The organism is Streptomyces sp. NPDC037054 (assembly GCF_055606745.1).
The window spans coordinates 111,259-166,381 of sequence record NZ_JBVJSJ010000015.1 but is presented as its reverse complement, the minus strand read 5'-3'; the positions used below and the strand labels follow the sequence as shown (position 1 = coordinate 166,381).

Below are 55,123 nucleotides of genomic sequence, written 5' to 3'. Positions count from 1 at the left end.
TCGCCGCCGACTACGTCAAGCTCGGCCACCGCGACGCCGCCCGCACACACCTGCGACGCGCCCGCGTCGCCTCCGACTCCCTCGCCGACGACGGCTACGGCAACGGCGTACGGGCGGCGATCGGACGCCTGGAGACCCGGCTGCGGGAGGACGGCGCGGGGGACGGACGGGGAGAGGGACCGGAAAACGGACCGGAGAACGGACCGGGGGGCGGCTCGGGGGAGGGCCCGGGGTGGCGACCTCCGCGGCAGCGACCGTGACCGGGCACCACGGCTCTGCAGCGCGACCCCTGTCCGCTCGGCCTGCGCTCTCCCGCTCGGCTCGCACTCTCCCGCTCGGCTCGCACTCTCCCACCGGCCCGCGTCTTCCGCCCTGGCCGGCGCCGTCCCTCAACGCCCCTGCGCCCGGCGGCAGATGACCGCCTCGGGGCTGTCCGGGCGCCAGCCGCCGTACTTCCTGCCCAGGGCGCAGACGTCGGTGTCGCCGCGGACGTCCTTCTGGATGCGCTCCGGTACGGCGGGCAGGTCGCGCGGGCGGCGCGGCTCGGGGTGCGGCGGCCCGGGGCGCGGCTCCTGCGCCCACCGCTCGCTCCGCGGCGGGACCCGTGGCGGGGCCGGTGGCGCCGGGTGCCGCGCGGCCGGTGTCGCCTCGCGCGAGGGGGAGACGCGTTCCAGGGCCTCGCGCGCCGGGGCCTGCACGACCCGCGGCTCCGCCCGCCCGTCCGTGCGGGGGACCGGCGGCGGGGCGGGGGCCGCGGACGGCCCGGGTACGGGAGGGCGGGGGACCGTCACACAGCCGGCCAGGGCGGAGACCGCCACGGTCACCAGGAGCGTCGCGGTCGTCGTCGTTCGATGCACGGGCGCAACTCTGCTGGTTCGACGGGCCCTTGGGGCACCGGACCGGGGCCGTATGCCCCGCACGGGTGATCTCCGGCCCCGTACGGAGGGGTGTGCGGCTTCGGCGGGTGACGTCAGTCGCCCGTGACGCCGTCGATGCGCTCGCGGAGCAGGTCGGCGTGGCCGTTGTGGCGGGCGTACTCCTCGATCATGTGGGTGTAGATCCAGCGCAGGCTGATGGGACCGTCGGTGAGGTGTCTGCGGCCCCGGGCGGTGTCGTCCAGGCCGAAGTCGGCGGCGTTGCGGCGGGCGGTGTCGATCTCCGCCTGCCAGGTGGTGCGGGCCTCCTCCCAGGTGTCCGCTTCGGTGAGGTGGAACTCACCGTCCGGGTCGGCGTCGCTGTAGTAGAGGGGACCCGGGTCGTCGGCCACGAGGACCTTGCGGAACCAGATGCGCTCCACCTCCGCCATGTGCCGGACCAGCCCCATCAGGGTCAGCTCCGAGGGCGCCGCCGAGGCGGTCCTGAGCTGGGCGTCGCTCAGCCCTTCGCACTTCAGGGCCAGCGTCTGCCGGTGGAAGTCGAGCCAGCCCTCCAGCATGGCGCGTTCGTCGGCGGTGGTGGAGGGGGTGCGGCGCTCGGTCGTCATGCCCGCATCCTCACTCAGGGGCGTCGCGCGTCTCCAGTGGGTTTTCCGTTCCGAGCATCCCGGCCAGCAACTCCCGCAGGCCCGCGCGCAAGTCGTCCGGTGTCGGCACCTCGCCGCTGAACGACCCAGCCACGCAGGAGAACATCAGCCCGTCCGCCCAGGCCACCAGCGACAGCACGTGCCGCTCCGGGCAGGGCGAGCCCGCCGCGCTCACCACGGCGGCCAGCCGGGTGCGGAAACGGGCGCCCGCCGCGTCGTAGTACGCCCGCAGTTCGGGGCGGCGCGTGGCCTCCAGGGCCAGTTCGTAGCGGGCCAGCGTCAGGTCCCGGTTGTGGGTGAGTGCGCGGTGCGCGGTCAGGGCCAGGGCGTCCACCAGGCCGGGCAGTCCGGCGCGCGGATCGGGCAGTTCCTCCAGCGCCAGGACGCGCGCCTCCCGGTCCGCGAGGCGCCGCACCGCCAGTTCCAGCAGCGCCTGGCGGGTGCGCGCCACGTTCGACGTGGCGCCCCGGGGGAGTCCGGCGGCCTCGTCGACGGCCCGGTGAGTGAGGCCGCGCATACCGCGCTCGGCGAGCAGGGCGAGGGCGGCGTCGGCGACGAGGTCGGCGCGCGAGGTGCCGGTGGTGCGTTCGGACATGGAGGTCAACCTACCCGCTCGACTACAGGTGTAGTACCGTCGGAACCTGGGCGCACTACAGATGTAGTCGCGATCCGAGGTGGCGGCGGCACGAGGAGGAAGTCATGGCACAGTCCGGAAGGGTCGTGGTGATCGGTGGCGGAATCGGAGGCCTGACCGCTGCGGTCGCCCTGCACCGGAGCGGCCGGCAGGTCACCGTCCTGGAGCGGGCCCCGTCGCTGGAGCCGGTCGGCGCGGCCATCTCCCTGGCCCCCAACTCGCTGCGCGCCCTCGACGTCGTCGGCCTCGGCGACGAGATCCGGGAACTCGCCGCCTGGCAGGGCGACGGCGGACTGCGCACCCCGGGCGGACGCTGGCTCGCCCGCGCCCGCGCGGCCGACGCCGAGGCACGCTTCGGCGGTCCGCTCGTCCTGCTGCACCGGGCCACCCTCGTCGACCGGCTCGCCGCCTGCCTCCCGGCGGGCACCGTCCGCACCGGCACCCCCGCCGGCGTCGCCGACCCCGGCGACGCGGGCCGCCCGGCCCGGGTGAGCCTGCCCGACGGCGCACTGGAGGCCGACCTCGTGGTGGCTGCCGACGGCGTCCGCTCCGCCGTGCGGCACGCCCTCTTCCCGGACCACCCCGGCGCCGTCTACGCCGGGTTCACCACCTGGCGGGTCGTGATCCCGCTGCCCGGCGTGGAGTTCGCCTCGCACGAGACCTGGGGCCGGGGGCGCATCTGGGGCACCCACCCGCTCCGCGACGGCCGGGTCTACGCCTACGCCGCCGCCGTCGGCCCCGCCGGGCAGCGCGCGTCCGACGACGAGAAGGCCGAACTGCTGCGCCGCTTCGGCGACTGGCACGAACCGATCCCCTCCGTGCTCGCCGCCGCCCGCCCCGAGGATGTCCTGCGGCACGACGTCCACCACATCGCCCGGCCCCTGCCCGCCTTCCACCGCGGCCGGGTCGCCCTCCTCGGCGACGCCGCGCACGCCATGCCGCCGACCCTCGGCCAGGGCGGCAACCAGGCGATCGAGGACGCGATCGTCCTCGCCCACCACCAGGACGACCTCGCCGCCTACACGGCCGCGCGGCTGCCCCGCACGACGGCTGTCGCGGGCCGGGCCGTCCGGGCCGCCCGGCTCAACATGATGACCAACCGCGTCGGCGCCGCCGTCCGCGACACCGCGCTGACCGCGCTGTCGGCCGCCGCACCGGCGCTGTTCCTGCGGGGCTTCGACGGGATCGCCGACTGGCGGCCACCAGGGCCGCCGTATGCTTCCGCCAGGACCACCCCGGCAGGCAACCGCTAGAGGAGTACACCCCGTGAAGGTCGGCTGCATCGGACTCGGCGACATCGCGCAGAAGGCCTACCTTCCCGTCCTCGCCTTCCTGCCCGGCGTCGAACTGCACCTGCAGACCCGCACGCCCGCGACGCTCGCCCGGGTCGCCGACGGCCTCCACCTGCCGCCCGAGCGGCGGCACGCGGACCTCGACGCCCTGCTCGCCCAGGGCCTCGACGCGGCGTTCGTGCACGCCCCGACCGCGGTCCACCCCGAGATCGTCACGCGGCTGCTGGAGGCGGGCGTCCCGACCTACGTCGACAAGCCGCTCGCCTACGAACTCGCCGAGTCCGCCCGGCTGGTGGGGCTCGCCGAGGAGCGGGAGGTGAGCCTGGCCGTCGGCTTCAACCGGCGCTTCGCCCCCGGCTACGCCCAGTGCGCCGACCATCCGCGCGAGCTGATCCTCCTGCAGAAGAACCGGATCGGGCTGCCCGAGGAACCCCGCACGATGATCCTCGACGACTTCGTCCACGTCGTCGACACGCTCCGCTTCCTCGCCCCGGGACCCGTCGACGACGTGACCGTCCGCGCCCGCGTCCGGGACGGACTGCTGCACCACGTCGTGCTCCAGCTCGCCGGGGACGGCTTCACCGCGCTCGGGGTGATGAACCGGCTCAGCGGCTCCGCCGAGGAGGTCCTGGAGGTCTCCGGGCAGGACACCAAGCGCCAGGTCGTCAACCTCGCCGAGGTGATCGACCACAAGGGCCAGCCGAGCGTGCGACGGCGCGGCGACTGGGTGCCGGTGGCCCGCCAGCGCGGCATCGAACAGGCCGTGCTCGCCTTCCTGGACGCGGTGCGCGCGGGGAAGGTGCTCAGCGCCCGGGACGCGCTGGAGACTCACGAACTGTGCGAGCGGGTGGTGCGGGCGGTCCAGGAGCGGGCCGCCTGAACCGCACGGCCCGCACGCCCTCCGCCGCGCACCAGGCGGCGAGGATCAGCAGCGCGGCGTGCGCCGGCCAGTCGCCGAGGCGGACGTACGGCGTCGTCCCGTGCGCCAGCGGAACGTCGTACACCCGCGCGCCGTCGGTGTCCGTACCGAGCCAGGGGCCGACGCGGGTGCCGTCCGGGCCGTACACCGCGGAGACGCCCGTCAGGGTCGCGTGCACCATCGGGCGGCCCGTCTCGGCGGCCCGCAGCGCCGCCAGCGAGGCGTGCTGCCCCGGGGCCCAGCTCTGCTGGAACGTCGACGTGGACGACTGGGCGAGCAGCACGTCGGCGCCGTCCCCCGCGAGGTGACGGCTCATGTCGGGGAACGCGCTCTCGAAGCACACCATCGGGCCGATCCGCAGCCCGTCCCCGACGTCCATCACGACCTGCTCGGTGCCGCGCCTGCGGTCCTCGCCCGCCGCCTCCCCGACGGACGTCGCCCAGCCCAGCAGGGAGCGGGCCGGGACGTACTCGCCGAACGGCACGAGACGCATCTTGTCGTAGCGGTCGCCGGTCGGGCCGTCCGGGCCGACCAGCACCGAACTCTTGTAGATGCCGGGCTTGTCGGAGCGCCGCGCGTCCACGTTCACCAGGATCTCGGCGCCCGTGGCACGGGACATCGACGCCAGCCGGTCCGCGAGGTCCGGCCGCTCGCGCAGGTCGAAGCCGACGCTGCTCTCGCCCCACACGACCAGGTCGACGCCCCGGCCCGCCAGTTGCCGCGTGAACCGCTCCTGGCGGTCGAAGCGCCGGTCACCGCTGTTCGGTCCGGCGACGACGCCCGCCTGCACGACGGCGATCCGCACCCGGTCGTCCACGTCGGGGCGCGGCGACCACACCCACGCGGCGGACGTGGCGGCGGCGGTGGCGACGAGGCCCGCCACGGCGGGCACCCGGGCCCGCCGCACCGCGACGAGGACGGCCACCGCGACGTTGACGGCGACCACCAGGAAGCTGAGCAGCCACACCCCGCCGACCGAGGCGAGCCGCAGCGCCTGCTCGACCTGCCACTGGCTCGCGCCCAGCATGCCCCAGGGCCCGCCGAGGCCCTCCCAGGACCGGACCAGTTCCGCCAGGAGCCAGGCCGACGGCAGCACGAGAAGGGCCGCGCCGACCCGCCGCCCGGACGGCAGCCCGCCGAGCAGACGGCGTGCCAGGAGGCCCCACGGCGCCCACAGCGTGCCGAGCAGCGCGGCGAGCACGAACGTGAACACGTGCAGGTTCGGCAGCAGCCAGTGGTGCATCGCCAGCATGAAGCCGAACCCGCCCCACCAGCCGTCGTACGCGGCCCGCCGCCCCGTCGGCGCGCCGCGGGCCAGCAGCAGCCAGGGGACCAGGGCGACATACGCGAACCACCACAGCGACGGGGCGGGGAAGGCCAGGACGGGCAGGGCGCCCGCCAGTGCCGCGGCGGTCGAGCGCCGCCACGGGGAGGCGAGCCAGTGGCCGAGCGTCTTCATGCACGCCTCCTACCCCGCGGTGCCTCCAGTGTGCGCTCCGCGGAAGATCCGGAACAGCGGGCGCCGGGTCAGTTGATCACAGGTGCCGCGGAGGTCCCGGGAGCGCGGCGCCACAACTCCTCGGCGACCACGCCGCTCAGCCGCCAGCCCTCCGGCGTGCGCAGCAGCGCGAAGGCGTACCGGCCGCCGGAGGCGAGGGCGTCGGCGTCGTCCCCGGCCGGGACCACCGGCGTCACGTAGTCGGCGCGGACGTGGGCCGTGTCGCCGGCGTCCTGCTCCCACACCCCGAAGCGCACCCGGCGGTTGACGACGAGGTGCTGCCGCACCGGGAACTCCCGCAGGCGCTCGGCGAGCCAGGCGGCGACCTCCCCGGCGTCGCCCTCGATGCCGCCGGCCGACCGGTAGTCGGCACGGCCGTCCGGGGCGAACACGGACCGGTACGCCGTCCAGTCGCCCTCCCCGACGGCCATCGCGTAGTCGGTGATCAGGTCGTCCACGGCAAGCCGGTCCCGGACGGTGGCGAGTTCCACGCGCTGCGTCATCGGCACAGTCTTGGGCACGGGACGGCCCAGGCCAAGGGTCACGCGGCCGCCAGGCGCTTTCCACGACCGGAATATTCGGTGGCCGGCGGGGCGGCGCGCGCCCGACTCTGTGGGCATGAACGATCAACCGACCGATCAACGGACCGATCAACGGACCGATCAACCGACCGACCGACGGACCCGTCGACGGACCGAGCAACCGGCCGGCCCGGAACCGAGGTTCCGTGTCCGCGCCCGCCACACGGACACCACCGTCACCGTCTACCAGGCCTACCGCCCGGAGATCGGCCGCCCCGCCGCCCGCGCCGGCCGCTTCCCGGCGACCTGGAAGCGCGACCGCATGACGTGGATCAAGCCGTCGTTCCTGTGGATGATGTACCGCTGCGGCTGGGGTACTAAGCCGGACCAGGAGACCGTGCTGGCCGTGGAGATCAGCCGGGACGGCTTCGCATGGGCGCTGCGCCGTGCCTGCCTGTCGCACCACGTGCCCGCCCTGCACGGTGCCGCGGCCGACTGGAAGCGGCAGTTGAGGCAGGCACCCGCGCGGGTGCAGTGGGACCCGGAACGCGACCTGCGGCTCGCTCCGCTGCCCCACAGGTCCCTCCAGCTCGGGCTCGGGGGAGAGGCCGCGGCCCGCTACGCCGACGAGTGGATCGTCGGCATCGAGGACGTGACCCCGCTGGCCACGGAGATCCACGGGCTGGTGCGCGCGGGGCAACTCGACCGGGCCGCCGCGCTGTTGCCGCACGAGCGGCCGTATCCCCTGGACGACGAGGTGCTGGCGCGTCTGACAGGCTGAGGGCACGTGATCACCCGTACCTGTGGAGGTAACCCATGTCCCGTCCCGTGACGGTGGTGACCGGCGGCAGCCGCGGCATCGGCGCCGCGACGTGCCTGCGGCTCGCGGCGGACGGCCACGACGTCGTCGTGGGATACGTCCGGGACGCGGAGGCCGCCGAGGCGGTGGCGGCGGGCGCGCGCGAGGCGGGGGCGCGCGCACTGACCGTGCGGGCGGACACGGTGGACGAGGCCGACGTGGAGCGCCTCTTCGACACCGCCGAGCGGCACCTCGGGCCGGTGACGGGGCTGGTGAACAACGCCGGTGTGGCCAGCCGGCTGGGGCGGCTCGTCGACGCGGACACCGCCGACCTGCGCCGGGTCGTCGACGTCAACCTCGTGGGGGCGCTGCTGTGCGCGCGGCGGGCCGCGCAGCTGATGGTGCCGCGCGGCAGCGGCGCCATCGTGAACGTGTCGTCGGCCGCGGCGACGCTCGGCAGCCCGGACGAGTACGTCCACTACGCGGCGACGAAGGCCGCCGTGGACGCCCTGACCGTGGGCCTGGCCAAGGAACTCGGCCCGGACGGCGTCCGCGTCAACGCGGTGGCGCCGGGGACCGTCGAGACCGACATGCACGCGACGATGGGCGACCCGGGCCGTCCGTGGCGGCTGGCGCCCTCGGTGCCGATGCGCCGGCCGGGCCGCGTCGAGGAGATCGCGGCGGCCGTGTCCTGGCTGATGTCGCCGGACGCGTCGTACACGACGGGGGCGGTGCTGCGGGTGGCGGGCGGACGCTGAGCCGGGACGGGCGGGCGCCGGACCGGCACCGGCCGGCGAGGCCTCTCGCGGGGTCCGCGGGTCAGGCGGCCTCGATGACCGTGCTGCGGATCGCGGCCGCCCACTCGACCACCAACTGCTCGTACTCCGCGCGCTCCTGGGCCGACAGGTACCCGCCCGTGCGCAGCCACAGGGCGCGGATCTGCTCGTTCACGTCGGCGGCGGACCGCACGCGCTCCGGGGCCGACGAATCCGGGGTCACGGAATCGGGGGACATGCGCCCAAGCCTAGGGGCAAAAGCTGACGCTGCGCTACCGAATGGCTACGCAGGCCGCTCCGTCAGCCGGCCGACTCCGCCGCGTGCGGGCTGAGCACACCCATGGTGACCAGCACGATGATGACGATGCCCAGGGCGATGCGGTACCAGACGAACGGCATGAAGGACTTCGTGCTGATGAACTTCATGAACCAGGCGATGACGGCATAACCCACCGCGAAAGCGATGATCGTCGCGAAGATCGTCGGACCCCAGGAGACGTGGTCCTGTTCCAGCGCGTCCTTGAGTTCGTACCCGCCGGACGCGAGGACCGCCGGGATGGCGAGCAGGAACGAGTAACGGGCCGCCGCCTCGCGCGTGTAGCCCATGAACAGGCCGCCGCTGATCGTCGCGCCGGAGCGGGAGACACCGGGGATCAGGGCCATCGCCTGGCAGACGCCGAAGATCAGACCGTCCCGCACGCCGAGGTCCTTCAGGCCCTTGCGCTGCATCGGGGCGCGGTGCCGGCCGCCGGACTCGTCGCGCGCCGCGAGGCGGTCGGCGAAGCCGAGGACGATGCCCATGCCGATCAGCATGGTCGCCGTGAGCCGCAGATCGCGGAACGGCCCCTCGATCTGGTCCTTCAGCGTCACGCCGAGCACGCCGATCGGGATCGAGCCGACGATCACCAGCCAGCCCATGCGCGCGTCCTGGTCCCCGCGCATCGTCTTGTCGCCCAGCGAGCGGACCCAGGCCGAGATGATCCGCCCGATGTCCTTGCGGAAGTAGATCAGGACCGCGGTCTCCGTGCCGATCTGGGTGATCGCCGTGAAGGCCGCGCCCGGGTCCTCCCAGCCGGAGAAGGCCGCCGTCAGCCGCAGGTGCGCGCTGGAGGACACGGGGAGGAACTCGGTCAGCCCCTGGACGAGTCCGAGGATGAGGGATTCAAACCAAGACATGAGGTTACGGAGTCCAAGTGCCGATCGTGGAACGGGCGACGGGCACACCGAGCCGCCCGGAGTGGTGATCAAGGATCAGGTGCGTGCCGAGGGGCAGCGTAGCGCCCCTCGGTGACACTCCCGACACAGGGGTTTCGCTCGGGCACGCGGCCCGGGAACGCGGCGGACCCGCCGACGCCCCGCGCGTGGGTCAGCGGGCGCGCAGGTGGTGCCGCTTGCGCCAGGCCACCGCCACGCCCACCAGGGCCGGTACGGCGATGCAGGCCAGCGCGATCAGGAACACCGGGGACGTCGGAGTCGACGCGCGGGCGCCCGCGACGACGTACGCGGCGGTGTTCGGGATCGAGCCGAGGCCCGTCGCCAGCAGGAAGGGCAGCAGGCCCATGCGGGAGACGGCGGCGCAGTAGTTCGACGCCCAGAACGGCACACCGGGGAACAGCCGCGCCGCCAGCATCGACCGGAAGCCGTGCCGGCTGAGCTGCCCGTCGGCGGCCTGGAGCACCCGGCCGCGCAGCAGCGGACGCAGCGCCTCCTGACCCAGCAGCCGGCCCAGGCAGAACGCGATACCGGCACCCAGCACCGTGCCCACGAGAGCCGAGCCGAGCCCCAGTTCGGAGCCGAACAGCGCCCCCGCCGCGAGGTTCAGCAGCGGACGCGGCACGAACGCCACCGTGCACAGTCCGTACGCCACCGCGAACACCAGCGCCGCCGCCGCGCCGCCCAGCTGCGGCGGCCAGCCGTCCGCGAGCAGCTTGTGCGGCTCGAACACCAGCACCGCGGACGCGCCCGCCGCCAGCAGGGCGACGAGCAGCGCGAGCCGCGCCCACGGCGACAGCAGCGCTCTCGTGCAGCGCGCGGCGAAAGGCGCCGCCGCGACGGGCGAGACGGCTGTGACGAACGTGTCGGACGCGACCGCGGGGACGGCGGCGGCGAGCTCCGTGGTGGCGGCCCGGGGAGGAGCCGTGACGGTGCCCCCAGAGCGGATGGTGGCATCGGGCATCCGGCGACAGTAACCGACGAACGTGTGTGATCGCCGTATGGTCTGTCTCATGGGCGTCACAGCCGACGACACAGCCGGAACCGCACCGGAGATCCCCGCCGGCGGGCTCGCCGACGCCGTGCTGCGCCGGCTCACCGCCACCTACGGCGCCGCCGCCGACCCCGGGCGCGCCCCGGCCATGCGCGCGTACATGAAGGACGTCGCCCCCTTCCTGGGCCTCGCCACACCCGTCCGCCGCGCCCTGACCCGCACCGTCCTGGAAGGCACGCCGCGGCCGACCGAGCGCGACTGCGCCGCGATCGCCCTGCGCTGCTGGCTGCTGCCGGAACGCGAGTACCACTACTTCGCCGTCGACTACCTCCGCCGCCACGTCGGGCGCTGCTCCTCCGCCTTCCTGCCCGTCGTCCGGCACCTGCTCACCACCGTCCCCTGGTGGGACACCGTCGACCTGCTCGCCGTGCACGTGGTCGGCGGGCTCGTCGCCGCCGACCGGGACCTCGTCGCGGAGATGGACGCCTGGAGCGCGGACGAGGACCGCTGGCTCGTCCGCACCGCCCTGCTCCACCAACTGCGGTACAGGGAACGGACGGACACCGCGCGTCTCTTCGGCTACTGCCTGCGGCAGGCCGGGCACGAGGACTTCTTCGTCCGCAAGGCCATCGGCTGGAGCCTGCGCGAGTACGCCAAGACCGACCCGGACGCCGTGCGGGACTTCCTCGCGCGGGAGGGGGACCGGTTCGCTCCGCTGTCGGTGCGCGAGGCGCTGAAGAACGTCGGCGAGCGGCCTTGACCCCCCGGCCCGGGAAAATCGTTCGACGCGGCGCCCGCCCTCGGCGATGATCGACGGCATGTTCCGGTACGCCTTCCACCTCGCAGCATCCGCCGTCGCGGACGCCCCGAAGGCTGCCGTTCCCGCATTCCTGGCCGCCGTCGACGGCGCCCGAAGCTGACCCTCCCCGGATCGTCCGGCGGACCCCGCAGGGGGAGGGTCGGCGAGTTCCTCGGGGTCCCCGTCCCGGCCGCGCGCCCGTAGCGCCGCGCGCCGGGGCCGTCACTCTTCCTCACCTTCTCCACCGAGAGACTTCGAGGTGTCGCCATGCCCAAGACGGCGTACGTCCGCACCAAACCGCATCTGAACATCGGCACGATGGGTCACGTCGACCACGGCAAGACCACCCTGACCGCCGCCATCACCAAGGTCCTCGCCGACCGCGGCGCCGGCTCCTTCGTGCCGTTCGACCGCATCGACCGCGCCCCGGAGGAGGCGGCGCGCGGCATCACCATCAACATCGCGCACGTCGAGTACGAGACCGACACCCGGCACTACGCGCACGTCGACATGCCCGGCCACGCCGACTACGTGAAGAACATGGTCACCGGCGCCGCGCAGCTCGACGGGGCGATCCTCGTCGTCTCCGCGCTCGACGGGATCATGCCGCAGACCGCCGAGCACGTCCTGCTGGCCCGGCAGGTCGGCGTCGACCACATCGTGGTCGCCCTCAACAAGGCCGACGCGGGCGACGAGGAGCTGACCGACCTCGTGGAACTGGAGGTCCGCGACCTGCTCACCGCGCACGGCTACGGCGGTGACGCCGTGCCCGTCGTACGGGTCTCCGGGCTCCGGGCGCTGGAGGGCGACCCGCGCTGGACGGCGTCGATCGAGGCGCTGCTCGACGCGGTGGACACGTACGTCCCGATGCCGGAGCGGTATCTGGACGCGCCGTTCCTGCTGCCGGTGGAGAACGTGCTCACCATCACCGGCCGGGGCACGGTCGTCACCGGCGCCGTCGAGCGCGGCACGCTCCGGCTGGGCGACCGGGTCGAGGTGCTCGGCGCGGGCGTCGACACCGTCGTCACCGGCCTGGAGACCTTCGGCAAGCCCATGGAGGAGGCGCAGGCCGGGGACAACGTGGCGGTGCTGCTGCGCGGCGTGCCCCGGGACGCCGTACGACGCGGGCACGTGGTGGCCGCGCCCGGCAGCGTCGTGCCGCGACGGCGCTTCACGGCGCGGGTGTACGTGCTGTCGGCGCGCGAGGGCGGACGCACGACGCCGGTCGCCACCGGGTACCGGCCGCAGTTCTACATCAGGACCGCGGACGTGGTCGGCGACGTCGACCTCGGTGAGGCGGCCGTCGCGCGGCCGGGCGACACGGTGACGATGACCGTGGAGCTGGGCCGGGACGTGCCGTTGGAGCCCGGACTCGGGTTCGCCGTCCGCGAGGGCGGACGGACCGTGGGCGCGGGGACCGTGACCGGGGTTCAGTGACAATGGAGGCGTGACCGAGCCCATACCCGTGACCCGCGTCGTCGATCACGGCACCGCGAAGCTGATGCCGGACGTCGACCGGGCACGGGCCTGGCTGCTCACGGTCGACGGCGCGCCGCAGTCGTACGTCGACCTCGACGCGCCGACGCACCTGGAGTTCGAGTACGCCCGGCGGCTCGGGCACGTCCTGGACGTGGTGGCGGAACCGGGGCGTCCGCTGGACGTGCTGCATCTCGGCGGCGGCGCGCTCACGCTGCCCCGGTACGTGGCCGCGACCCGGCCCGGCTCCCGGCAGGACGTGGTCGACGCCGACCGGGGCCTGCTGGACCTGGTCGCGGAGCATCTGCCGCTGCCGGACGGCTCCGGCATCACGCCGCACCCGGCCGACGCCCGCGCCTGGCTGGCGTCCGCGCCCGCCGGCTCGGCGGACGTCCTCGTCGCCGACGTCTTCGGCGGCTCCCGTGTGCCCGCCCACCTCACGACCCTCGCCTACGCCGAGGAGGCGGCGCGGGTGCTGCGCGGCGACGGCGTCTACCTCGCGAACCTCGCCGACGCGGCGCCGTTCGCCTTCCTGCGCTCCCAACTCGCCACCTTCGCCGCGGTGTTCGAGCATCTCGCGCTGATCGCGGAGCCGGGCGTGCTGCGCGGACGCCGCTTCGGCAACGCCGTGCTCGTCGCCGCGCACCGGCCCGTCGACACCGCCGCCGTGGCCCGCCGCACGGCCGCCGACGTGTTCCCGGCGCGCGTCGAACACGGGCCCGCGCTGAGAAAGTTCACCGGCGACGCTCAGCCCGTCCGGGACGAGGACGCCGTGCCGTCGCCCGAACCGCCCGACGGGTCGTTCGGCATCGGCTGACCACCGTCGGCGGCCCCCGTGACCTCCTCGGCAGCCTTCGCGCCCCGCTCGGCGGCCCCCGTGACCTTCCGCGTGGTCCGTCGCAGGTTCCGCACGTCCGGCAGGCACAGCACCCCCGCCGTCATCACCACGACCAGCGCGGCGCAGCCCCACAGCGCCGCCGGCCGCCCGAACGCCGTCTCCGCGGGCCCGGCCAGCGCGGTCGCCAGCGGCACGAGCGCGACCGAGCCGAACCAGTCGTACGACGAGACGCGGGACAGCTTCTCCTCGGGTATCTCCTGGTGCAGCGCGGTCATCCACGAGACCCCGAACACCTCCAGGGTCACGCCCGTCACGAACATCACCGCGCACAGCGCCCCGGCCGGCACCGGCACCGCGAGCGCGGCGGACGGCAGGGCCAGCGGGAACACGCACAGGGTGCCCACGAACAGCAGACGGCGCGGTTTCCAGCGGGTCATCAGCAGCGCCCCGACGACCGTGCCCGCGCCGAAGAAGGCGAGTGCGAGACCCCAGGGCGCGGCGCCGCCCAGATGGTCCCGGGCGACGAGCGGGCCGTAGACCGCGTCGGCGGCCCCGACGACGGCGTTGGCGATGGAGAACTGGATGACGATGCCCCACAGCCAGGGCCGGCCCGCGACCTCCCGCCAGCCCTCGCGGAGATCGGCGAGCATCCCGCCGCCCGGGGCCCGCGCCGGGATGTGACTCACGTCGAGGAGCCCGCGCAGCGCCCCGGCCAGCGCGAACGCGACGGCGTCGGCGGCGAGCACCCAGCCCGGCCCGATCGCGGCGACCATCGCGCCGCCGAGCGCGGCACCGCCGACCGCGGCGCCCTGCATCGCCTTCCGGAACACGGCGAACGCGCGGCCCGCCTGCTCGCCCCGCACGGAGGACAGCAGCATGCCTTCCGCGGCCGGGCTGAAGAACGCCTGGCCGGTGCCGCCGAGGGCGCTCAGCAGCATCATCTGCCACAGCAGCGGCTGACCGGCCAGCACCAGCAACGCGAAGGCGCCCTGCGACACGCAGTTGAGGGCGTTGGCCGCGACCATGACCCGGTGGCGCGGCACGCGGTCCGCGACGGCCCCGCCGATCAGCAGGAACAGCACCAGCGGCAGGGTGCGCGCGGCGGCCACCAGGCCCACGTCGCCGCCGTCGCCGCCCGCTTCCAGGACGGCGAACGCGGCGGCGACGAGCGCGCCGTGGCTGCCGAGGTTCGTGACGAACGCGGCAGCGATCAGCAACGAGTAGTTGCGGCCCGCCCACTCGGGCATGCGGGAGCGGCGGGAGGAGTCGGCGGAGACGGAGGTCACCGGCCGACTATCGCCGCAGCCGCCCCGACTTGCCAAACCGGTACCGCGGGGCCGGTGCCGACGACCGTCCGGGAGCCGCCGCCCGCGGGTCAGCCGCCCGTCGGCTCCCCGTGCGTGCGCACCGTGCTGAGGATCTTCATGATCGTCGCGTCGGGCACCTCGTCCTTGACGCCCTTGGCGCCGTAGAAGTTCCACGAGACGAAGTCACCGGCGGAGTTCTTGAAGCCGAACGTGATCGCCTTGCCGTCGCTCGCGCACTTGCCCTTCTGTGGCGTGCCGTTCGACTTGGCCGTGGCGATGCTGCCCTTGATGCCGGCCTTCGTCGTGTAGGCCTTGGCCTTCTTGTCGAAGGTGATGCTCTTCCTGTCGGGCTGCGTGTAGCCGCCGTACACCCACCACGCGACCGTGTTCACGGCGACCTCGTCGGTGCTCTTGGCGCCGTTGGCGCCCTTGGTGCCGCTGGCGGCGAGCGAGGTGTCCTCGGTGTTGCCGTCCTTGTTCTCGTCGGTCGTGCACCACTTGGACTTGTAGATCGCCGGGGCCGACATCACGATGAGCGGCTTGCCGTCGTCGGACTTGTCGTCCTCGAAGCCGATGGTCAGACCCGGGGACTGGACCTCCCAGTCCGCGGGGACGTCGAAGGCCGTGCCCCACTTCGGGTTGATGACGACCTTCCAGCCCGGAATGGTCGGCTTCTCGGTCTCGGTGCCGCGCGGGTTGTCGTCGGAGCCCGGCGTGGACTCGGTCGGCTCGGCCGGCTTCGACGGCGTCGCGGACACGGACGCGCCGCCGCCGCCCTTGGTGCCGCCGCCCGCCGTGTCGTCCTCGTCGCCGCCGAGCACCAGGAATCCGGTGACACCGGCGGCCACGACGACGGCCGTGGCCGCCACGATCGCGATCAGCTTCGTCCGGTTGCCGCCCCCTCCGCCGGGCGGCTGCGGAGCCATTGGCACCGTGGGCTGCCCCCACTGGGGCTGGCCCTGGGGGCCGGTCTGCTGGTAACCGGGCTGCTGGTAGGGATTCGGCTGCTGGTATCCCGGCTGCTGGTACGGGTTGTTCGCCTGCGGGTTCTGCTCGCCCCCGGGCGGCTGCTGTCCTGGCCACATGGGCAGCCACCCTAGCGGCGCCCCGGACACGATTCGGTCACCGCCCTTTGACGGGCACGTAGCAAAAGGCCTCCCGGGGCCCCTCGCGCACCAGTGGCCGTCGCACGGACCTGGCCAGCCGTCGCTACTCGTGGGTAACATTCGGGCCATGACCGCAGACCAGATGTCGATCGGCGAGCTGCTCGCCGCCACGGTGCCGATGGTTCGGACGCTGAACCTGGAGTACCTGGAGACCACTCCGGAGAAGGCCGTGCTGGCCCTCCCGGACCAGAGCGAGTACCGCAACCACGTCGGCGGCCCGCACGCCGGCGCGATGTTCACGCTCGGCGAGTCCGCCAGCGGCGCGATCGTCCTGGCCGCCTTCGGGGACCAGCTCTCGCGCGCCGTGCCGCTCCCCGTCACCGCGGAGATCGCGTTCAAGAAGATCGCCCTCGGGCCGGTGAAGGCCACCGCGACGCTGGGCCGGCCGATCGCCGACGTCGTCGCCGAACTCGACGCGGGCAAGCGCCCCGAGTTCCCCGTCAGCGTCGCCATCCAGCGCGAGGACGGCGCCGTGACGAGCGAGATGACCGTCGTCTGGACGCTGCGGCCCAACGGCTGAACCGCGTGCCGGGCGCGGGCCGGACGTGTGCCCCGGCGGCGGCACACGTCCGTGCCGACGCGACGCTCAGTCCTCGTACGCCCCCCGGTGCTCCGTGGCGAGCGCCGCGTACATCGTGCCGTTGAGCGTGAGGCCCTCCCGCTCCTCCTGGGACAGCTCCCGCCTGACCTTGGCCGGTACGCCCGCCACCAGGACCCCCGGCGGGATCCGCATCCCCTGCGGCACCAGCGCCTGCGCCGCGACCAGCGTCCCCGCCCCGATCACCGCGCCGTTGAGCACTGTCGCGCCCATGCCGATCAGGCAGTCGTCCTCCACGGTCGCCCCGTGCACCACCGCGTTGTGACCGATGGAGACGCGCTCGCCCACCGTGACCGGGAAACCGGGGTCGGCGTGCAGCGTGCAGTTGTCCTGGACGTTGCTGTTCGCGCCGACGGTGATCCGCTCGACGTCGCCGCGCAGCACCGCCCCGTACCAGACACTCGCACCGGCGTGCAGCGTCACGTCCCCGATCACCGAGGCCGTCGGTGCCACGAACGCCTCCGGATCCACCTTCGGGTCCTTGCCGCCGATGCCCCGGATCAGTGCCTTGTGCGTCATCATCGCCTCCCGCTCTCCTGTTCACCGGCACCGTACGCCACCGGTTGGGGTGAAGATCACAGGCCTCCGGAGCCCGGCGGGGCGGGCCGCTGAGTACCGTGAGCGGGTGCCCAAGAGCAAGAACACGTTCTCGTCATGGCGGCGCCGCCTCGGGCAGCGCGCCGTCCACGCGGCCTGGGCCTGGGCGCAGCGCACGGGCTCCGTGACCGCCGAGCACCCCGGTCGGCTGCGCTTCGGCGCCATGGGAACCGGTACCAGACTGGCGTTCCCGCTCGGCACCGTCTTCGGCGAGCCGTGGATCCATCTGGGCTCCCACTGCATCGTGGGGGAGCAGGTCACCCTCACCGCCGGTCTGATGCCCGACCTCGACCTCGGCCCCGAGCCCATCCTGCGGATCGGCGACGGCGTCGTCCTCGGCCGCGGCAGCCACGTCATCGCCGACACCACGGTCACCATCGGCAGCGACTGCTACTTCGGTCCGTACGTCTACGTCACGTCCACGAACCACTCCTACGACGATCCGCACCAGCCCATCGGCAGGCAGTGGCCGCGGATGGAGCCCGTCGAGATCGGCCCCGGCTGCTGGGTCGGCACCGGCGCGGTGATCCTGCCGGGCGCGCGCATCGGACGGAACGTCGTCGTCGCGGCCGGCGCCGTGGTGCGCGGCACGGTGCCCGACCACGCCGTGGTGGCCGGGGCCCCGGCCCGGGTCGTACGGCGCTGGACGGCCGCCGAGGGCTGGCAGCCGCCGCTGCGGACACCCGCGCCCGTGCCGATACCCGACGGGGTCACGCCGGACCAGCTGCTCGCGCTGTCCGAGCTGGACGAGGAGTCGGCGGCCAGGCTCGCCGAACTGGAGCCCGGGGCCTGAGAACCAGGGCCGGCCGCCCGCCCTCCCCCGGGCCGTTCGGCCGCTCGCCGGGGGCCCAAGGCGCGGCGGTAACCTGCGCTCATGCACGCACCGATCGGTCACTTCGACAACGCCCGGCCCGCCCCCGACTGCCTGGACGAGCTGACCCGCCCGGTCGCCGACGCCGTACGCCACTGGAGCGGCGGTGTCCCGGCCGACCGGATCGTCTACGTGGACACCGACCCGGAGTGGGCCGACACCGCCGTCTTCGTGGAGCACTACGGCCGGGACCTGCTGGAGCGGTCCGCGAACTGCGTCGTCGTCGCCGGCAAGCGCGCCGGTGAGACGACGCTCGCCGCGTGCGTCGTGCTGTCCGCCACGCGGGTCGACGTGAACGGCGCGGTGCGCCGCCAACTCGGCGTGCGCAAGGCCTCCTTCGCCGCCATGGACGTCGCCACCGGGGAGACCGGCATGGAGTACGGCGGCATCACCCCGCTCGGCCTGCCCGAGGGCTGGCCGGTGCTGGTCGACCCGGCCGTCGTCGACCTGCCGTACGTCCTCGTCGGCAGCGGACGCAGGCGCGGCAAGCTGCTGGTGCCGGGCAAGGCGTTCGCCGAACTGCCGGGCGCCGTCGTCCTGGAGGGGCTCGGCCTCGCCTGACCGCCCTACGCCGCCGCGTGGTGCGCCAGCGGCAGATGCGGGTCCGTCTCGCCCGGTACGGGCTCGGGGTCGGCGTGCACCAGGGCGGCCGTCAGGCGCGGGACCGCGTGCAGCAGGGCGTGTTCGGCGTCGACGGCGATGCGGTGCGCCTCCCGCACCGTCGCGTCCCCGCAGACCACGACCGCCACCTCCGCGCGCAGCCGGTGCCCGATCCAGCGCAGCCGCAGCTCGCCCACACCGCGCACCCCCGGGACCGCTTCGAGCGCCCGCTCCGCCCGGTCCACCAGCGCCGGGTCCACCGCGTCCATCACCCGGCGGAACACCTCGCGCGCCGCGTCCCGCAGCACCAGCAGGATCGCGGCCGTGATCGCCAACCCCACGACCGGATCGGCGAGTTGCAGCCCCAGCGCGGAACCGCCGGCGCCCAGCAGCACGGCCAGCGAGGTGAAGCCGTCGGTGCGGGCGTGCAGGCCGTCCGCGACCAGCGCGGCCGAGCCGATCGCGCGCCCGACCCGGATCCGGTACCGGGCCACCCACTCGTTGCCCGCGAAACCGACGAGCGCCGCCACGGCCACCGCCGGTACGTGCTCGACCGGACGCGGGTCCAGCAGCCGGTCCACGGCCGTCCACCCCGCGAAGGCCGCCGACGCCGCGATCGTCAGCACGATCGCGATGCCCGCCAGGTCCTCGGCCCGCCCGTAGCCGTACGTGAACCGCCTCGTCGCCGCGCGCCGGCCCAGCAGGAAGGCGATGGCGAGCGGTACGGCCGTCAGCGCGTCCGCCGCGTTGTGCACCGTGTCGCCGAGCAGCGCCACCGAACCGGAGACGGCCACCACCGCCGCCTGCGCGAGCGCGGTGACGCCGAGCACCGCGAGCGACACCCACAGGGCACGCATGCCGCGGGCCGAGGACTCCAGGGCGGAGTCCAGCTTGTCGGCGGTCTCGTGGGAGTGCGGTGTGAGGAGGTGCGTCAGGCGGTGCGTCAGGCGGTGCGGACGCGGGCGCCGGCTCTTGGGGGAGTGCTGGTGCGGGTGGTCGTGCGCGTCGCTGTCGCGGTGCGGGTGGTCGTGTCCGGGGCCGTGCTCTCGGTGGCGGCGGTCGCTCACGGGGCTCCCCTTCCGGTGCGCGGAGGTGGACGCGGGCCGTCCACGACGCCATTATGTGCGTATGAGCGCACGCATGCACCTGTCACCTGCGCACGATGCGCACCCGCGCAGCCCCGGCGAGGAGCAGTTCGCCCTCGCCGCCGAGCTGCTCGCCCTGCTCGGTGACCGCACCCGCCTCACGCTGCTGCACGCGCTGACCGGGGGAGAGGCCGACGTCACGTCGCTCACCGAGGTGTGCGGCGCCGCACGCCCGGCCGTCAGCCAGCATCTGGCGCGGCTGCGGCTCGCGGGACTGGTGACCACACGCAAGGAGGGGCGGCGCGTCGTCTACGCGCTGCGGGACGGCCATCTGCGCCGACTGGTCGACGAGGCGCTGAACGTGGCGGACCACCGGCTCAGCGACCGTCCACCGCACGACTGACGGCGGTGGCCCGGACGCGGGGCGCTCAGCCCAGGCGGGGTATCTCGATCGCCGGGCAGCGGTCCATCACCATCTCCACATCGGCCTCGCGGGTCCGGGCGTACGCCGCCTCGTCGATCACGCCGAGCTGGAACCAGACCGCCTTCGCGCCTTTGGCGACCGCCTCGTCGGCGACCTGGCCCGCCAGGTCGCTGTTCACGAACACGTCGACCACGTCCACGTCGAAGGGGATGTCCGCCAGGGAGGCGTACCCCCGCTCGCCGTGCACCGCCTCCGCCTTCGGGTGGACCGGCACGACCCGCTTGCCGAACCGCCGCAGTACCTCGGCGATGCGGTACGCGGTGCGGGAGCGGTTGTTCGACAGGCCCACCACGGCCCAGGTGTCGCCGAGGTCGGTGAGGATCCTGCGGACCGTTGCGTCGTCGCCGTACACCGTCGGCCTCCCGGGCTGAGCTGCGCTGTCGCTGTCGTCCGGCACAACGGACCGCGCTCCCCGAAGATTCCCGGCCGCCGCCGGGCACCGGCCGGCCGCCGCCGGGCCCCGGCTGGTCACCTTCGGCCCCGGCCCCGACCGGCCGGGGCTTTCGGTAATCCGTGCGCCCGGACTGCGTTCCGGCGTCCGGGCGCCTACGCTCGCCTCGTGTTGCGCATCACCGACGCCCGTAGCGGCGAGCTCGTCGACGCCGCCCGGCCCCGCCGCGGCCTGACCCGGGTGGAGGCACACACCACCGGGTTCGACATCACGAACCTGCGTGTGCTGCTCGTCGCGGACACCTTGGTCCGCGCCCTGGAACTGGGCGGCACACCCGTGTGGGCGCTGCTGACCGGCGAACGGGAGCGCGCCGAGCTGCGGGCCGGGGCCGCCGCCCTCGGCATCCGGCCCTTCGAGGAGGGCCCGGACGCCGCGTCCGGACTCGGCGAGGCCCGCGTCCTCCACGTCGCCGCGGACGACGGCCGGGCGGCCGACGGCCCGGCCCGGGGTCCCGCCGACGGCCGGGCGTCTGGCGGTGCTGCTGGGGGTTCCGGTGGCGGCCAGGTGCCCGACGGTCCTGCTGGGGGTTCCGTCGGCGGCCGGGCGGCCGACGGTCCTGCTCGGGGTTCCGTCGGCGGCCGGGCGGCCGACGGTCCTGCTCGGGGTTCCGTCGGCGGCCGGGCGGCCGACGGTCCTGCTCGGGGTCCCGTCGGCGGTCAGGCGGCCGACGGCAGCGCCCAGGTCCCCGCCGCCCACGCCTCGCCCGGCGGCATTCGCGTCGCCGTCGGTCCGGTCGAGCAGGTGGCGCCCGAGGCGGCGCAGGAGCCCGATCCCGCGGCCCTGCGGCTGGCACTGCTCTCCCACCCCAGAAGCGCGCCCTGCCGGCTCGACCCGGACGCCCTGCACGCCGCCCACGACACCCTCGTCCGCTGGCGCCGCGCCGTCGCCGACTGGGCGCGGCTGCCCTCGCGGCCCGTCCCCGACGAGGTACGCGCACGCGTGCGGGCCGCCTGGGAGAACGACCTGGACGTGCCCGGCGTGCTGCGCGTCCTGCGGGACGTCGAGCGCGACCCGGAGCTGCCGGACGGCGCCCGGTTCGAGACGTACGCGCACGCCGACCGCATCCTCGGCATCGACCTCGCCGTCGACATCGGCGGACCGGCGTGATCGCGCGCTCCGAAGCGGGCCCGCTGCGCCGCCTCGTCGTCCTGCGGCACGCCAAGTCCGCCCGGCCCGAGGGCACCCCCGACCACGAACGCCCGCTCGCCCCGCGCGGCCGCCGCGACGCCCCCGCCGCCGGACACGCCCTCGCCGAGGCCGACCTGCTGCCGGACCTCGCCCTGTGCTCCACCGCCGTCCGCGCCCGCCAGACCTGGGACCTGGCCGCCGCCCAGTGGGGCACGCCGCCGCCCGTGCGCCACGACCCCCGGCTGTACGCCGCCGACGCCGGCGAACTGCTCGCCGTGGTGCGGGAAGCGCCCGCCGGGATCGCGACCCTGCTCCTCGTCGGACACAACCCGGGCCTGGAGGACCTCGTCCTCGGCCTCGCCGGCGACGGGCTCGGCGACACCCTGGATCAGGTCCGTACGAAGTTCCCCACCTCCGCCCTCGCCGTCCTCGCCTGGCACGGCACCGACTGGCGGACCCTCGCCCCCGGCACCGCCCTGCTGACCTCGGTGACCGTCCCGCGCGGCAGGAAGAAGTAGCCGGTCCGCCACCCGGCACGGCCTGCGCATAGGCTGACCGGATGCAGGACGAGTACCGCACAGTGGCCCACGCGGGCGTGCACGAGACCGAGGTCAACCGCTCCCGCTTCCTGTGCGCCCTCGCCCCGGCCGCCACCGAACAGCAGGCGCAGGAATTCATCGCCGCCGTGCGCAAGGAGCACGCCGACGCCAACCACAACTGCTGGGCGTACGTCGTCGGCGCCGACGCCGGGGTCCAGAAGGCGAGCGACGACGGCGAACCGGGCGGCACCGCCGGTGTCCCGATGCTCCAGATGCTGCTGCGCCGCGACATGCGGTACGTCGTCGCCGTCGTCACCCGCTACTTCGGCGGCGTCAAGCTCGGCGCGGGCGGACTGATCCGGGCCTACGGCGGCGCGGTCGGCGAGGCCCTCGACACGCTCGGCACCATCACCCGACGCCGCTTCCGGCTCGCCACCGTCACGGTCGACCACCAGCGCGCCGGCAAGCTGGAGAACGAGCTGCGCTCCACCGGCCGCGAGGTCCGCGACGTGCGCTACGGCGAGGCCGTCACGATCGAGATCGGACTGCCCGACGCGGACGTCACCGCCTTCGAGACCTGGCTCGCCGACGCGACCGCGGGCACGGCCCGGTTCGAACTCGGCGGAGAGGCGTACGGGGACGCCTGACGGAACGGACAAAGCTCGCCGATCGCCGTGCCGGCGGGCCGTCATGACGGGGCGATACGGGAGTAACCACCCGGCTGTCGGACCCGGCCGTTAGTCTCGGGGATCATGCGACTGCTGCACACTTCCGACTGGCACCTCGGCCGGGCGTTCCACCGGGTGAACATGCTCGGGGCCCAGGCCGAGTTCATCGGGCACCTCGTCACCACCGCGCGGGAGCGCGAGGCCGACGTGGTGGTCGTGTCGGGGGACGTGTACGACCGCGCGGTGCCGCCGCTCGCCGCCGTCGAGCTGTTCGACGACGCGCTGCACCGCCTCGCCGCCCTCGGCGTGCCCACGGTGATGATCTCCGGGAACCACGACTCGGCCCGGCGGCTCGGCGTCGGCGCCGGACTCATCGACCGCGCCGGCATCCACCTGCGGACCGAACCGGCGGCGTGCGGCACCCCCGTCGTGCTGTCCGACGCGCACGGCGACGTCGCCTTCTACGGCCTGCCCTACCTCGAACCCGCCCTGGTGAAGGACGAGTTCGGCGTCGACAAGGCGGGCCACGAGGCCGTCCTCGTCGCCGCCATGGACCGCGTCCGCGCCGACCTCGCCGCCCGCCCGCCCGGCACCCGCTCCGTGGTGCTCGCCCACGCCTTCGTCACCGGAGGCCGCGGCAGCGACAGCGAACGGGACATCACCGTCGGCGGCGTCGCCGCCGTGCCCGCGGGCGTCTTCGACGGCGTCGACTACGTGGCGCTCGGCCACCTGCACGGCTGCCAGACCATCACCGACCGCGTCCGCTACTCCGGCTCCCCGCTGCCGTACTCCTTCTCCGAGGCCGACCACCGCAAGAGCATGTGGCTCGTCGACCTGGCCGCCGACGGAGCCGTCACCGCCGAGCGCGTCGACTGCCCCGTGCCCCGCCCGCTGGCCCGCATCCGCGGCACCCTGGAAGACCTCCTCGCCGACCCGGCGCTCGCCCGGCACGAGGACGCGTGGGTCGAGGCCACCCTCACCGACGCGGTCCGCCCCGCCGACCCCATGGCCCGGCTCACCGAGCGCTTCCCGCACACGCTCAGCCTCGCCTTCGACCCCGAACGCCGGCCCGACGACCCCGACGTGACCTACGCCCGCCGCCTCGCGGGCCGCGACGACCAGGAGATCGCGGAGGACTTCGTCGCCCACGTCCGCGGCGCCGGCCCCGACGAGCACGAGCGCGCGGTGCTGCGCGACGCGCTCGACGCCGCCCGCGCCGACGACGCGGTACGGGAGGTGGCGCGGTGAGACTCCACCGGCTGGACATCACCGCCTTCGGTCCCTTCGGCGGCACGCAGACCGTCGACTTCGACGCCCTGTCCGCGGCCGGCCTCTTCCTGCTGCACGGCCCGACCGGCGCGGGCAAGACCTCCGTCCTCGACGCCGTCTGCTACGCCCTCTACGGCTCGGTGCCCGGCGCCCGCCAGAGCGGCGGACAGGGACTGAACCTCCGCAGCGACCACGCCGCGCCCGCCACCCGCACCGAGGTCGCCCTCGAACTCACCGTCGCCGGACGCCGGTTGGAGATCACCCGGCAGCCGCCCTGGCAGCGCCCCAAGAAACGCGGCTCGGGCACCACCCTCGACAAGGCCCAGACCTGGCTGCGCGAGTACGACGCCCCGGCCGGGACCTGGAAGGACCTCAGCCGCTCCCACCAGGAGATCGGCGAGGAGATCACCCAGCTGCTCGGCATGAGCCGCGAGCAGTTCTGCCAGGTCGTGCTGCTGCCCCAGGGCGACTTCGCGCGGTTCCTGCGCGCCGACGCCGAGGCCCGCGGCAAACTCCTCGGCCGCCTCTTCGACACCCGCCGGTTCGCCGAGGTGGAAAAACGCCTCGCCGAACGCCGCCGCGCCACCGAGGCCCGGGTCCGCGACGGCGACGCCGACCTGCTCGCCGACGCGCACCGCATGCAGCAGGCCGCCGGCGACGCCATGGAACTGCCGGACCTGACCCCCGGCGACCCCGGCCTCGCCGACGCCGTGCTGAGCGCCGCCGCCGTCGCCCGCAGCACCGCCCGCGAACAGCTCGCCGTCGCGCACAGCCGCCTCACCGCCGCCGAGACCGCCCGCGCCGCGACCGCCCGCGCCCTGGACGACGTACGCGAACTGGCCCGGCTGCAACGGCGGTTCGACGAGGCGCGGGCACGCGCCCGGCGGCTGGAGGAGCGCGCCGACGCCCACCGGCGGACGCAGCAGCGCATGGAGCGGGGCCGCAAGGCCGAGGCGGTGGCGCCCGCACTCGACCTGCGGGAGGGGGCCGAGGCCGCGCACCGGCGCGCCACCGCCGAGGAGACACACGCGCGTGCCCTGCTGCCGGACCACCTCGCCGACGCGGGCGCGGCCGGGCTGGCCGCCGCCGCGCGCCGGGCCGCCGAGGAACTGGGCGGCCTGGAGTCGGCACGCCGCGCCGAGCAGCGCCTCGCCCGGCTCGTCGCGGAACGCGCCGACCTGGACCGGCAGGAACGTGCCGACGAGGACGTCCGGCAGGACGCGGAGTCCTGGCTCGCCGGCTGGGAAGCGCTGCGCACCGACCTCCGAACCCGGATCGAGGCCGCCCAGGAAGCCGCGACCCGCGCCGAACAGCTCGCCGTCCAGCGCGATCCCGCCCGGCGGCGCCTGGCCGCGGCCCGGCAGCGCGACCGGCTCGCCCAGGACACCGACGCCGCCCAGCGGCAGGCCCTCGCCTCGGCCGAACGGGCCGTGGAGGCCCGCGCGCACTGGCTCGACCTCAAGGAACAGCGGCTCACCGGCATCGCCGCCGAACTCGCCGCCCACCTCACCGACGGCGAACCCTGCGCCGTCTGCGGAGCGACCGAACACCCCGCCCCCGCCCGCAAGGTCGCGGGCCACGTCGACCGGGACGCCGAGGAACGCGCCCTCGCCGCCCACCAACGCGCCGACGAGCGCCGCGCCGAGGACGAGCGGAGCCTCAACGACCTGCGGCAGGCGCTGGCCGCCGCCACCGCCGAGGCCGGTGACGCCCCGACCACGCGGCTCGCCGCCGAGGCCGAACAGCTCGAACGGGAGTACGCGCAAGCCCGCGAGGCCGCGTCCGGTCTGCACGCCGCGCAGGAGGAGCTGCGCCGCGCCGAACTGGAGCGGGAGCGACGCGTCGCCGTCCAGCAGGAAGCGGCCGTCCGCGCCGCCTCCCGGGTCGGCCACCGCGAGCGACTCGACCGCGAAAAGGCGGGCCTGGAAGAGGAGTTGGCGCGGGCACGTGGCTCCCTGGACAGCGTCGCCGCGCGCGCCGCGCAACTGGAGCGGCAGGTCGCCCTGCTCACCGACGCCGCCGACCGCGCCCGCGTCGCCGAGGACACCGCCCAGCGGCTCAAGGAGGCCGACTCCCGGCTCGCGGACGCCGCGTTCCGCGCCGGCTTCGACACCCCGGAGGCCGCCGCGCAGGCCCTTCTCGACGACGCCGCCCACCGCGAACTCCAGCACCGGCTCGACGCCTGGTACGCGGAGGAGGCCGCCGTACGCGCCGTCCTCGCCGAGGCCGACACCGCGGCCGCCGCCCAGGCTCCGCCCGCCGACGTCACCGCCGCCGAACAGGCCCTCGCCGAAGCCGACCGGCACCTGCGCGACGCGGTCTCCGCACGGGACGCCGCGGACCGCCGCTGCGCCGAGCTCGACCGGCTCTCGGCCCGCGCCGCGGCAGCCGTACGGCGCCTCGGGCCGCTGCGCGAGGAGCACGAGCGCATCGCCCGGATGGCCGGCCTGGCCGCCGGCACCTCCGCGGACAACGAGCGGAAGATGCGCCTGGAGTCCTACGTGCTCGCGGCCCGGCTGGAGCAGGTCGCCGCCGCGGCGACCGCGCGCCTGCAGCGCATGTCGTCCGGCCGCTACACCCTCGTCCACTCCGACGACCGCGCCGGCCGCGCCCGCAGCGGGCTCGGGCTGCACGTCGTCGACGCCTGGACGGGCCGTGAACGGGACACCTCGACCCTGTCGGGCGGCGAGACGTTCTTCGCGTCCCTCGCGCTCGCGCTCGGCCTCGCGGACGTCGTCACCGACGAGGCGGGCGGGGTGCGCCTGGACACCCTCTTCATCGACGAGGGCTTCGGCAGCCTCGACGACCAGACCCTCGACGAGGTCCTCGACGTCCTCGACTCCCTGCGCGAGCGGGACCGCAGCGTCGGCATCGTCAGCCACGTCGCCGACCTGCGGCGCCGCATCCACGCACAGCTGGAGGTCGTGAAGGGCCGCTCGGGCTCGGTGCTGCGGCAGCGCGGCGTGCGCTGACCCGAGCGGGCCCGTGGCTCAGCGGCCCAGCGGACGCCGGGGGAGCGGAGAGGAGTACACGATGCTCGTGGTCACCGAGCCGAGTGCGCCGATACGGCCCGCGACCTCCTCCAGGTGCCGCATCGAGCGGGCGGCGACCTTGATGACGAAGCAGTCGTCGCCGGTGACGTGGTGCGCCTCCAGGATCTCCGGCGTCGCCGCCACCAGGTCGTGGAACGGCTTGTAGTTGCCGGTCGGATAGCGCAGCCGGACGAACGCCAGGATCGGCAGCCCCAGCCGGTCGGGGTCGACCACGGCCGCGTACCCCTGGATGACCCCCGCCTCCTCCATGCGGCGCACCCGCTCGGTGACCGCGCTCGCGGACATCGAGACGGCACGGGCGAGCTCGGCGAAACTGGCCCGGCCCTCCCGCTGGAGGACGTCGAGGATGCGCCAGTCCGTGGCGTCCGGGGAATACGTGGTCATCACCGAGGGATAGCAGGGAAATCCACGGCGCCGCAAGGGATGCGCCGGGGATCGTCCCTTCTGGGCGGCGGTGCGCGGCCGTAGATTTCGAGTCGCCGGAATCCGCTCGGACCGCTCCAGGAAAGGCCCCGCCATGAGCTCCGCCACGACTGCCACCACCGTCGTCCCGACCGTCGCCAACCCCGTCCTGCGGGTCCCGCCCGCGGCGCCCGCCGAGGCCGCCGCCCACTTCCGCGCGAGCCTCGCCCTCCACGCCGACGTGTCCGACGTCGCCGCGGCGCTCGCGGCGGGCGGCGACCCCGGGTTCGTCGTCGTGGACTCCCGCTCCGCCGAGTCCTGGGGCCAGGGGCACGTCCCCGGCGCCGTCCACCTGCCCACCGCACTCGTCGCCGAGCGGGCCGGACAACTCCTCGACAGGTCCGTGCCGGTCGTCACCTACTGCTGGGGCCCCGGCTGCAACGGCGCCACCCGCGCCGCGCTGGCCCTCGCCGAACTGGGCTACCAGGTCAAGGAGATGCTCGGCGGCTTCGAGTACTGGGTGCGCGAGGGCTTCGAGTTCGAGACCCGGCACGGCCGCGAACGCCGCGCCGCCGACCCGCTCACCGCCCCCGTCGGCGCCGACTGCGGTTGCTGACAAGGGAGTTGGGTGGCGCTCGGGGCTCGCGCGGGCATGTAGGTTTTGCGCATGGTGCGTTACGCGGAGCCGCGCGCGGTGAAATGGGTCGACTCGAACGGCGGGCCCCTCGTGGCGGTGCCCGAGACGGTGCTGCCGTTCTGGACGGGCGCCGACGGCGAGGAGACCGCCTCGGACTACGACCGGGCCTGCGAGGTCGTCGGCGGGACGGGCCTGCTCCCGGTCGGTGACTGCACGGCCCTGGTGCTCGGCGACGAACCCGCCCCGACCTCCTTCCTGCCCGACCACGGCGTCTTCGTCCGCGGGCCCGCCGACGGCTTCGGGGCCGGGCCGGCGGCGGCCGTGTCCGAGGCCCTGGACCTGGCGGAGTGGTCACCGGAGACGCGGTGGAAGGTGCCGGGCCCGGTCCGCCTGTTCGACGCGGCCCGCCCCGGCACCACCGACGCGGCCGACTGCCTGCACATCGCCCTCACCCCCGGCCGCTACGCCGTCCGCGCCGCCCGGGTGCAGTGGGAGAGCGGGGCGTGGCTGGGGCTCGTACACCTGCGGCTGCTCACCTGAGCCGGACGCCCCACGAGGCAGCGCGGGAGTGCTGCGAGGCCGTGTCCGGAGGACTGGACGAGGCGGAATGCCGCCGCTGAGCACGCGTGACGCGTGACGAGGGACGGCGTGCCCGAGACGCGGGGGCGCGTGCCCGTGACGCGGGGCGGACGGCCGGTGCCGGGAGCGGCCGGCCGCCCCGCCGTGCTCACAGGCGGGACAACTCGTCCACCAGGTCGTCCAGGCCCAGCGAACCCTGAGACAGGGCCGCCATGTGCCAGGCCTTCAGGTCGAAGGCGTCGCCGTGCCGCTTGCGGGCGTTCTCCCGGCCCAGCAGCCAGGCCCGCTCACCCAGCTTGTAGCCGATCGCCTGGCCGGGAATGGTCAGGTAGCGGGTCAGCTCGCTCTCCACGAAGTCCGCCGGACGGCTGCTGTGCGCGCCGAAGAACTCCTCGGCCAGCTCCGGCGTCCACCGCTCACCCGGGTGGAACGGCGAGTCCGCCGGGATCTCCAGCTCCAGGTGCATGCCGATGTCCACGACGACCCGCGCGGCCCGCATCATCTGCGCGTCCAGGTAGCCGAGCCGCTGTTCCGCGTCCGTGAGGAAGCCCAGCTCGTCCATCAGGCGCTCGGCGTACAGCGCCCAGCCCTCCGCGTTGGCGCTGACCATGCCGGCCGTGGCCTGGTAGCGGGACAGGTTCTTCGCGACGTACGTCCACTGCGCGAGCTGCAGGTGGTGGCCCGGCACGCCCTCGTGGTACCACGTCGACACCAGGTCGTAGACGGGGAAGCGGGTCGCGCCCATCGTCGGCAGCCAGGTGCGGCCCGGCCGGGAGAAGTCCTCCGACGGGTTCGTGTAGTACGGGGCGGCGGCGCTGCCGGGCGGCGCGATGCACGACTCCACCTTCCGTACCGGCTCGGCCAGTTCGAAGTGCGTGCCGTCGAGCTTCTCGATCGCCTCGTCCATCAGCCCCTGGAGCCAGGCGCGGACCTCGTCGACGCCCTCGATGTGCCGGCCGTGCTCGTCCAGGTGCGCCAGCGCCTCCCACGGCGTCGCCGCGCCCGGCAGGATCTTCTCGGCCTCCTGCTTCATCTCGCCGAGGATGCGATGGAACTCGGCCCAGCCGTAGGCGTACGCCTCGTCCAGGTCGAGGTCCGTGCCGTTGTAGTAGCGCGCCCAGCGGGCGTACCGCTCGCGGCCCACCGTGTTCGGCGCGCCCTGCACGGCCGGCGCGTACACGTCCCGCATCCAGTCCCGCAGCTCCACCACGGCCGCGGTCGCGCCCCGGGCCGCCTCGTCCAGCTCGGCGCGCAGCGTCTCGGGGCCGTCCGCGGCGAAGTCCTCGAACCAGCCCCGGCCCTCACCCGTGTCGGCCCACTCGGTGAGCTGGCCGATGAACGTGGCCGTGGGCCGCGGAGCCGCGTACAGCTTGCGTTCCAGACCGAGCGCGAGCGACTCGCGGTGGCCCTGGAGCGCGGCGGGCACCGCGCGCAGCCGCTCCGCGATCGCCGCCCAGTCCTCCTCGGTGTCGTTCGGTGTCACCGAGAACACCTCGCGCACCGAGTGCGCCACCGTGCCCAGGTTGCCGACCGCGCGCAGGCCCTCCTCGGCCTCGTGCACGGCGAGTTCGGCGGTCAGCCGCTCGCGCAGCAGCCGGGCGCACCGGCGCTCGATGTCGCTGTCCGCACCGGGCCGGCGCTCCGCCTCGTCGAGCCGCGCCAGCGTGGCCCGCGCAAGGTCCGCGACGGCCTCCTGACCGGCGGGCGACAGGTCGGGCAGCCTGCGCGAACTCTCCTTCACGCCGAGGTAGGTACCGGTGACCGGGTCGAGGGCGATGAGGTCGTCGACATAACGGTCGGCGACCTCGCGGGGCAGCGGGCTGTTGGTGTCAGGCATGCCGCCCATCCTCATACGGCCGGCGCCGCACGTCACTCGGTTTGAGCCGAGGGCGAAGGCGGCAGCAGCGGCCCGCACTCCCACTGCTGGAAGATCAGCCGCGTCTCCACCCGGGCCACCTCGCGGCGCGAGGTGAACTCGTCCAGAACGAGCCGCTGAAGATCGGCCATGTCGGCGACCGCGACATGGACGAGATAGTCGTCGGGGCCGGTCAGGTGGTACACGGTCCGCGACTCCGCGAGGGCTCGGATCCGGTCCACGAACGGGCCGACCAGCTCCCGCCGATGCGGTCTGACCTGCACCGACAGCAGCGCCTCCAGGCCGCGCCCGAGCTTGGCCGGGTCCAGCCGCAGCCGGTGGCCGAGGATCACCCCGGCCCGCCGCAGCCGCGCCACCCGGTCCAGGCAGGTCGACGGCGCGACACCGACCTGGGTGGCGAGATCGCGGTAGGTGGTCCGGGCGTCGTTCTGCAACAGCCGCAGCAGATGAAGATCGACCGGATCCAGTACGACAGATTCGGACATTGGCCGAACGTAGCACGGAGTCTCACCCCGGTGACCCGGCCGTCGTTCACTCTTCCGCTCATGGACACGCCCACCGCATCGAGAGCACTGGCCACCGAGGCCGTGCACGCCGGCCGCGACGATCTCGCCCGGCAGGGACTGCACGCCCCGCCGATCGACCTGTCCACCACCTACCCCTCGTACGACAGCCGTGGCGAGGCCGCCCGCATCGACGCGTTCGCCGAGAGCGGCGCCGACCCGGACGGCCCGCCCGTCTACGCGCGGCTCGGCAACCCGACCGTCGCCCGCTTCGAGACCGCCCTCGCCCGGCTGGAGGGCACCGAGGCGGCGGTCGCCTTCGCCAGCGGGATGGCCGCGCTCAGCGCCGTACTCCTCGTGCGGAGCGCGATGGGGCTGCGGCACGTCGTCGCCGTACGGCCCCTGTACGGGTGCAGCGACCACCTGCTGACCGCCGGGCTGCTCGGCTCCGAGGTCACCTGGACCGACCCCGCGGGCATCGGGGACGCGCTGCGCCCCGACACCGGTCTGGTGCTGGTCGAGTCGCCGGCCAACCCGACGCTCGCCGAGGTCGACCTGCGGGCCGTCGCCCACGCGTGCGGCTCCGTGCCGCTGCTCGTGGACAACACGTTCGCCACGCCCGTCCTCCAGCGGCCCGCCGAGCAGGGCGCGCGGCTGGTGCTGCACAGCGCCACCAAGTACCTCGGCGGCCACGGCGACGTGATGGCCGGCGTGGTCGCCTGCGACGAGGAGTTCGCCGGGCGGCTGCGGCAGGTCCGGTTCGCGACCGGCGGCGTGCTGCACCCGCTGGCCGGCTACCTGCTGCTGCGCGGTCTGTCGACGCTGCCGGTCCGGGTGCGGGCCGCGTCCGCCAACGCCGCCGAACTCGCCGGGCGGCTCGCCGCCGACCCGCGCGTGGCCCGCGTGCACTATCCGCGGATCGGCGGCGCGATGGTCTCCTTCGAGGTGCACGGCGACCCGCACGAGGTCATCGCGGGCGTCCGGCTGATCACGCCGGCCGTCAGCCTGGGCAGCGTCGACACGCTGATCCAGCACCCGGCGTCCATCAGCCACCGCATCGTGGACGCCGACGACCGCCGCGGCGCCGGGGTCAGCGACCGGCTGCTGCGGATGTCGGTGGGCCTGGAGGACGTCGACGACCTGTGGGCCGACCTCGACGGGGCGCTGGGCGAGCCGGCCGGCCCGACGACGCTGCACGCGGCGCTGGCCAACGACTGAGCCGACGGAGCCGGGGGACGGGGCGGGGCGCCGGGACAGGCGCGCCGCCCCGAACGGGTGAGCGGCCCGACGGGAATCCCGCCGGGCCGCTCGATTCTCACGCCGTACGGCGGTTCGGCCGCGTCCCGTGCCGTGCGGCGGTGCAGTCGTGTCCTTCGCCGTGCGGCGGTTCAGTAGCGTCCCTCGCCCTACGGCGGTTCAGTCGCGGTGTGCGGTCCGCCGGCCCTGCTGCTCGTGCGGCAGCCGCGAGGCGAGCGGCGCCGCCTCCAGGCGGGCGGTGATGACGAGGGTGCCCTCCTCGATCTGGTAGTCGAGGGGCAGGCCGAGGCCGCGCATCGCGGCGACCATGCCGGTGTTGGACGACTGCGTGACGGCGTACACGCTCTCGCAGCCCGCCTCGGCGGCCATCGCCACCAGCCGGCCGAGGAGTTCGCCGCCGATGCCGCGCCGCTGCCAGCCGTCCTCGACGAGCAGCGCGACCTCCGTCTCGTCGCCGTCCCACAGCAGGTGCCCGAGGCCGACGATCCGCCCCGACGCGGTCTGCACGGCGAGCGTGCGCCCGAAGCGCGGGCTGAGCAGGTGGCCGAGGTAGCGGTCCGCGTCACCGACCGGCCCGTGGTAGCGCATCGACAGCGTCCGCGGGGAGCACCGCTCGTGCATCTCCTTCGCGGCCTCCAGATCGCCCTGGTCGGCGCGGCGCACCGTGATGTCGTTGCCCTCGGGCAGCGTCAGCACGTCCTGGCTGCCCGGCACCCGCGGACCGAGCCGGGAGTCCAGCTCCACCAGGGCGCGCGCCCGCGCGAACTCGGTGGGAGTGAAGGGCAGATACGCCCGCTCCACGGTGATCGTGCCGCCCTCCGGGGCGCGCAGCCGCATCACGGTGTCCTCCAGGGCGCCCTCCACCGGCACGCCGTCCGGCGCCGGACCGCCGCCGACCGGCCTGGCGGGCAGTTGGCGGATGGTGCAACGGCCCAGCAACTGCCGCAAGGCGAGGGGAAGTTCGGCGGCGTCCAGTGCCGTGCGGGTAGCGAGGCCGAGGACGCGGGTCGGGGCGTCCACGAGGTCGTGCGCGTCGGCCCGCTCCAGCCAGGTGTCGGCGCCGCCCGCCGAGGACACCGCCCGCGCCATGTCGGCGGCCGCCAGCTCGGCCGGGGCGCGCAGCAGGAACTCGTCCACGGTGCCGTCGGCCAGCGGATGCGTCTGCAGGCTGAGGATGTCGACGCGGTGCTCCGCGAGGGCCCCGCACAGCGCGGCGAGCGATCCCGGCTCGTCCTTCACCGTCGTCCGCATCCGCCACAGCGTGGTCTCACCGGTGGCGGTGCCCGGCTCCTGCCGCGACGTCCCGGACGGCCCGGCCTGCTGCTCGGTGGGCAGCGGCCGGGCACCGGTATCGTGCGCCGGCGGTGCGTGACCGCGGCGGCGTGCCCACCACGTGTGGAACGCGGCCGTGGCGGCGAGGAGGACCAGGGGCATCAGCAGCAGAGCTGTGTCTCGATTCATGCAACCACTGTGAAGGAACGGTGTTGCGTGATCACGAACGCCCTGTGACCGACGGGTAAAGCCTGCTTCTGTCCCCTTTGCCGATCTTTTGCGGATCTTTGGCGGGAGTCACGGACGGGCGTTCACTGCCCGACCAGACCGGGCTGGAGCACCTTGGTGAACAGCACCGTGCCGTCCTGCTCGCGCAGCCGCACCGTCATCTCCCCGCTGTCGCCGTCGATGTCGACCTCGCCGAAGAACTGGTAGCCGCCCGAGGGCGACACGTTCGAGGCGGTCGGCGCCTTCACGAACACGCGCTCCGGACCGAACGTGCCGTCCAGCGCGCTCGCCGGGAAGGCACCCGCGTTCAGCGGCCCCGACACGAACTCCCAGAACGGCTCGAAGTCGGTGAACGCGGCCCGCGACGGCTGGTAGTGCTGCGCCGAGGTGTGGTGCACGTCGGCCGTCAGCCACACCGTGCCGGTGATCCGCCGGTGCTTGACGAACCGCAGCAGCTCCGCGATCTGCAGCTCACGGCCGAGCGGCGCGCCCGGGTCGCCCTGAGCGACCGCCTCGAAGTGCTTCCTGCCCTCGCCGCCGTCCGGCACCACCAGGCCGATCGGCATGTCGGCGGCGATCACCTTCCACACCGCCCGCGACCGCGCCAGCTCCCGCTTCAGCCACTCCAGTTGCTCGCGGCCGAGGATGCCCTGCGGGTCCACGGTCTGGTCGTCGGTCGAGTTGGCGTTGCGGTACGTCCGCATGTCCACCACGAACACGTCCAGCAGCGGACCCTGCCGCAGCACCCGGTACATCCGGCCCTCGTCGGAACCCGGCCGCAGCGTGGACACCGGGTAGTACTCGCTGAACGCCCGCAGCGCCCGCCCCGTCAGCACGTCCACGCTCCGCTCGGTGTAGCGTGCGTCGCTGTCGGGGACCGTCTGGCCCGGGTACCAGTTGTTGCGCACCTCGTGGTCGTCCCACTGGACGATCGTGGGGACGTGCGCGTTGAACCGCCGCAGGTGCTCGTCGAGCAGGTTGTAGCGGAAGTTGCCGCGGAACTCGGCGAGGGTCTCGGCGACCTTGGACTTCTCCTCGGTCGTGATGTTCCGCCAGGTGCCGCCGTCCGGCAGGGCCGCCGTGGCCGAGATCGGGCCGTCGGCGTAGATGGAGTCGCCGCTGAGCAGGAAGAAGTCCGGGTCGAGGCGGGACATCGCCTCGTAGATGCGGTAGCCGCCGAACTCCGGGTTGATGCCCCAGCCCTGCCCGGCCAGGTCGCCGGACCACAGGAAGCGCACGCCGTCGCGGCGGCGGACCGACGCGGTGCGGAACGTGCCGGTGACCGGCTCGCCGGTGCGGCGCGGGTCGTCCGGGTCCGAGAGCAGCACCCGGTAGTGGATCTGCTCGCCGGCCGGCAGCCCCTGGAGCCGGGTCGTGCCGGTGAAGTCGGTGCCGGCGTCCAGCAGCGGGCCGTGCCATCTGCGCGGGTTGCGGAACGACTCGGTCGCCGACGTCTCCACCACCATGCGGGCGGGGCGGTCCGAACGCACCCACACCAGACCGGAGTTGGCGGTCACGTCGCCCGTCTGCACGCCCCAGTCCGCCGAGGGCCGGCCGGACCGGGCGAACGCCGGGGCCGCGCCCAGCGCGGTGGGCAGGGTGAGGGCCGCCGACGCGGCGAGGGAGCCGCGCAGCAGGCTGCGGCGGCCGGGGAGCGGACGGTCTGACATGGCTGCGCCTCCAGGGACGTGATCCGGCCAGTGTGCAGTGCCACACCTACTGGTGCGCCGCGGCGCACACGCAAACCCCAAGTGAACAACTGACCGCAGCCGTCCGCCAGGAGGCGTGCAGGAAGGGACCTCCCTCTCTTAGGGACCCGGCCCGCGCCTCCGTAAAGACGAGTGGAAGACCCCAGCGACCGTACGCTGCAATCCTGGAGCGCCCGTGGACGCCAAGAACCGATTCGAGACGAAAACCACCTTCGCGCTCAGCCGACTGGAATGGCTCGCGTTTCTCGCCGTTTCCCTCGTCCTCGTCGTCCAGCACCGTTCCGAGATCCGCTGGTGGGTGTTCGCGGGCCTCTTCGCGGTGATCGACGTCGTCGGCTACATCCCCGGCGCCGTCGCCCACCGGCGCAGCCCGAGGCGGCGCGTGGCGCGCGGCTACTACGTCGCCTACAACGTGATGCACAGCCTGGTCACGGCCGGTGTCCTCGCCGGCGCCTGGGCGCTGTTCGTCGGACCCGAATGGGCCCTGCTCGCCCTGCCCGTCCATCTCATGGGAGACCGGGCCCTGTTCGGGAACTCCCTCAAACCCTTCGGAGTCGCGTTCGAGCCCGAGACGCACGCGGCGTACCGCGCTTTCGAGCGGCAATACCGCGAGGCGGCCGACGCGTCCGCCCGGACCTCACTGGAGGGCACGAATGCCGTCCGTGCTTGACACCCTCGCCGCGCACAGCGACAACCCGAGCGCGTTCCTGGCACTGAACAGCGGCAACGAGTTCTTCCGGGACGAACGGCTCGACGGCGCCTGCGCCTACCGCCGGGCGGGACGGCGGCACGTCCTGCAGTTCGGCGGCCCGTTCACCGCGCCCGAACACCGCGCCGAGCTGCTGACGTCCTTCGTCGCGCACGCGGGCCGGCATCTCGTCGCCGTACAACTCCAGCGCGACGACGCCGAGTTGTACGCGCGGCACGGATTCACCGTCAACCAGATCGGCGCCTCGTACGCCGTCGACCTGTCCCGATTCACCCTGCGCGGCTCACGGTTCGTCCGGCTGCGCAACAAGATCTCCCGGGCCCGGCGCGCCGGACTGGAGGTCGCCGAGGTCCGGCACGGCGACGACCCCGCCGAACTCGACGCCGTGGACGACCGCTGGCTGCGCGACAAGGGCCGGCACGTCAAGGAGCTGCGGTTCCTGGTCGGCCAGCGCACCGGCCCGCTGCAACGGCACCGCCGCCTCTTCGCCGGCCGCGTCGACGGCAGGACGGTCGGCTACATCAACTACTCGCCCGTCTACGGCAGCCGCCCAGGCTGGCTGCACGACCTCAGCCGCCGCCACCCCGACGCGCCGCCCGGCGTGATGGAGGCCCTCAACGCCACCGTCATGGAACGCTTCGCCGCCGACGGCGCGGGCTGGCTGCACTTCGGGTTCACGCCCTTCACCGGGCTCGGTGACGAGCACGAACTGCCGGGCGCCAGCCGCGCCTTCACCCGGTTCGTACGCCTGCTCGCCGAGCACGGCGACGCGATCTACCCGGCCGCCTCCCAGCTCGAGTACAAGCAGAAGTGGGCCCCGCACACGGTCCTCCCGGAGTACATCGCCTTCCTCGGACGGCCCCGCGCCGGCGCCGTCTGGCGGCTGCTGCGCGCCGCCAACGCCGTATGACCGGCGGGCCGCCGCCCGCGTCTCCCGCCCCCACCCCCACCCGGAGGACAGGACGTCCATGAGATTCCTCGAGCGTGACCGCACCACCCTCGCCAAGCTGCTGCCCGACCTCGACCCCGCACTGCGCGAGACGCCCCTGATGGACCTGGAGCGGCCCGGCGGCCCCGGCATCGGGTTCTTCCGGGACAGCGGCGGGCCCGGACTGCTCGTCCCCGGCAGCCACCAGGGGCGGGGCGCGACGGCCGTGGACGCGCTGCGCGTGCAGCGGGCCATCGGCAGCCGCTCCCCGTCGCTGGCCGTCGGGACCACCATGCACCACTTCTCCATGGCCACCCTGGTCGGTCTCGGCGCGCTCGGCGACGGCCTGGAGTGGATGCTGATCGAGGGCGTCGCCGAGTCGGGCCGCCTCATCGCCTCCGGCTTCGCCGAGGGCCGCAGCGGCGCCGGCATCCTCGAACCCACCATGACCGCCACCCCGGACGGCGACGGGGTGCGGCTCAACGGCGTCAAACGCCCGTGCAGCCTGGCCCGTTCCATGGACCTGCTCACCGCCAGCGTCCTGGTGCCGCGCGAGGACGGACAGGGCGAGGAACTCGCCGTCGCCCTCGTGCCCGCGGGCAGCGACGGCATGACCGTCAGCGGCTTCTGGTCCAGCGCCTTCCTCGCCGGGGCGGAGAGCGAACAGGTCACGCTCACCGACGTGTTCGTGCCGCCGGAGCTGCTGCTGCGCACGTCCGCGCCCGCCGGGCAGCGGCTCGACGAACTCCAGACGGCCGGGCTGATCTGGTTCCAGGTGCTCATGACCGGCAGCTACCTCGGGGCGGCGAGCGCCCTGGTGGAACGCGTCCTGCTCAACGACCGGATCCCCGACCACGACCGGGCCCGGCTCTACGTCGAGACCGAGGCCGCGGCCACCACGGCGGAGGCCGTCGCCCGCCGCATCGACGACGGCGACCTCGGCGAGGCCACCCTCGCCCAGTCGCTGTGCGCCCGCTACGCCGTCCAGGACACCATCGCCCGCGTCGTCCCGCGCGCGGTCGAACTGCTCGGCGGGCTCAACTTCATGGCGTCCGACGAGATCGGCCACCTCGCCGCCTGCGCCAACGGCCTCGCCCTGCACCCGCCGTCCCGGTCACGGATGACGGGACCGCTCGCGGCCTACGTGGCCGACGGCCCGCTGACGATCGCCTGACCGGCCGCACCGGCGGCCACGTCCTTCCTCCGCCCGCCCCGTATCCGTCCTACGTCCGCCCTGCGTCGGTCTCACGTCCGTCCTACGTCGGCCCTGTTTCCGTCCTACGTCCGCCCTGCATCGGTCCCACGTCCGCCCTGCATCCGTCCTACGTCCGTGCCACGCCGGCCCCGCGCCCGTCTCCCGCTGCCCACCGCGCCCGACGCCCCTGGGCCGTCCGCCACCTCGCCGGCGTGCGGCGCCCCGTCCCGAGGCGTCCCGCCGGCTCACCGTCCCGCGTCGCCAAGACCCGTTGGGGGAAGCACACCCATGCCGTCACACATGCCGCGAGCCACCACCGTCCTGCCCGTCCTGCCCGTCCGGCGCCCCGCCGCGTCGCCCGGTGCCCCGAAGGCCGGGCCGGGCGGCCGACGGCCCACCCTGCTGCTGACCGGCGGCTCCGGTGTCCTCGGCCGGGCCCTGATCGACGAGCTGTCGGCCGACTTCGACCTGCTCTGCCTGCGCCGCAACCGCCCGCTGCACGATCCGCGGGTGCGCGAGATCAAGGGCGACCTGCTCGCGCCCCGCCTCGGCCTGAGCCCGCTCGCCTGGTACGAACTGGCCCTCGACGTCGACGTCGTGCTGCACTCCGCCGCCGAGACCAACTGGCGGACCGCGCCCGGAACCATTCGGCGGACCAACACCGTCGGCACCGAGACCGTGCTCGACCTGGCGGCCCGCGCCGACGCGCCCGTCTACCTCGTCAGCACCGCCTTCGTGGCGAGCGTCCCGGGCGAGGAGGACCGCCGGCGCTTCCCCGGAGCCGCCGCCTACCTCGACTCCAAGATCCGGGCGGAGCAGATGTTCCGCGAGTCGGGGCTGCCCGGCGCCATCGTCCGCCCGTCGGTCGTGATGGGCGACTCCGTCACCGGGCGGATCGCCGGACAGCAGGGCCTGACCAAGACCATCGGCGCCATGGTGCTGGGGCAGGTCCCGGTGCTGCCCGGCGCCCCCGACGCCCGCATCGACATGGTCCCGCAGGACTACGTGTCCCGGGCCATCGGCGAACTCGTCCGCGGCGGAGTGGCCGGCGGCGAGTACTGGCTGACGGCCGGCGACCACGCGATCCGGCTGCGCGAGATCGCCGACACCTGCGCCGAGTTCGCCGTGCGCCACGGTCTGCCCGAGCCGCCCCGGCCCCGGCTGATCCCCGTGGAGGCCGTGCACCGGCTGCTGCTGCCCATGCTGGAGGGCACCGCACTGCCCGCGTCGGTGCGGCAGCGCTTCCAGCACTACGCCGAGCTGCTGCTGGTCTTCCAGCGCGAACTGCCGCTCGACTCCTCCCTGGGCGAGCCCGGCTGCGGAACCCGCCCGGACCACGCCGACATCCGCGCCGCGCTGCTGCGGAACCTGGAGAGCTGGGCCGAGGAGCGGGCCGGGGTCCTCAACCGGCACCGCGCCCGCCCGGCCACACCCTCGGCCGCCGCCTCCCCGTCCGGCCCCGCAGGCTCCCCGGCCCGCCCGGCCGCCTCCCCGGCCCGCTCGGAGGTGGCGTCGTGACCGTGTCCCCGCCCCTCGCAGGTGAGACCGACGTCGTCGACCTGTACCTCCGGCACATCGGCTCCGGCCGTGCCGTCATGGGCCGGGTGATGGGCGGCATGGCCGAGGTGCGCTCCGAGGGGCCCTGGATCCACACCGACGACGGCCGCCGCTTCCTGGACTTCGGCGGCTACGGCGTCTTCATCCTCGGCCACCGCCACCCCGCCGTCGTCGCGGCCGTCCACCGCCAGATCGACACCCACCCGCTGGCCAGCCGCGTCTTCCTGGAGCCGGTCGCCGCCCGCGCCGCGCACGCGCTGGCCGCCCACACCCCGCCCGGACTCGACTACGTCCACTTCGTCAACTCCGGCGCGGAGGCGACCGAGGCCGCCCTCAAACTCGCCCGCGCCCACGGCCGCAACGCGATCGTCACCACCCGACGCGGCTTCCACGGCAAGACCCTCGGCGCGCTCAGCGTCACCGCCAACGCCACCTACCAGACGCCGTTCCGGCCGCTGCTCCCCGACGTCACCCAGGTGGCCTTCGGCGACGCGGCGGACCTGGAACGGGCCCTGTCCACGCGCCGCGACCGCGCCTGCGTCGTGCTGGAACCGGTGCAGGGCGAGGCGGGCGTGCGCATCCCGGAGCCCGGTTACCTGCGTCAAGTGGCCGAGCTGTGCCGCGCGTTCGGCGCCCTGCTCGTCGTGGACGAGATCCAGACGGGCCTGGGACGGCTCGGCACCTGGTGGGGCGTCGACGCCGAGGACGTACGACCCGACGTCCTCCTCGTCGGCAAGGGCCTCAGCGGGGGAGTGGTGCCGGTCGCCGCGATGGTCGCGACCGAGGAGGCGTACGCGCCCTTCAGCCGCGACCCCTACCTGCACACGTCCACCTTCGGCGCCTCCCCGATCGCCTGCGCCGCCGCCCTCGCCACCGTCGAGACGATGGAACGGGAGGACACCGTCGCCCGCGCCGCTGCCCTCGGCCCCCGCCTCCTCGCCGGCGTCCGGGCCACCTGCGCGCCCCATCTCGGCGGGCTGGTCCGTGAGGTGCGCGGCCGGGGGCTGCTGATCGGCATCGAGTTCGCCGAGGAACGGGCCGTGGGCGAACTCCTCCTGGAGCTCATCGCGCACGACGTCCTCGTGAACCACTCCCTCAACTCCACGAAGGTGCTGCGGCTCACCCCGCCCGCCGTCCTGGAGGACAGCGCCCTCGACCTGTTCTTCACCACGCTCGCCGAGGCGCTGCTCACCGTCGCCGCCCGCATGGCCGGATGACGCCCGACCACCCGCCCACCCGCAACCCCCGTAACGCCCCTCAGCCACAAGGACCGGAAAGGAACCGGGACGACCATGCGCCACGTGGCCCTGCACGCGACCGTCCGAGGACAACAGCCCGCCGACGTCTACCGACGCATCACCGACTTCCGCCGCTACCCCGAACTCACCGACACCGTGCGCGAGGTCGTCGTCGAGACCCTGCCCGACGGCTCGGCCGTGTCCGACTGGACCGTCCTGTTCCGCGGCGGCCTCATGCGCTGGCGCGAGCGCGACACCTTCGCACCCGACACCCTCACCCTCACCTTCGAGCAGCTCAGCGGCGACTTCCAGACCTTCGAGGGCAGGTGGCGCTGCACGCCGCGCGACGACGGCGACACCCTCGTCGAGTTCACCGCCTCCTTCGACCTCGGCATCCCCACCCTCGCGGAGATCCTCGACCCCGTGGCCGAGTCCACGCTGCGGACCAACATCGCCCGCATCCTCGTCGGCCTGGTGGGCGCGGAGGTGATCGATGACCACGCCGCCGCCGCTCGCGGCTGAACCGGCCGTCCGCACCTCCCGCCGGTCCCGCCCGGCCGGTGAGCCGCTGGGCGACGAACCCGGCCCCGGCGCGGCCCGCTGCCTCGGCCTGTACGCCAAACTCGCCGCCGGGGTGACCGTCGTGACGGCCCGCGGCGCGACGGGCCCGCTCGGCATGACGGTGTCCGCCGTCACCTCCCTGTCGGCCCGCCCGCCCCTGCTGCTGGCCTGCCTGCGCGACGGCTCCCGCACCCTCGCCGCGATCCGCGCGCACGGCGCCTTCGGAGTGCACCTGCTTCGCGAGGAACAGCGCGACGTCGCCGCCCGGTTCGCGTCCCCGACGACCACCGCCGCCCAGCGCTTCGCCGGCACGCAACCGCGGGAGGTGCTCGGCGTGCCCGTGCTCGCCGGGGCGCTCGCCTGGTCCGTGTGCCTGCTGGAGGACGTCCGCCCGTACGGCGACCACCAGGTGGTCGTGGGACGCCTCGCCGCCGTGCACGTCGGCGGCGGCCGCCCCCTGCTGTGGCACGACCGCCGGTTCCGCTCCCTCACCGAACTCGCCCCGGACGGCACCGGATGACCAGGCCCCCGGCGGGGACGCCGTGCTGGGAACCGTCCGAACTGCCGCCCGTACCCCAGCTCCACGGCGTGGTCACTGCCGACGTCGCCGTGGTCGGCGCGGGCCTCGCCGGACTGTCCTGCGCCTACCACCTCACGGAGCGGGCGCCGGGCCTCGACGTCGCCGTCATCGACGCGCAGCGCCCCGCCGCCGGTGCCAGCGGGCGCGGCACCGGCCTGCTCGGCCCCCGCGCCGGACCCGCCGTCGACCGCGCCCTGCGCCGCCACGGGCCGCGTGACGCCCGCCGCATGCACCTGGCCAGCGAGCACGCCGTGCGGGCGGTCGTCGACCTGTGCGAGCGGCTCGACGCGCGGTGCGGACTGCGCACCGGCCCCCAGATCATGGCGACGCGCTCCCGGACCGGCCTCGTCGCCCTGTCCCGGCAGGCCCGCGCGTACCGCACGCTGGACCTGGACGTGCCCGCCCTGACCGGCCCCGCCGTCCGGGCCCGCGTCGGCGTGCCCTACGCGGCGGGCCTGCTGCACCGCACCGCCGCCACGCTGGACCCGGCCGCCCTCACCGGCGCCCTCGCCCGCGCCTGCGCCGCCAAGGGGGTGCGGTTCTACGGCGACAGCCCGCTGTGCACCGTCCGCCCCGGCGACCTGACGGGGCCCGAACTGGTCTTCCCGCACGGCCGGTTGTACGCCCGGCAGGCCGTCCTCGCCGTCAACTCCGCCGCGCGCCGGCTCGACCTGCCCGTCGGCACAGTGCTGCCGATCGAGGTGTACGCCCTGTCCACCGCGCCTCTGAGCGGCGAGGCCCACGAGGCGCTCGGCGGCGGCACGGGGCACGCCCTGGTCGACGTGATGCCGCTGGCGCCGTACTTCCGGGTGCTGCCCGACGGGGGACTGGTCGTGGGCGGCGGAACCGCCGTCGCCCCGGCCGGACTCGGCGCGCCCCGGCTCCAGGCCTCCCGCGAGCGGGCCTGGGCCTGGCTGGAGCGGTGGACGCGGTCGCTGCACCCGGGGCTGCTCGACGTGCCCGTCACACACCGCTGGTCCGGCCGCGTCGGTATGACCGCGGACGGCCTCCCGGTCGTCGGGCCGGTCCGCGGCCTGGCCGACGTCTGGTACATCGGCGGCTGCAACGGCCACGGGCTCGCGATGTCCGTGGCCCACGGCGAGTACGTCGCCGGCGCCCTGCTCGGGGAGCACACCGCCGACGCCCTCCCCTGGCACCGGTCGGCCGCACCACGCCTGCCGGTCCGGGGCCCGGCACTCCCGCCGTTCCAGGCGTATCTGGACATACTGGGGCGGTTCACTCGCAGGGTGTGCTGACGGCGTGGACGACGACTCACCGGGGCGCCGCGCACCGACGGGGGGTGCGCGGCGCCGCGCCTCTGTCGGACCGGCCCGGCTCCCCGCCCCCTCCGACTCCCCGCCCCCTCCGACTCCCTCCCTCGACAGGAAGGCTCCTCGATGCGACCCCACCTCGGTATCGGGCGCGGGATGCCGCCCGCCCTGCACATGGGTACCGCGGACCTCGCGTATCTGCTCGCCACCGGCGGCAGGCCGCTGCCGCTCGCGTTCGTCTTCCGCTTCGACGGCCGGGCGCCCACGCTGGACGCCGTGCGCGCGCGGGTCGCCGAACGGGCCCACCGCGTCCCGGCGTTGCGCTACCGCCTCGCGCGGGACCGCGGGGAGCTGCGGCGCACGGACCGGCTCGCGGTGGAGCGGCACGTCCACGAGGCATGGCTGCCCGAGGACGCCGACGGCGCCGAGGCGGCCCGGCTGATGCTGTCCCGGCCCATGGCCGGGGGCGACCGGCCGCCCTGGGAGGTGTGGCTGGTGCACGGCCCCGACGGCGGCCACAGCCTGTGCTACCGCACCGACCACACCTTCCAGGACGGCGTCGGCGCCGCCCACACCGCGCGTGCCCTCCTCGACGACCACGCGCGAGGCGGCCCGGCGGCGCGCCCCAGGACCCGGCCGACCGTCAGGGGCCTCGCCGACGCCCTCGGCGACGTGGCCGGAACGTTCGGCACGCCCCCCGCCAAGCCGGCCTTCGACGGTCCCGCGGGGGCCCGCACCGGCGCCTGCCAGGCGGAGGTCCCCCTCGCGCGGCTGCGGAGCGTCGGCCGGGCCAACGGCGCCACGGTCAACGACGTCTACCTCGCCGCCCTGTCGCACGCCGTGCACGTGTGGCACATGAAGGAGACCGGCACCGCGCACCCGCCGCTGCCGGTCGCGGTCCCCATGTCGGTGCGGGCGCCGGGGGAGGAGCACGCACCCGGCAACCGGATGGTGACCGCCCGCCTGCTGCTGCCCTGCGACGAGCCGACCCCGCGCGGCGCCCTGGCCCGCGTCACCGCGGCCACGGGCCGGCTGCGCCGCACCCGGCGGCGGGACGCCGTACGCCTGCTGCTGGCGGCCACGCCGAGGTCGCTCGGCGCCCGGCTCGGCACGCGGCTGGTGAACGGCGCGGTCGTCGCCGGTCCCGCCAGCAGCGTCGACTTCGGCACGGCCCTCGTCCACCAGGGCGCGGTGTCCCGGCGTGCGGCGGTCTTCTCGGGGCTCGCGGCGGGCATCCGGTTCCTGACGACGCTGACGAGCCAGCACGACGTGGCCTGCCTGACCGTCGTGCACGACGAGGCCCTCGCCACCGCCGACGAGATCCCGGAACTGTGGCTCGCGGCGCTGTGGGAGCTGGAGCGGGGATAGCGCGGGCGGAAGAGCCCCGGGCCGTGTTCGCGGCCCGGGGCTCTCTCCTGTGCCCGCCGCTCGTCAGCGGCCCCGGCTCTCGCGCACCGTCTCGCGCACCGTCCCCGTGGTCAGGAACACGCACCGCGCCGCGGCCTCCGTCAGCAGCGGCAGATACGGCGACAGCCGCTCGACGACGTACGGCAGGGTGAACAGGTCGGCCACGTCCGCGTCCCAGCCGTGCTGGAGCCACCAGCGCTGCGGCTCGGCGAGCTGCCAGTGCCAGTGGATGCCGGTCGACGCGAGGGCGTCGAGGAACGGCGTCACGAAGGAGGACGGCGCCGACCCGGCGTTGACGCATTCGGCGCCGATGGTGCTGCCGGGCGCGGAGAGCTTCGTCATGGTTGCGACGAGGGCCTCCACCGTGCGGGGCGGCAGATGGTAGAGGAGCGTCTCGGCGAGCCAGGCCGTCGGCCGCCGCACGTCGAAGCCCGCGGCGAGCAGCTCCGCGGCCCAGGAGCCGGCCGGGTCGGCCGGCACCGCGGTGCGCCGCCCGCACGTGGGCGGAGCCTCGTCCAGCACGCGCTCCTTGAACGCCAGCACGGCGGGCGTCTCGATCTCGAAGACGTGCACCCCCGTCGGCCAGTTCAGGCGGTACGCGCGTGTGTCGAGCCCGGCGCCGAGCAGCACCACCTGCCGGCAGCCCGACCGGGCCGCCGACAGCAGGTACTCGTCGAAGAAGCGGCTGCGCACCACCGCCCAGTCGGGCAGCAGCCGTCGCAGCGGACCGTCACCGGGCGGTCCGCCGGCGAACCGCGCCGCGTACAGGAAGTCGGCGGCCCACGGGTCGTCGACGTACGGCCCCGGCCGGCCGGACTCTGCGGCGTGCGCGGCGGCCGTCCACAGCGTGACCTTCGAGATGCCGTCCGGCAGGACGGGCCCGCCTTCCGGGCCAGGGCCGGGTGAGGGCGGCGGGTGGGCGGGATCGGACATGGTGAACCTCCGTACGGTGAGATGGAAGCGGCGCCCGTTCACCGGGAGCGGCGGCGCCCCAGCACCAGTGCGAGGGCGCCCAGCGCCAGCAGGCCGCCGGACGGCCGGGTGGGGCGCTGCCCGCCCAGCGCGGCCGAGGTGCGCGGCTCGTGCACGTGCAGGGCGAACTGGCGGTTGGCGACGTCCGCGAGGACGCCCCGGACCTGCTCGGGGCCGGACACGGCCGCGAGCAGCAGTTCCATGGAGTTGCGGGCGAACTGGTGGCGGCCGAGGAACTCGCGCCCCAGTGAGAACAGGATCTTCGGCACTTCCCCCTGGAAGACCTCCGGCAGTGTGATCTCGGGGGCGAGGTGCCGCACCGAACCGTCCACGTTGGCGAAGGACTTGCCGAGCAGGGACACCGCGGGCGGCGAGCCGATGCCCCGCTTGGTCGCCTTCGCCAGCACGGTCGTCAGGGAGACGCCGAAGTTCAGGTCCTCCAGCGACAGATGGGACACCTTCGGCACGAACGCCGCCATGTCGGCGGCGAACGCCGGCATGTTGGACCAGGACGTCATCCGGCCCATCTCCGCCCAGTGGTGGGCCAGCCCCGCGCCGTCGTTCTGCGCCAAGGTCATGAACAGCGGCAGCAGTTGGAGACTGGTGCGCCGGTCCAGGCGCCCGACCATGCCCCAGTCGATCAGCGTCGCGGGACCCCCGGGCCGCGCGAACACGTTGCCCGCGTGCGGGTCGGCGTGGAACATCCGGTGCACGAAGTACCCGTGGTACATGAAGCGCACCAGGTCCTTGCCGATCTCGATCCGCTCGTCGTCGGTGAAGTGGGCCCGGTCGATGTGCCGCACCGACGCGCCGGGCGCCAGCGACTGCACCAGCACCCGGGGACTCGCGTGCAGCACCCGGGGCACCTCCAGCGTGCGGAAGGGCCTGACGTGCTCGCGGGCCTCGTCCATGTTGCGGGCCTCGCCGTTGAAGTCGAGCTCCGGCTCCATCGCGTCGAAGACGGAGCCGAGCATCGCCTCCACGTCGATGACCTCGTTGAACCGGGGTGCCACCCGGGCCACGATCCGCGCGGCCCGCCGCATGAGCGCCATGTCGGCGAGCACGCCCTCGCGGATGCCGGGCCGCTGGACCTTGACGACCGCGGGCCGGCCGCCCGGCAGCGTCACCCGGTACACCTGGGCGAGGGACGCCGCCCCGAGCGGGGCGGCGGTCTCGACGTCGTCGAACCTGAGCTTCCAGTCCGGGCCCAGGTCGCGGGCCAGCACGGGCTCGAAGACCGAGAAGGGCTGGACGTCGACCTGGTCGTGCAGGTTCTGCAGCTCGTCGCGGATCGACTGGGGGACCATGTCGGGCCGCGTGGACAGGATCTGGCCGAGCTTCACGTAGAACGGGCCGAGGCTCTCCAGCGCCTGGCGCACCGCCTTGGCGCGCCGTGCCTCGGCCCCGGCGGAGGCCTCGGCGGCCTTTGCCGGGGAACCGTCCTCCCGTCGCGACCGGCGCCGCAGCCGCGCGGTCTGTCCCACCTCGTCGGCGACGAGGCTCCCCAGGACCCTGACCACGAGACGCAACCGGTCCCCGACCACAGACGCCACCGTGTTCCTCCTCGTGCCAGAACTGCGTACGACGGTGCGGTGCGGCGCCGGCGGCGGGTGTGCCCGGCGCGACCCGCCGAGCGGGGCGGACGCGGGACGGGTCAGTGCGGCGCGGCCTTCGGTGCCGCGGCGGACGCCACCTGCCCGCCCGCCGCCTGGAGCGCCTCGATGAGCTTCGGGATGATCTCCATCAGCTGGGTGAGCTGGTTCGGCAGCGCCGCCACCGACGACAGCACGTCGCCCACTCCCGCGGCGGCCTGCCCGGCGCCTCCGGCGAGCTGTCCGAGTCCGCCGAGCGCCCCGGCCGCGCCGCCGAGCGCCCCCAGCGGATTCGCGGCTCCGCTGAGCGCCGCGAGCGGGTTCCCGGCTCCGCCGAGCGCGGCGAGCGGGTTGGCGGCGCCCGCGGCACCGGTCAGTGCCGCGAGCGGGAGGCCCGCCGAGCCCGCCGCTCCGGTGAGGGCCGCCAGCGGGTTGACGGCCCCGGCGAGCGCCGTCGCCGGGTTGACGGCGCCCGCCAGCGTGCCCAGCGTGTTCGCGGGCAGCTCCGACAGGGCCTGGAACGGATTGCCGGACCCCGAGGAACGTGAATTGTCGGGCCGGTTGAGAATGTCGTCGAATGCTTCCTTCCCGCTGTCGGCCATATTGCCGACGAGGTCCTTGAGGATGTCCTGCATGTTCTTGTTGCTGCTCATGGGAGTGCCCCTTTCGTTTCCCTTGGGGTGAGAGTCCGCGTGGCTCATCCCACGCGATCCTCCAAAGCCTTCACGCAGGCCGATTTCAGCCTGGCGCGGCCTCTGGTGAAAGCGGCTTCCGCCGCTTTGACGGAGATATTGTTCAACCGGGCGAATTCCGCGGTGGAAATCCCGGCGGCGCGCGCGAGTATGACCTCCTGCTCGCGGCCCCGCAGTTGCCGCACCTGGTCCAGCAGCCACCTGCCGAAGTCCTCGTCGCAGACGTCCTCCTCCGTCGTACCGGGGTCGTCCAGGAGCGCGGCGCGCTGCAGGAGGCGTCGGCGCCGGTCCATGTCCCGGTAGAAGTCGATGCAGAGGCGGAGCGCCACGGACGTCAGGAAGGGACCGATCCGCTCCCTGTCCAGCGAGGTGTGGGCGGCAGCGCGCCATCGTCTCCTGGACGCAGTCCTCGGCGTCCTGATGGCTCGGAAGTCGTCGTCGTACCAACCGCATGAGGCGGTCCTGGTGCTGGAATATCTCTTCCCAGGAGCATGCAGCGGGCGATGGGCAGGTCGAGTTTTGCGCCATGGAATTGCAGCCCGTTGTCTCTCGTCCGAGCAGGGGGAATGGCGGCCGGATTCGGAATTCTCGGCGGCCATATTCCTTTCCTACCCGAGGTGGTGGGGCGGCAAACCGGAACACGATGCTCCTGAATTCGCAGGAATGATTTTTCGCTTGGTGTCACGGGCCTGCCGCCTTTTGTGGCGGCAGTCATTGCGGGGCAATCATTTCTGCATACGAATCTCTGAACGCGGAGCCGGCCGGCGCGTCCAGTCGCGGTTCCAGTTGACCCACATGTCCCGCGCCGTCTGGTGCACCGCCGAGGCCCCGCGCCGCAGTTCCGTGGCATACGCCTGAGCCGCCTCGCGGCCCACGAGACGCGCGCCGCCCGTGAAGTAGGCCCCGCGCACGTGCCGGGGCGAGCGGAATTTGCCCCACAGCAGGATCCGCATCAGCGGCCAGAGGGTGAACACCCCGGCCGGACAGCGGTCCTCGGGGTCGAGCGTGCCCCACACGGCCGGGCACAGCTCGCTCTCCCGCAGCAGCGCGTAGATCCGTTCGACCGCCTGGTTCTTCGTCGACCTGCCGTCCCGGTAGTCCAGGACGGCGTCCCGGGACCGCTCGAAGAGCCGCTCCACCCACGGGTTGTCCACCCCCTGGAGCCCTCGGTACGGCGGTGTCTCCAGGGCCTCGAAGCACGCCGGGTCGCCGGTCTTCTCGAAGGCGACGGCGACCTGGTTCTGGGCGTTCGTGCCGTACAGCGTCGTGATGGTCCACACCCGGTTCCAGGCGTTCCACAGCTCGAAGTCGTCGAACGACACGTAACTGCACGACACCAGGTCGTCGTAGAACCGGAACATGCGCTTGATCCAGTGCTCCAGGTACGCGAACCGGGCCGTGGCGAAGTCGTTCTGGCGCACGGCGTCGATGAGCCGGTGGCCGAGCGCGTTCAGGGCCATGACGGTGACCGCGAGCCCGCTGGAGAACAGCGGGTCGATGAAGTCACTGGCGTGCGGCAGCAGACACCACCGGTCGCCGACCACGGTCCGCGAGGAGAACTGCGTACGGTCGGTCGCCACGTACGGCCGCACCGCCCGCGCCTGCTCGAACTGCCGTGCCACGCTGGGGAATCTGCGGACGTGACTCCAGAACTCGTCCTGCGCCGTCACACCCTCCGGACGCGGGTACCGGTCCAGGTTCAGATTGACGCCCACACTGCACAACTCGCTCGTGCTCGTCGAGTGGTTGTCGAACGGGATGACCCAGAACCAGCCGCCCTGGAACAGGTGGTGGAGCGTCCCCTGGCTGAACGGGCTCGGCATGCCGTGCTGTTCCCGCGGCGGCGCGACCGTGTCGAAGGGGCGCACGTTGACCATGTGCGTGAAGATCGTGCGCGACCGCGTCCGGTACGGCGGGTCCTGCCGCAGCCCCAGCCGTTCCGGCAGCAGCGCCCGCATCCCGCCGGCGTCCACCACGTACGACGCCTGGAACGTGCCGCGCTCCCGGGTGACGACGGTGGCGCCGTCGTCCTCGAACTTCACGTCCTCCACGACGGTGTGGGTGTGCGCGGTGGCCCCGTAGGACACGGCGACGTGGAACATGTAGGCGTCCACGTCCTGCCGCAGGTAGTGCGAGTCCGGCCCCAGCGGCGGCCCCCACGTCGGGTACTGGGTGCACTCCTTCGCCCGCGTCGGCTCGCCCTCGCGGTGGTGGACGAAGCTGAAGTTGCGCTTGACGCCGCAGTTCGAGGAGACATGGCGGCGCAGCGCCCCGTTGGTCGCCAGGTGCTCGATCTCCGGTACGTCGTAGCGGCGGGCCAGCACCCGCAGCCCGAACGTGGTCTCCGGAACGGTCGACTCCCCGATGGCGAAACGGGGATGACCGCTTCCCTCCAGAAGCAGTACGCGCACGCCGTGGCGCGCGAGGACGGCCGCCAGCATCGTGCCGCCGATGCCGCCGCCGATCACGGCGACATCGAAAACCCGCTGGTCCTCTTGCATGGGTCGGTTCCTTTCACGACGGGAAGGGCGAGTGGTTGAGCCGGTGGTGCACACCCGTGCCGGGCGCCCGTGGCGCATGCCCGGGCTCAGCGGACGGGAGCCGGGGGGACGGGCAGCACGCCGCGCAGCCCGCGGGCCGCCACCCGGGCGGAGAACTCGACGGCGAACAGCGGCGTCGGCGCCAGCCGCGCCAGCCGGCGCCGCTCGCCCGGCACGTCGCTGGTGCCGCGGCCGGTGACGTCCAGCCACGCCCCGAAGTGCAGCAGCCGCGCCTCGGGAGCGGCGCCGCGCGCCGGGAACGGCCGCATGTGCTCGCGGACCGCGCGGGTCAGCACCCGCCGCCGGCCCTCGTCCACGCCGTGCCGGAGCAGGAAGCGGTCGAGCAACGCGGCGGAGCGGCACGGGAAACCGCCGCGCGCCGGCGCCGGGTGCCCGGTCAGTCCGGCGTCGTGGAATGCCGCCGCGACGAACAGCCCCGTCCGGTCGTAGCCCGTCCCGGCCGTCCTGGCCCGCGCGTCGGCGAGCAGGAAGGTGCGCAGCGAGTGCAGCGCGACGCGCCTCGGGAGCATCCGGCGCATCTCCAACAGCGCGTCCGCCACCAGCGGTTGGACGAGCAGGCCCGCCAGCGGCGGCTGGGCGAGCAGCGGCTGCCACGCGTCCGGCAGCACCTCCCGCGGTACCCCGCGTCTGCCCGCCCCACCGGTGCCGGGCCCCTGCGCGTCGGGCGGTCTCGCGGCCACTGCCCCACCCCCTCCCGCCTCGCCTCGTCGGCCGTGCCTGTCTCACCCCTCTTTACGCTCCGGTCCCCGTGTCCCCCTCTCCGTCACCAGGTGGCCGACCCACGTTGGCCGGACTTCGACCCGAGCGATCGAACGCCCCAATCGGGGCTCCGTACGCCGGACGGGCGCGGGCAGCATCTCGGGTGCCGGACCGCACGGCGAGGCGTTCGCCAACGTGACAAGGAGCACTCCGTGGAGGGCAGTCCGACCACCGCCCAGGAATCCGCCGTCCGTCTCTCCCCGCGCCGTGTCCTGGTGGGCTACGGCGCCCTCGTCGGCATACCCGTCGCCGTCACGGGCCTCGTGCTGGTCTCCGTCGGCCACGCCCCCGACGCCCACGGCGGCGTCCCGCTGTACCGGGTACTGGGCGCCCTCGCCCTGGTCACCGCGTGCGCGGGAGCCGGCGGGGTGCTCGCGCGCCGGCTCGGACAGCCCCGGGTCGTGGGCGAGATCGCGGCCGGAATCCTGCTGGGCCCCTCGGCGTTCGGTGCGGTCGCGCCGGGTGTCCAGGAGTGGGTGCTGCCGACCGAAGTCTTTCCGTTCCTGAACAACTTGGGCCAACTCGGCGTGACCCTGTTCATGTTCACCGTGGGACTGGAGTTGTCCCTGGCCACCCTGCGACGCAATGGTCTGCCCGTGTCGACGCTTATCGGCCATTCCGGCATCGCCCTGCCGTTCCTGGCCGGTGTGCTCATCGCCCTCGTCCTGCCCGCCGGCCACCGGCCCGACGGCGTGGCGACGCTGCCCTTCGTCCTGTTCCTCGGCCTGAGCCTGAGCATCACGGCGGTGCCGGTGCTGGCCCGGCTGCTGTCCGACGAGGGCATGCTGCACAGCAGGCTCGGCACGCTCGCGATGGCCTCCGCGAGCGTCGCCGACGTCACCGCCTGGTGTCTGCTCGCCCTCGTCCTCGCGGTGGCGAGCGGCGGCTCACTGGCGGCGGCGGCCACCACCGTCGGCTGGGTCGCCCTGTTCGGCGTCGTCGTGTGGTGGGGCGTGCGCCCGCTGCTGGCCCGGCTGCTCGCGCGCGAGCGGTCCGACGGCCCGCTCGCGGCGGCCCGCACCGCCACCGTCGTCCTCGTCACCGTGCTGCTGTGCGCGCTGGCCACAGAACAGGCCGGGGTGCACGCCCTGTTCGGGGCCGTCGCCGCGGGACTCGCCATGCCGCGCACGGCGGCCGTGCGGGACATCGCCTGGCGCGTGGAGGGCCTCACCAGCTGGCTGCTGCTGCCGTCGTTCTTCATGACCGTGGGGCTCGGCACTCACCTGGGCAGCGTGGACGGCGCCACCGGCTGGCTGCTCTGCCTGGCCGTGCTGACCGCCGCCGCGGTCAGCAAGTTCGCCGGCACGGTCGTACCGGCCCGCCTCGCGGACCTCTCCTGGCGGGACTCCGCACGGCTCGGCGCGATGATGAACTGCCGAGGGCTGACCGAGCTCATCATCCTCAACACCGGCCTGTCGGCGGGCCTGTTGTCGCCGTCGCTGTTCGCCATGCTGGTCCTCATGGCGCTCGCCACCACCGCCATGACGGGCCCGCTGCTGCGTCTGCTCAGCCGCGAACGGGAGAAGGAGCCCGCCTGACGCGACCCCACGACGGCGCGTGATCCGCCCACCGCGCGCCGGGCGCGCTCTCCGGTTCCCCGTTCGGGGGAGTGCCCGGCCACGGCGTTCCGGGCAGCCTCGGACCGTGATCGCGGTACTGAACACCCACGAACGCGCCCTGCCCGCCTCCCAGGAGACGGTCGGCGCCCTGATCGACTCCCTGGGCGGCGAGAACGACCGGCTCTGGCCCCCCGGCTGGCCACCGGTGCGCCTCGAACACCCCCTGGCCGTCGGCGTGTCCGGCGGCCACGGGCCGGTGCGTTACGTGGTCAGCCACTACGTCCCGGGACGGTGGGTGCGCTTCGCGTTCACGGCGCCCCGGGGATTCCACGGGTTCCACGAATTCACCGTCGAACGGCTCGGTGAGAACCGCTCCGTGCTGCGCAGCATTCTCGTGCTGCGCCCGCGGGGAATGCGCTGGCTCGCCTGGCCGCTGTTCTTCCGCCCCCTGCACGACGCCGTGTTCGGACACGCCCTCGACCGCGCCGAACAGGCCGTGACCGGGCACGTCGCCCGCCCCGTGACGTGGAGTCGGTACGTGCGCCTGCTGCGTGCCGTCGCCCGGCTGGCACCGGGGTTCGCCGCGAGTCCCACCCTCGAAGAATCCGAGTCGAAATGACGCGCCCTACACACACGATGGAAGGAATTCCTTCCCTCCATCGAGGGATCGTTGGCCGACCGCGGTGACGCGACACTCGAATGCGGAGCGGTCCGCGGGACCGCCCGCCACCGCGAAAGGGAGAAAGGCATGAGTTTCCTCAACCCTCGCATTCCCGGGATCAACACCGACGACGTCACCACGGACATCACCGAAGCCCCCCACCGGGCCGCCGCACTCGCCAAGTCGGGAGCCGCCGGCATCGTCGCCACCGTCGACGTGCGGGCCGGCGAGGACGACTGGGACCTCCCGCTCACCGAGGAGCACCCGCGCCCCGTCGTCCTCGTGCACGGCACGTTCGGCAACCGCGGCTACACCTGGACGTCGGCCACCCCGCTGCTGCGCCAGAACGGCTACCGCGTCTTCCGGCCCGACTACGGGCGGCACGTCAACCCCGTGCTGTTCGGGCTCGGCGACATCAAGGAATCCGCCCGGCAGCTCGGCGAGTTCGTCGACGAGGTGTTGCGCCGCACCGGCGCCGAGGAGGTCGACCTGGTCGGCTTCTCGCAGGGCGGCATGATGCCCCGCTACTACCTCAAGGCGCTCGGCGGCGCCGCGAAGGTGCACAACTTCGTCGGCATCGCGCCCAGCAACCACGGCATCACCGCGCAGGGCCTGATGAACCTCGCCCGCCAGATCCCCGGCGCCGTCGAACTGGTCGAGCAGGGCGCCGTCGAACTCGCCGTGCCCGCCTGGCCGCAGCTCCAGCACGACCACCCGTTCCAGCAGGAACTCGCCGCCCTCGGCGAGACCGCCGAGGGCGTCCGGCACACCGTTATCGCCACCGCGTTCGACGACGTCGTCACCCCGTACACCTCGTGCGCGCTGGCCGAGACCGACGGCGTCCACGTCCGCAACATCGTCCTCCAGGACCTCGACCCGGACGACCGCACCCCGCACGTGAGCATGCCCTACAACCCGACCGTCCTGAAGGAGGTCCTGGCGGCCCTGGCCGAGTGAACGGCGGGGCCGGTGCCCGGGGGAGCCCCCGGTGTGACCGGCCCGCGGCGGTAATGCCTGGACACCCGAGCGCCCGTCGGTTGGGATGGTGGGGTGACCACGGACATCGCGACCGACCTCTTCGAAGAACACCGACCCGTCCTCATGGGCGTCGCCTACCGCATGCTGGGCCGCGTCGCCGACGCCGAGGACGTCGTCCAGGAGGCCTGGCTGCGCTGGTCCGGCACGGACCGCTCGCAGGTGCGCGAGCCACGCGCCTATCTGGTGCGCGTCACCAGCCGCCTCGCGCTCGACCGGCTGCGCCGGATCAAGACGCGCGGCGAGACGTACGTCGGCCCGTGGCTGCCCGAGCCGTACGTCACCCG

Annotated in this window: 56 protein-coding genes and 1 pseudogene (2 of these 57 running past the window's edge); 33 read left to right on the top strand and 24 right to left on the bottom strand. The window is 74.2% G+C overall.

The genetic code is table 11. The features are described from left to right. Positions 1–260: the final stretch of a hypothetical protein gene (locus ACZ7D7_RS30160; RefSeq protein WP_470828413.1), read on the top strand. The gene continues 322 nt to the left of window position 1, outside the view; 260 of the gene's 582 nt are visible here — the last part of the coding sequence; its start codon lies off the left edge, out of view; the stop codon is at positions 258–260. A gap of 129 nt (positions 261–389) precedes the next feature. Here ACZ7D7_RS30160 and ACZ7D7_RS30155 read toward each other — a convergent pair whose 3' ends face one another. From ACZ7D7_RS30155 to ACZ7D7_RS30145, 3 genes are all read right to left on the bottom strand, one after another. Next, the gene (locus ACZ7D7_RS30155; RefSeq protein WP_470828412.1) at positions 390–857 is read right to left on the bottom strand and encodes a hypothetical protein; all 468 of its coding nucleotides are present in this window, start codon (positions 855–857) and stop codon (positions 390–392) included. Between the two features lie 113 nt (positions 858–970). Beyond that, entirely contained in the window at positions 971–1,483 is a 513-nt protein-coding gene (locus ACZ7D7_RS30150; protein ID WP_470828410.1) for a DinB family protein, read from the bottom strand. A 10-nt stretch (positions 1,484–1,493) separates the two neighbouring features. Then, positions 1,494–2,117, bottom strand: a complete 624-nt coding sequence (locus ACZ7D7_RS30145; protein ID WP_470828408.1) for a TetR/AcrR family transcriptional regulator — start codon at positions 2,115–2,117, stop codon at positions 1,494–1,496. A gap of 104 nt (positions 2,118–2,221) precedes the next feature. Between ACZ7D7_RS30145 and ACZ7D7_RS30140 the strand changes: the two genes are divergently transcribed. Next, positions 2,222–3,409, top strand: a complete 1,188-nt coding sequence (locus ACZ7D7_RS30140; RefSeq protein ID WP_470828406.1) for an FAD-dependent monooxygenase — start codon at positions 2,222–2,224, stop codon at positions 3,407–3,409. 13 nt (positions 3,410–3,422) lie between these two features. After that, positions 3,423–4,328: a Gfo/Idh/MocA family protein gene (locus ACZ7D7_RS30135; RefSeq protein ID WP_470828405.1), complete on the top strand. Its 906-nt coding sequence runs from the start codon at positions 3,423–3,425 to the stop codon at positions 4,326–4,328. On the opposite strand, the gene lnt is transcribed toward ACZ7D7_RS30135, so the two are convergent. Both lnt and ACZ7D7_RS30125 read right to left on the bottom strand, forming a co-directional pair. Next, complete coding sequence (gene lnt, locus ACZ7D7_RS30130; protein WP_470828403.1) at positions 4,252–5,826, bottom strand: apolipoprotein N-acyltransferase; 1,575 nt, start codon at positions 5,824–5,826, stop codon at positions 4,252–4,254. The two genes, ACZ7D7_RS30135 and lnt, sit on opposite strands and share 77 nt — an antisense overlap. Positions 5,827–5,894: 68 nt before the next feature. Continuing rightward, positions 5,895–6,368, bottom strand: a complete 474-nt coding sequence (locus ACZ7D7_RS30125) for a nuclear transport factor 2 family protein (protein ID WP_470828401.1) — start codon at positions 6,366–6,368, stop codon at positions 5,895–5,897. Positions 6,369–6,483: 115 nt separating this feature from the next. Here ACZ7D7_RS30125 and ACZ7D7_RS30120 point away from each other — a divergent pair, with 115 nt between their 5' ends. Continuing rightward, a complete protein-coding gene (locus ACZ7D7_RS30120; protein ID WP_470828400.1) occupies positions 6,484–7,167 on the top strand; it encodes a DUF4291 domain-containing protein in 684 nt (227 codons plus the stop codon). 35 nt (positions 7,168–7,202) lie between these two features. Further along, positions 7,203–7,943 (top strand): SDR family oxidoreductase, encoded by a 741-nt coding sequence (locus ACZ7D7_RS30115; RefSeq protein ID WP_470828399.1) that lies wholly within the window; start codon positions 7,203–7,205, stop codon positions 7,941–7,943. 61 nt (positions 7,944–8,004) lie between these two features. Here the strand turns inward: ACZ7D7_RS30115 and ACZ7D7_RS30110 are convergent, their stop codons facing one another. The 3 genes from ACZ7D7_RS30110 to ACZ7D7_RS30100 form a co-directional block, all read right to left on the bottom strand. Continuing rightward, complete coding sequence (locus tag ACZ7D7_RS30110) at positions 8,005–8,199, bottom strand: hypothetical protein (RefSeq protein ID WP_470828398.1); 195 nt, start codon at positions 8,197–8,199, stop codon at positions 8,005–8,007. A 62-nt stretch (positions 8,200–8,261) separates the two neighbouring features. Then, positions 8,262–9,137, bottom strand: a complete 876-nt coding sequence (locus ACZ7D7_RS30105) for an undecaprenyl-diphosphate phosphatase (RefSeq protein WP_470828397.1) — start codon at positions 9,135–9,137, stop codon at positions 8,262–8,264. A 190-nt stretch (positions 9,138–9,327) separates the two neighbouring features. Beyond that, a complete protein-coding gene (locus ACZ7D7_RS30100) occupies positions 9,328–10,137 on the bottom strand; it encodes a TVP38/TMEM64 family protein (RefSeq protein ID WP_470828395.1) in 810 nt (269 codons plus the stop codon). A 49-nt stretch (positions 10,138–10,186) separates the two neighbouring features. Between ACZ7D7_RS30100 and ACZ7D7_RS30095 the strand changes: the two genes are divergently transcribed. The 3 genes from ACZ7D7_RS30095 (at position 10,187) to ACZ7D7_RS30085 (ending at position 13,259) form a co-directional block, all read left to right on the top strand. Next, entirely contained in the window at positions 10,187–10,927 is a 741-nt protein-coding gene (locus ACZ7D7_RS30095; protein ID WP_470828394.1) for a DNA alkylation repair protein, read from the top strand. Positions 10,928–11,233: 306 nt separating this feature from the next. Continuing rightward, a complete protein-coding gene (tuf, locus tag ACZ7D7_RS30090) occupies positions 11,234–12,403 on the top strand; it encodes an elongation factor Tu (protein ID WP_470828393.1) in 1,170 nt (389 codons plus the stop codon). 10 nt (positions 12,404–12,413) lie between these two features. Next, positions 12,414–13,259 carry a spermidine synthase gene (locus tag ACZ7D7_RS30085; RefSeq protein ID WP_470828391.1) on the top strand — a complete coding sequence of 282 codons (846 nt, stop codon included), beginning with the start codon at positions 12,414–12,416 and terminating at the stop codon, positions 13,257–13,259. Here ACZ7D7_RS30085 and ACZ7D7_RS30080 read toward each other — a convergent pair. Further along, entirely contained in the window at positions 13,190–14,527 is a 1,338-nt protein-coding gene (locus ACZ7D7_RS30080) for an MFS transporter (RefSeq protein ID WP_470828481.1), read from the bottom strand. The two genes, ACZ7D7_RS30085 and ACZ7D7_RS30080, sit on opposite strands and share 70 nt — an antisense overlap. Positions 14,528–14,655: 128 nt before the next feature. Beyond that, positions 14,656–15,672, bottom strand: coding sequence for a DUF8017 domain-containing protein (locus ACZ7D7_RS30075; RefSeq protein WP_470828390.1), 1,017 nt, complete (start codon positions 15,670–15,672; stop codon positions 14,656–14,658). Between the two features lie 163 nt (positions 15,673–15,835). Here ACZ7D7_RS30075 and ACZ7D7_RS30070 point away from each other — a divergent pair, with 163 nt between their 5' ends. Continuing rightward, on the top strand, positions 15,836–16,273 hold the full coding sequence (locus ACZ7D7_RS30070) for a DUF4442 domain-containing protein (RefSeq protein WP_470828480.1): 438 nt from the start codon (positions 15,836–15,838) through the stop codon (positions 16,271–16,273). A 66-nt stretch (positions 16,274–16,339) separates the two neighbouring features. Here the strand turns inward: ACZ7D7_RS30070 and ACZ7D7_RS30065 are convergent, their stop codons facing one another. After that, positions 16,340–16,870 carry a gamma carbonic anhydrase family protein gene (locus ACZ7D7_RS30065; RefSeq protein ID WP_470828479.1) on the bottom strand — a complete coding sequence of 177 codons (531 nt, stop codon included), beginning with the start codon at positions 16,868–16,870 and terminating at the stop codon, positions 16,340–16,342. A 106-nt stretch (positions 16,871–16,976) separates the two neighbouring features. Between ACZ7D7_RS30065 and ACZ7D7_RS30060 the strand changes: the two genes are divergently transcribed. Next, positions 16,977–17,741, top strand: coding sequence for an acyltransferase (locus ACZ7D7_RS30060; RefSeq protein ID WP_470828388.1), 765 nt, complete (start codon positions 16,977–16,979; stop codon positions 17,739–17,741). Positions 17,742–17,822: 81 nt separating this feature from the next. Then, the gene (locus tag ACZ7D7_RS30055; protein WP_470828387.1) at positions 17,823–18,380 is read left to right on the top strand and encodes a YbaK/EbsC family protein; all 558 of its coding nucleotides are present in this window, start codon (positions 17,823–17,825) and stop codon (positions 18,378–18,380) included. A gap of 5 nt (positions 18,381–18,385) precedes the next feature. Here ACZ7D7_RS30055 and ACZ7D7_RS30050 read toward each other — a convergent pair whose 3' ends face one another. Then, complete coding sequence (locus tag ACZ7D7_RS30050) at positions 18,386–19,486, bottom strand: cation diffusion facilitator family transporter (protein WP_470828386.1); 1,101 nt, start codon at positions 19,484–19,486, stop codon at positions 18,386–18,388. A 61-nt stretch (positions 19,487–19,547) separates the two neighbouring features. On the opposite strand from ACZ7D7_RS30050, the gene ACZ7D7_RS30045 reads away from it, so the two are divergent. Beyond that, positions 19,548–19,907, top strand: a complete 360-nt coding sequence (locus ACZ7D7_RS30045; protein ID WP_470828384.1) for an ArsR/SmtB family transcription factor — start codon at positions 19,548–19,550, stop codon at positions 19,905–19,907. A 25-nt stretch (positions 19,908–19,932) separates the two neighbouring features. On the opposite strand, the gene ACZ7D7_RS30040 is transcribed toward ACZ7D7_RS30045, so the two are convergent. Then, a complete protein-coding gene (locus tag ACZ7D7_RS30040; RefSeq protein ID WP_470828382.1) occupies positions 19,933–20,340 on the bottom strand; it encodes a CoA-binding protein in 408 nt (135 codons plus the stop codon). A 207-nt stretch (positions 20,341–20,547) separates the two neighbouring features. Here ACZ7D7_RS30040 and ACZ7D7_RS30035 point away from each other — a divergent pair. The 5 genes and pseudogenes from ACZ7D7_RS30035 to ACZ7D7_RS30015 all read left to right on the top strand — a co-directional run. Further along, a pseudogene (locus ACZ7D7_RS30035) lies at positions 20,548–20,877 on the top strand (hypothetical protein); the annotation flags it as partial. Positions 20,878–21,542: 665 nt separating this feature from the next. Continuing rightward, complete coding sequence (locus ACZ7D7_RS30030; protein WP_470828381.1) at positions 21,543–22,085, top strand: SixA phosphatase family protein; 543 nt, start codon at positions 21,543–21,545, stop codon at positions 22,083–22,085. Positions 22,086–22,126: 41 nt separating this feature from the next. Beyond that, the gene (locus ACZ7D7_RS30025) at positions 22,127–22,753 is read left to right on the top strand and encodes a YigZ family protein (protein WP_470828380.1); all 627 of its coding nucleotides are present in this window, start codon (positions 22,127–22,129) and stop codon (positions 22,751–22,753) included. A 105-nt stretch (positions 22,754–22,858) separates the two neighbouring features. Beyond that, on the top strand, positions 22,859–24,022 hold the full coding sequence (locus tag ACZ7D7_RS30020) for an exonuclease SbcCD subunit D (protein WP_470828379.1): 1,164 nt from the start codon (positions 22,859–22,861) through the stop codon (positions 24,020–24,022). Continuing rightward, positions 24,019–27,015: an AAA family ATPase gene (locus ACZ7D7_RS30015; protein ID WP_470828378.1), complete on the top strand. Its 2,997-nt coding sequence runs from the start codon at positions 24,019–24,021 to the stop codon at positions 27,013–27,015. The genes ACZ7D7_RS30020 and ACZ7D7_RS30015 overlap by 4 nt, the downstream gene beginning before the upstream one ends. Before the next feature lie 18 nt (positions 27,016–27,033). On the opposite strand, the gene ACZ7D7_RS30010 is transcribed toward ACZ7D7_RS30015, so the two are convergent. Then, complete coding sequence (locus ACZ7D7_RS30010) at positions 27,034–27,480, bottom strand: Lrp/AsnC family transcriptional regulator (RefSeq protein ID WP_470828377.1); 447 nt, start codon at positions 27,478–27,480, stop codon at positions 27,034–27,036. Positions 27,481–27,613: 133 nt separating this feature from the next. Between ACZ7D7_RS30010 and ACZ7D7_RS30005 the strand changes: the two genes are divergently transcribed. Together ACZ7D7_RS30005 and ACZ7D7_RS30000 are read left to right on the top strand one after the other, a co-directional pair. Then, positions 27,614–28,114 (top strand): rhodanese-like domain-containing protein, encoded by a 501-nt coding sequence (locus ACZ7D7_RS30005; protein ID WP_470828375.1) that lies wholly within the window; start codon positions 27,614–27,616, stop codon positions 28,112–28,114. Positions 28,115–28,165: 51 nt separating this feature from the next. Continuing rightward, positions 28,166–28,675, top strand: a complete 510-nt coding sequence (locus ACZ7D7_RS30000) for an Imm21 family immunity protein (protein WP_470828374.1) — start codon at positions 28,166–28,168, stop codon at positions 28,673–28,675. A gap of 187 nt (positions 28,676–28,862) precedes the next feature. On the opposite strand, the gene ACZ7D7_RS29995 is transcribed toward ACZ7D7_RS30000, so the two are convergent. Continuing rightward, positions 28,863–30,551, bottom strand: a complete 1,689-nt coding sequence (locus ACZ7D7_RS29995; protein ID WP_470828373.1) for a DUF885 domain-containing protein — start codon at positions 30,549–30,551, stop codon at positions 28,863–28,865. A gap of 32 nt (positions 30,552–30,583) precedes the next feature. Further along, on the bottom strand, positions 30,584–31,075 hold the full coding sequence (locus ACZ7D7_RS29990; protein WP_470828371.1) for an Lrp/AsnC family transcriptional regulator: 492 nt from the start codon (positions 31,073–31,075) through the stop codon (positions 30,584–30,586). Positions 31,076–31,135: 60 nt separating this feature from the next. Here ACZ7D7_RS29990 and ACZ7D7_RS29985 point away from each other — a divergent pair, with 60 nt between their 5' ends. Then, on the top strand, positions 31,136–32,311 hold the full coding sequence (locus tag ACZ7D7_RS29985) for a trans-sulfuration enzyme family protein (RefSeq protein ID WP_470828370.1): 1,176 nt from the start codon (positions 31,136–31,138) through the stop codon (positions 32,309–32,311). Between the two features lie 198 nt (positions 32,312–32,509). Here the strand turns inward: ACZ7D7_RS29985 and ACZ7D7_RS29980 are convergent, their stop codons facing one another. Together ACZ7D7_RS29980 and ACZ7D7_RS29975 are read right to left on the bottom strand one after the other, a co-directional pair. Then, a complete protein-coding gene (locus ACZ7D7_RS29980; protein WP_470828368.1) occupies positions 32,510–33,811 on the bottom strand; it encodes a GNAT family N-acetyltransferase in 1,302 nt (433 codons plus the stop codon). A 122-nt stretch (positions 33,812–33,933) separates the two neighbouring features. Further along, on the bottom strand, positions 33,934–35,520 hold the full coding sequence (locus ACZ7D7_RS29975; RefSeq protein WP_470828366.1) for an alkaline phosphatase D family protein: 1,587 nt from the start codon (positions 35,518–35,520) through the stop codon (positions 33,934–33,936). Between the two features lie 214 nt (positions 35,521–35,734). On the opposite strand from ACZ7D7_RS29975, the gene ACZ7D7_RS29970 reads away from it, so the two are divergent. The 9 genes from ACZ7D7_RS29970 to ACZ7D7_RS29930 all read left to right on the top strand — a co-directional run bounded on the left by ACZ7D7_RS29970 (position 35,735) and on the right by ACZ7D7_RS29930 (position 44,966). After that, positions 35,735–36,229: a hypothetical protein gene (locus ACZ7D7_RS29970; RefSeq protein ID WP_470828365.1), complete on the top strand. Its 495-nt coding sequence runs from the start codon at positions 35,735–35,737 to the stop codon at positions 36,227–36,229. Beyond that, positions 36,213–37,178, top strand: coding sequence for a bifunctional lysylphosphatidylglycerol flippase/synthetase MprF (locus ACZ7D7_RS29965; protein ID WP_470828364.1), 966 nt, complete (start codon positions 36,213–36,215; stop codon positions 37,176–37,178). The genes ACZ7D7_RS29970 and ACZ7D7_RS29965 overlap by 17 nt, the downstream gene beginning before the upstream one ends. Positions 37,179–37,236: 58 nt before the next feature. Beyond that, positions 37,237–38,370, top strand: coding sequence for an acyl-CoA dehydrogenase family protein (locus ACZ7D7_RS29960; protein WP_470828363.1), 1,134 nt, complete (start codon positions 37,237–37,239; stop codon positions 38,368–38,370). Positions 38,371–38,691: 321 nt separating this feature from the next. Continuing rightward, complete coding sequence (locus ACZ7D7_RS29955) at positions 38,692–39,909, top strand: SDR family oxidoreductase (protein WP_470828362.1); 1,218 nt, start codon at positions 38,692–38,694, stop codon at positions 39,907–39,909. Beyond that, positions 39,906–41,165 (top strand): aspartate aminotransferase family protein, encoded by a 1,260-nt coding sequence (locus ACZ7D7_RS29950; protein WP_470828361.1) that lies wholly within the window; start codon positions 39,906–39,908, stop codon positions 41,163–41,165. Before ACZ7D7_RS29955 ends, ACZ7D7_RS29950 begins: the two co-directional genes overlap by 4 nt. Before the next feature lie 75 nt (positions 41,166–41,240). Beyond that, positions 41,241–41,708 (top strand): type II toxin-antitoxin system RatA family toxin, encoded by a 468-nt coding sequence (locus ACZ7D7_RS29945; protein WP_470828360.1) that lies wholly within the window; start codon positions 41,241–41,243, stop codon positions 41,706–41,708. Further along, positions 41,680–42,267 (top strand): flavin reductase family protein, encoded by a 588-nt coding sequence (locus tag ACZ7D7_RS29940; RefSeq protein WP_470828359.1) that lies wholly within the window; start codon positions 41,680–41,682, stop codon positions 42,265–42,267. Before ACZ7D7_RS29945 ends, ACZ7D7_RS29940 begins: the two co-directional genes overlap by 29 nt. After that, entirely contained in the window at positions 42,264–43,583 is a 1,320-nt protein-coding gene (locus tag ACZ7D7_RS29935; protein ID WP_470828358.1) for an NAD(P)/FAD-dependent oxidoreductase, read from the top strand. The genes ACZ7D7_RS29940 and ACZ7D7_RS29935 overlap by 4 nt, the downstream gene beginning before the upstream one ends. A 141-nt stretch (positions 43,584–43,724) precedes the next feature. Beyond that, positions 43,725–44,966, top strand: coding sequence for a wax ester/triacylglycerol synthase domain-containing protein (locus tag ACZ7D7_RS29930; protein WP_470828357.1), 1,242 nt, complete (start codon positions 43,725–43,727; stop codon positions 44,964–44,966). 63 nt (positions 44,967–45,029) lie between these two features. Here ACZ7D7_RS29930 and ACZ7D7_RS29925 read toward each other — a convergent pair whose 3' ends face one another. The 6 genes from ACZ7D7_RS29925 to ACZ7D7_RS29900 form a co-directional block, all read right to left on the bottom strand. Further along, positions 45,030–45,938 carry an SAM-dependent methyltransferase gene (locus tag ACZ7D7_RS29925; RefSeq protein WP_470828356.1) on the bottom strand — a complete coding sequence of 303 codons (909 nt, stop codon included), beginning with the start codon at positions 45,936–45,938 and terminating at the stop codon, positions 45,030–45,032. A 38-nt stretch (positions 45,939–45,976) separates the two neighbouring features. Further along, positions 45,977–47,530: an ABC1 kinase family protein gene (locus ACZ7D7_RS29920; RefSeq protein ID WP_470828354.1), complete on the bottom strand. Its 1,554-nt coding sequence runs from the start codon at positions 47,528–47,530 to the stop codon at positions 45,977–45,979. Between the two features lie 101 nt (positions 47,531–47,631). Continuing rightward, complete coding sequence (locus tag ACZ7D7_RS29915) at positions 47,632–48,222, bottom strand: hypothetical protein (protein ID WP_470828477.1); 591 nt, start codon at positions 48,220–48,222, stop codon at positions 47,632–47,634. A 44-nt stretch (positions 48,223–48,266) separates the two neighbouring features. Beyond that, positions 48,267–48,590 (bottom strand): RNA polymerase sigma factor, encoded by a 324-nt coding sequence (locus tag ACZ7D7_RS29910; RefSeq protein WP_470828476.1) that lies wholly within the window; start codon positions 48,588–48,590, stop codon positions 48,267–48,269. Positions 48,591–48,986: 396 nt separating this feature from the next. Next, positions 48,987–50,762: an NAD(P)/FAD-dependent oxidoreductase gene (locus ACZ7D7_RS29905; protein ID WP_470828353.1), complete on the bottom strand. Its 1,776-nt coding sequence runs from the start codon at positions 50,760–50,762 to the stop codon at positions 48,987–48,989. Positions 50,763–50,848: 86 nt separating this feature from the next. Next, on the bottom strand, positions 50,849–51,502 hold the full coding sequence (locus tag ACZ7D7_RS29900) for a hypothetical protein (RefSeq protein WP_470828352.1): 654 nt from the start codon (positions 51,500–51,502) through the stop codon (positions 50,849–50,851). 231 nt (positions 51,503–51,733) lie between these two features. On the opposite strand from ACZ7D7_RS29900, the gene ACZ7D7_RS29895 reads away from it, so the two are divergent. From ACZ7D7_RS29895 to ACZ7D7_RS29880, 4 genes are all read left to right on the top strand, one after another. After that, a complete protein-coding gene (locus ACZ7D7_RS29895) occupies positions 51,734–53,119 on the top strand; it encodes a cation:proton antiporter (protein ID WP_470828350.1) in 1,386 nt (461 codons plus the stop codon). Between the two features lie 106 nt (positions 53,120–53,225). Beyond that, entirely contained in the window at positions 53,226–53,759 is a 534-nt protein-coding gene (locus ACZ7D7_RS29890) for an SRPBCC family protein (RefSeq protein WP_470828349.1), read from the top strand. 129 nt (positions 53,760–53,888) lie between these two features. Continuing rightward, positions 53,889–54,758, top strand: a complete 870-nt coding sequence (locus ACZ7D7_RS29885) for an esterase/lipase family protein (RefSeq protein ID WP_470828347.1) — start codon at positions 53,889–53,891, stop codon at positions 54,756–54,758. 93 nt (positions 54,759–54,851) lie between these two features. Continuing rightward, on the top strand, positions 54,852–55,123 hold the start of the coding sequence (locus ACZ7D7_RS29880; protein ID WP_470828345.1) for an RNA polymerase sigma-70 factor. Its footprint extends 610 nt past the window's final position; 272 of the gene's 882 nt are visible here — the first part of the coding sequence; it begins with the start codon at positions 54,852–54,854; its stop codon lies off the right edge, out of view.

Excerpts from the sequence above, each read along its gene's own strand:
- ACZ7D7_RS30150 (WP_470828410.1), bottom strand. The coding sequence starts at position 1,483 with ATGACGACCGAGCGCCGCACCCCCTCCACCACCGCCGACGAACGCGCC.
- ACZ7D7_RS30145 (WP_470828408.1), bottom strand. The coding sequence starts at position 2,117 with ATGTCCGAACGCACCACCGGCACCTCGCGCGCCGACCTCGTCGCCGAC.
- ACZ7D7_RS30140 (WP_470828406.1), top strand. The coding sequence starts at position 2,222 with ATGGCACAGTCCGGAAGGGTCGTGGTGATCGGTGGCGGAATCGGAGGC.
- lnt (WP_470828403.1), bottom strand. The coding sequence starts at position 5,826 with ATGAAGACGCTCGGCCACTGGCTCGCCTCCCCGTGGCGGCGCTCGACC.
- ACZ7D7_RS30125 (WP_470828401.1), bottom strand. The coding sequence starts at position 6,368 with ATGACGCAGCGCGTGGAACTCGCCACCGTCCGGGACCGGCTTGCCGTG.
- ACZ7D7_RS30120 (WP_470828400.1), top strand. The coding sequence starts at position 6,484 with ATGAACGATCAACCGACCGATCAACGGACCGATCAACGGACCGATCAA.
- ACZ7D7_RS30115 (WP_470828399.1), top strand. The coding sequence starts at position 7,203 with ATGTCCCGTCCCGTGACGGTGGTGACCGGCGGCAGCCGCGGCATCGGC.
- ACZ7D7_RS30110 (WP_470828398.1), bottom strand. The coding sequence starts at position 8,199 with ATGTCCCCCGATTCCGTGACCCCGGATTCGTCGGCCCCGGAGCGCGTG.
- ACZ7D7_RS30105 (WP_470828397.1), bottom strand. The coding sequence starts at position 9,137 with ATGTCTTGGTTTGAATCCCTCATCCTCGGACTCGTCCAGGGGCTGACC.
- ACZ7D7_RS30100 (WP_470828395.1), bottom strand. The coding sequence starts at position 10,137 with ATGCCCGATGCCACCATCCGCTCTGGGGGCACCGTCACGGCTCCTCCC.
- ACZ7D7_RS30095 (WP_470828394.1), top strand. The coding sequence starts at position 10,187 with ATGGGCGTCACAGCCGACGACACAGCCGGAACCGCACCGGAGATCCCC.
- tuf (WP_470828393.1), top strand. The coding sequence starts at position 11,234 with ATGCCCAAGACGGCGTACGTCCGCACCAAACCGCATCTGAACATCGGC.
- ACZ7D7_RS30080 (WP_470828481.1), bottom strand. The coding sequence starts at position 14,527 with ATGCCCGAGTGGGCGGGCCGCAACTACTCGTTGCTGATCGCTGCCGCG.
- ACZ7D7_RS30075 (WP_470828390.1), bottom strand. The coding sequence starts at position 15,672 with ATGTGGCCAGGACAGCAGCCGCCCGGGGGCGAGCAGAACCCGCAGGCG.
- ACZ7D7_RS30070 (WP_470828480.1), top strand. The coding sequence starts at position 15,836 with ATGTCGATCGGCGAGCTGCTCGCCGCCACGGTGCCGATGGTTCGGACG.
- ACZ7D7_RS30065 (WP_470828479.1), bottom strand. The coding sequence starts at position 16,870 with ATGACGCACAAGGCACTGATCCGGGGCATCGGCGGCAAGGACCCGAAG.
- ACZ7D7_RS30055 (WP_470828387.1), top strand. The coding sequence starts at position 17,823 with ATGCACGCACCGATCGGTCACTTCGACAACGCCCGGCCCGCCCCCGAC.
- ACZ7D7_RS30045 (WP_470828384.1), top strand. The coding sequence starts at position 19,548 with ATGAGCGCACGCATGCACCTGTCACCTGCGCACGATGCGCACCCGCGC.
- ACZ7D7_RS30025 (WP_470828380.1), top strand. The coding sequence starts at position 22,127 with ATGCAGGACGAGTACCGCACAGTGGCCCACGCGGGCGTGCACGAGACC.
- ACZ7D7_RS30020 (WP_470828379.1), top strand. The coding sequence starts at position 22,859 with ATGCGACTGCTGCACACTTCCGACTGGCACCTCGGCCGGGCGTTCCAC.
- ACZ7D7_RS30010 (WP_470828377.1), bottom strand. The coding sequence starts at position 27,480 with ATGACCACGTATTCCCCGGACGCCACGGACTGGCGCATCCTCGACGTC.
- ACZ7D7_RS30005 (WP_470828375.1), top strand. The coding sequence starts at position 27,614 with ATGAGCTCCGCCACGACTGCCACCACCGTCGTCCCGACCGTCGCCAAC.
- ACZ7D7_RS30000 (WP_470828374.1), top strand. The coding sequence starts at position 28,166 with ATGGTGCGTTACGCGGAGCCGCGCGCGGTGAAATGGGTCGACTCGAAC.
- ACZ7D7_RS29995 (WP_470828373.1), bottom strand. The coding sequence starts at position 30,551 with ATGCCTGACACCAACAGCCCGCTGCCCCGCGAGGTCGCCGACCGTTAT.
- ACZ7D7_RS29990 (WP_470828371.1), bottom strand. The coding sequence starts at position 31,075 with ATGTCCGAATCTGTCGTACTGGATCCGGTCGATCTTCATCTGCTGCGG.
- ACZ7D7_RS29985 (WP_470828370.1), top strand. The coding sequence starts at position 31,136 with ATGGACACGCCCACCGCATCGAGAGCACTGGCCACCGAGGCCGTGCAC.
- ACZ7D7_RS29980 (WP_470828368.1), bottom strand. The coding sequence starts at position 33,811 with ATGAATCGAGACACAGCTCTGCTGCTGATGCCCCTGGTCCTCCTCGCC.
- ACZ7D7_RS29975 (WP_470828366.1), bottom strand. The coding sequence starts at position 35,520 with ATGTCAGACCGTCCGCTCCCCGGCCGCCGCAGCCTGCTGCGCGGCTCC.
- ACZ7D7_RS29965 (WP_470828364.1), top strand. The coding sequence starts at position 36,213 with ATGCCGTCCGTGCTTGACACCCTCGCCGCGCACAGCGACAACCCGAGC.
- ACZ7D7_RS29960 (WP_470828363.1), top strand. The coding sequence starts at position 37,237 with ATGAGATTCCTCGAGCGTGACCGCACCACCCTCGCCAAGCTGCTGCCC.
- ACZ7D7_RS29955 (WP_470828362.1), top strand. The coding sequence starts at position 38,692 with ATGCCGCGAGCCACCACCGTCCTGCCCGTCCTGCCCGTCCGGCGCCCC.
- ACZ7D7_RS29945 (WP_470828360.1), top strand. The coding sequence starts at position 41,241 with ATGCGCCACGTGGCCCTGCACGCGACCGTCCGAGGACAACAGCCCGCC.
- ACZ7D7_RS29940 (WP_470828359.1), top strand. The coding sequence starts at position 41,680 with ATGACCACGCCGCCGCCGCTCGCGGCTGAACCGGCCGTCCGCACCTCC.
- ACZ7D7_RS29935 (WP_470828358.1), top strand. The coding sequence starts at position 42,264 with ATGACCAGGCCCCCGGCGGGGACGCCGTGCTGGGAACCGTCCGAACTG.
- ACZ7D7_RS29930 (WP_470828357.1), top strand. The coding sequence starts at position 43,725 with ATGCGACCCCACCTCGGTATCGGGCGCGGGATGCCGCCCGCCCTGCAC.
- ACZ7D7_RS29925 (WP_470828356.1), bottom strand. The coding sequence starts at position 45,938 with ATGTCCGATCCCGCCCACCCGCCGCCCTCACCCGGCCCTGGCCCGGAA.
- ACZ7D7_RS29915 (WP_470828477.1), bottom strand. The coding sequence starts at position 48,222 with ATGAGCAGCAACAAGAACATGCAGGACATCCTCAAGGACCTCGTCGGC.
- ACZ7D7_RS29905 (WP_470828353.1), bottom strand. The coding sequence starts at position 50,762 with ATGCAAGAGGACCAGCGGGTTTTCGATGTCGCCGTGATCGGCGGCGGC.
- ACZ7D7_RS29885 (WP_470828347.1), top strand. The coding sequence starts at position 53,889 with ATGAGTTTCCTCAACCCTCGCATTCCCGGGATCAACACCGACGACGTC.